The organism is Pseudomonas sp. S4_EA_1b (assembly GCF_016307435.1).
Taxonomy (GTDB): Bacteria; Pseudomonadota; Gammaproteobacteria; order Pseudomonadales; family Pseudomonadaceae; genus Aquipseudomonas; species Aquipseudomonas rhodesiae.
The window spans coordinates 1-56,999 of the sequence record NZ_JAEILC010000008.1 but is presented as its reverse complement, the minus strand read 5'-3'; the positions used below and the strand labels follow the sequence as shown (position 1 = coordinate 56,999).

The following is a 56,999-nucleotide window of genomic DNA, read 5'->3' as shown; positions in this document are numbered from 1 at the left end:
GGTGGTGAATAGCAGCCTGGCCGCCGCTCGACCGGCATCACCTTTCCTGGTGACTCGCGCCAACCGCGAATTGCCATTGATCTCCGAGGTGCAAGACCAGCATGCCAAGCGTTTCGCAGTGATTCCATTACAGGCGCAGGAGCCGGTTGGCATCGACTTGTTGGGGCGCATGGCGACCCATTGACATTTAACCCAAAGGAAGGAAGGCAGACCATGAGCAATCAAGCCCATACCCTGGAACGGCGCGTCGAGGAGGTTCAGCATTACTACGGCGGCACCTTGACTGACAAGGAAGATTTGGCGACCAATGTCTGCACAGTGGACGAACCGCCATCCGAGACCATCAAGGCCATCCTGGCGCAAATCCACGAAGATGTGCAGATGCGCTTTTACGGTTGCGGGGCGCCGTTCCCGCCGCTGCTGGAAGGCGCCACTGTGCTAGACCTGGGTTGCGGCGGCGGGCGCGATTGCTTCGTCCTGTCCAGTCTGGTCGGTGAGCAAGGCAAGGTAATCGGCGTAGATGCCACGGCCGAACAAATCGCCTTCGCTCAAGATTATGTGGAGCACCACCGCGAGGTATTCGGCTACGCCAAAAGCAACGTCCAATTCCTACAGGGCAAGATCGAAGCCCTGGACAAGCTAGGCATTGCACCCGAAAGCGTTGATGTCATCGTTTCCAACTGCGTAATCAACCTATCCATGACCAAGGCCGATGTATTGGCGGGCATGGCAAAACTGCTCAAACCGGGCGGGGAAATCTACTTCGCCGATATTTATGCGGATCGCAGGCTGGCACCGGAGTTGAAAAACGACCCGCTCATCGTCGGTGAATGTATCGGCGATGCCCTGTATTTCGAGGACTTCGTGCGTTTGGCACGAGCTGCCGGTTTCCTTGATGTACGGATCACCGCCAAAGCGCTGAAAACCATCGCCAATCCCGCCATCGAAGCCAAGCTCGGCGGGGCGAAGCTGTATTCGATCACTCTGCGCTTGTTCAAAATGGATCTGGAAGATCGCTGCGAGGATTATGGTCAAGTTGCCATCTACAAGGGCAACCTTCCAGAAGCTCCTGACCGATTCGTGCTGGATAACGGCCATGCTTTCGATACTGGCCGGGCGGTATCGGTATGCCGCAACACCGCCGACATGATCCGCAAGAGTCGCTATCGCACCTTGTTCGATGTGATTGGCGAGGGCCGACGGCACTATGGGCTTTTCCAGTGCGGGGCACAGCAGATTGAATTTACGCCGGCGCTGGCCGATGCGGGTGTGTGCGGCCCTAGTGGTTGCGGATGCTAAGGATGGTCTGAAAAAGACTTCCTGATTTTGACAAAATACCCGGACCCCACCCGCCGAGTTTTCCGATGAAACAGATGACCTTCGCCGACGCCGAGTACGCCGGCAAGCGCAAGCAGACCCGCAAAGAACTGTTCCTGGTCGAAATGGATCGGGTGGTGCCGTGGAAGGGTTTGATTGCCCTGATCGATCCGCATTACCCCAAGGGTGAAGGTGGTCGACCGGCCTACCCGCTGATGGCCATGCTGCGGGTTCATCTGATGCAGAACTGGTTCGGGTACAGCGACCCGGCGATGGAAGAAGCGCTGTACGAAACGACCATCCTGCGCCAGTTTGCCGGGTTGAGCCTGGAGCGCATTCCTGACGAAACCACCATCCTCAACTTCCGTCGGCTGCTGGAGAAACACGAACTGGCTACCGGCATTCTGGCTGTCATCAATGGCTATCTGGGCGACCGCGGTCTGTCCTTGCGGCAAGGCACTATCGTTGATGCGACGCTGATTAATGCGCCGAGTTCGACCAAGAACAAGGAGGGCAAGCGCGACCCGGAAATGCACCAGACCAAGAAGGGAAACCAGTATTACTTCGGCATGAAGGCGCACATCGGCGTCGATGACGAGTCGGGTTTAGTACATAGCGTGGTAGGCACAGCAGCCAATGTTGCAGACGTTACTCAGGTCGACAAACTGCTGCATGGCGTGGAGAACGTCGTCTGCGCCGATGCCGGTTACACCGGGGTCGAAAAGCGCTCAGAACATGCGGGCCGCGAAGTGATCTGGCAGGTCGCGGCACGTCGCAGCACTTACAGAAAACTCGGCAAGAACAGCCCGCTCTACAAAGCCAAGCGCAAGATTGAAAAGGCCAAGGCGCAGGTGCGGGCCAAGGTCGAGCACCCGTTCCGGGTGATCAAGCGCCAGTTCGGTTATGTGAAGACGCGCTTTCGGGGGCTGGCCAAGAACACCGCGCAACTGGTGACGCTGTTCGCCCTGTCAAACCTGTGGATGGTGCGCAGACATTTACTGGCGACTGCGGGAGAGGTGCGCCTGTAATGTGGGAAAAGGCTGCTGCGAGGTGCTCGTGGCGGCCAAAAACATCGAAATGAGCGGGAGACTTGATCGTTTTTGCTCGGGCTGCTGTTTTAAAAATCGACGAGCGCTGAAGTCGGCCGGAAATACATGACTACTTCAGACCATCCCTAAAAGCCCCCATTTGGTACGCAGCATGAAGTGAGATTAGGAGAGTTCATTACGCCTTCCTGATCTCAGTGTTTTCAAACGGAACAGATAGGAATGCTGCGTAACAGGGGCGCCGCATTGAACAAGGCCGGTAGTTCATGGAGGAGTCCGTATGCTTCCTACACAGTGGCGAAATTTTCTATCTGAGTTGATCGGCGTTTTCACGTTGATTTTCATCGGAGCTGGCGCAGCGATACTAAGCAAGCAAAGCGATGCGGTCAGTTACCTCGGCGTCGCGCTTGCGTTCGGGGTCAGCGTCACCTGCATCATCAGCGGTATTTCAATAACAAGCGGCGCCCACCTCAATCCTGTGGTGACGCTTTCGCTCTGCGCTACCGGCAGATGTTCTTATAGATGCCTGCTCTACTACACCATTGCACAAATTATCGGTGCCTGCTTGGCATCGGCCGCTTTGTTCGCCCTGTTCGGGCAACGGATTGAAGCAGGCACTACCCGAATCAGCACCGGCGTCAGTCTGGCGAATGGTTTTATGGTGGAGGCAATTCTGACTTTCTTCCTTGTTTTGACCGTGTTGCGCACGACCAATGCACTAATCATCGGCGCGATGGTGTTCTTGGGAGCGCTGATCGGTGGACACATCACAGGCGCTGGCATGAATCCAGCGCGAAGTTTCGGGCCTGCACTGTTCAGCCATCACTGGGAATACCACTGGGTCTATTGGCTGGCACCGCTATCCGGGGCACTGCTCGCTGTCCTTGTTTTCGTCTTACTGGACAAGCCCGCCACGTTGCCAAGTGGAAACCAGTGACCGAGCAGCGGCTGGGACAGCCGCTTGCAGCGACGATGCGCGGCGGTAGCGTTTCCTGGGAGATGGGGCGACAAGGGGGGCCTGCCATCGGTTAGCCCGTATGCCCGAATCTCAAGCCTCCGTCGCTTCGGCCTGGTTTAACCACTTCGCGAATCCTCGCGTGCCGCCGTCATCTTCCATTGCCGCGTAGTACACCAGCCGCAAATGATGATCCTCGTCAATCGTCAGCTTGGTGTAGTCGAATGCCACCGGACCGATCCCTTCGAGATGCAGGCGCCGCCAGCCATGGTCAGGTCCGTGAATGTCCTGCCGTTGCCACCATTCTCGGAAGTCAGGTGAGACCTTCTCTAAATCCTTAATCAATGCACAGATATCAGGCTCCTGCGTTGCCTTGACGAAATCACGGCGAAAGTGGGACAGCATTTGCAGCGCCTGGTCATCCCAGGGATCGAACAGCGCCTGGGTCGGTTCGTCAGCGAACAACATCCACAACAAGTTGCGGCGCTCAGGAGCATGTTGGGAAAAGCGAAATACACGGTCCGCCACTGTGTTCCAGGCCAGGACGTCCCAACGCAGATTGATGACATAGGCGGGGCGTGTGATCAGGTCGCCCATGAGCCGATGAATCACTGGCGGTACGACGCACCACGTCTTGCCCGGCTCGGCGGGCGGGCGTTGTTGCGTGAGCAAATACAGGTAGCGCCGCTCCGCCGCATCGAGTTTGAGCACGCGTGCCAGGTTGTCCAGGAAGGTGGCGGACACGCTGATATCGCGCCCTTGCTCCAGCCATGTGTACCAGGTCAAGCCCACGCCAGCCAGAGCCGCCACCTCTTCGCGCCGCAGCCCCGGCGTGCGGCGGCGACCACCCGCCGGTAAGCCTGCGTCTATCGGGCTCAGCCGCTCGCGACGGCTGCGCAGGAACTCGGACAGTTCCTTGCGGGTGCGCTCCATATTGCGAATGATACTCATGCCATTACCTTGAGTAACAGTATAAATAGTTAAATTGTAATAGTTAAAAGACGCGCCCACAATCGGTATATCCCACTGTTTCAGTGCCGCAACGGCCCGCAGCGGGTGCTTGCGAAATCGCCATTGAGGTGTAGCGGAACCAAGGAGAAATGGGCATGTACCAGCGCTTGTTGAGTGAAAAGCTGAATGGATTGAAGGCGACCGGGCAATACCGCACCTTTGTGACCTTGAACCGGATCTGCGGCCAGTACCCGTTGGCGCAGCTCGAAGGCAACGACGAGCGTTCGGTGGTTGTCTGGTGCAGTAACGACTACTTGGGCATGTCCCAGCATCCGGTCGTGCGCAAGGCCATGCACGAGGCGATTGATCTCTACGGTGCCGGCTCGGGTGGTTCGCGCAACATCGGCGGCAGCCACGGGCTCTACGACAAGTTAGAGCGCAGCCTGGCCGATTGGCATGCCAAAGAGGCGGCACTGGTCTTTCCAACGGGTTTCAGTTCTAACGATGCGTCGCTGCAGTGCCTGTTGCGGCAGATTCCCGACTGCGTGGTCATCAGCGACGAAATGAACCATGCGTCAATCATCAACGGCATCCGTGCGACGACTGGTGAGCGCCAGGTCTTCCGTCATAACGACCTGTCGCATCTGGAAACGCTGCTGGCTCAGTATCCGCGCGAACGGCCGAAGATCGTGATCTTCGAGTCGGTGTATTCCATGGACGGCGATGTTGCGCCCATCGCCGAGATTGTCGCTCTGGCCCACCGCCACAACGCGCTGACCTATCTGGACGAAGTTCATGCGGTGGGCATGTATGGCGCGCGCGGTGCCGGGCTGGCGGCGCTCGAAGGCGTTGCCGATCAAGTGGACATCATCCAGGGCACGATGGCCAAGGCGATTGGCGTGATCGGCGGCTACATCGCCGGTACATCATGGCTAATCGACGCAGTTCGCTCGTTCGCCACTGGCTTCATCTTCACCACGTCGCTGCCGCCAGCGGTGACGGCCGGTTGCCTGGCCAGCGTCGAGCACCTGAAAGCGCATGTAGATGAACGCGAACGACTGCATGTGCAGACCCGTCGCCTGCGGCAAGCGTTGAATGCCTTTGGCATCCCTGTGATGCCGTGCTCAACCACGCATGTGCTGCCGGTACGGATCGGCGACGCAGGTAAATGCAAGGCCGCCGCCGAAAGGCTGCTGCGCGTACACGGCATTTACTTGCAGCCAATCAACTTCCCCTCGGTGGCAGTCGGCACCGAACGCTTTCGGGTTAACGCTACCCCGAATCACAGCGACACGCAGATCGACCAACTTGCCGAAGCATTGCGCGAGGTGTTTATGCATTTCGAGATTCCCTTGCAGACACCAGCAACAGCCACCGCCTTACAGGAGGTGTCGTGATATGCCAAAGACTGCCTGGACGGTTCGCCCGGCTGCGTTGGCGGACATCGACGCGCTGGTAGCGCTGCGTGCCAATTTGCTCGATGGCGCATCCGAGGCGAGCTATGTGAGCCGCACGCCCGATGAAAGCCGACGCTGGAAGATCGCCTATCAAGAATGGCTGGCCCAGATGCTGCCCGGCGACGCGCAAGTGCGGATCGTCGTCGCCGAACAGGCAGGTGAGGTCGTGGCCTGCGCCACCGGCCTTATAGACCGACGCCCACCCGCACCGGATGGTCTGACCGGCTGGTGCGGCTGGGTGCAGTCGGTGGTGGTGGTGCCCGCCTGCCGGCGCCAGGGTATTGCCGAGCGGCTAATGCGCGAGCTGCTGCAATGGTTCGCCGGACACGGTGCGACTAAGGTGCTGCTGGAGACGACCCCGGCCGCCGAAGCGTTGTACCGCAAGCTCGGTTTCGCACGCAGCCCGGAAGGCCTGCTGAGCTTCGTCGGAGGTCGACCATGAAGCTGCTCATTGTTGGCCTGGGCTATGCCGGCCAGCGCTACCGTCGCGCGTTTCATCATCTTGCCGGCAAGCTGGATCTGCCACTCGACATGGCCTACGTGGCACGCCGTGAACGCAGCGGCGAAACCCTGTCGTATTACTCCGATGTCCCCCGGGCGTTGGCCGAGTTCCGCCCGGACATGGTGGTAGTCAGCGTCAACGACCACGGGCATGTGGGCATCTTGCGCGACCTAGCCGGGTTCGATGGCTTCGTGCTCTGCGAGAAACCGCTGGCGGCTCCAGGAGATGATTGGCCGCGCGTCTGCACCGGACTGGCGCAAACCCAAGGCTTCGCGCTGGACCTGGTGGAACGCTATTCGTACGCCTCGCAACGCTTGAAAGAACGGGTGGCCCAGCAGGGCTGGTCGCTGATCCGCGCCAGCTTTCATTGGGGCAAGGATAGGCTGAACGACTACCGGCCCACCTGCGGCGTGAGCAGCGAGGTAATTCACGCTCTGGACCTGGTGCAGTGGATTGGTGCGCTCGACGAAACGCTGTGCGTGCGCCAGGCGATCGGCATCGGTTCGGACTTTTCCCTCTCCGGTTCCAAGGTGCCGGACACGGTGATGCTCACCGCCACCCTGGGCGAGGCGGTGGTGGCAGGCTACAGCAGCTTCGTCAACATCCAGCGGCAGCGCACGGTGGACTTCTCGTTTTCCGATCCGGTAGGCCGGATTTTCCACGCGCGGCTGGTCTACGACACCCCGGCCTGGGATCACGACGAACTGCGCATCTGGACCCGCGATGGTGACGGCCGGGAGGTGGTGGTGGACGAATACCACACGGCCCCTGGGGAAGCCGGGCTGGAAACGTTGCTCAAGCTGTCGCGGCTGTGCGAAGACGCCCTGCGCGTGGCGGCGCTGGACGCACCGCCACGTCAACCCTTTGCCGGCCTCGATGACGCGATCCACCTACAACACCTGCTCGACGGCATCGGCCAGCAGCTTGGATCGCCGCCGCTGGCCCGCTACGTGCGCGGCGGCACACGCCTGCTTATCCCCGCGAGCGCAGACCTCGAAAGCCTCGGCTGAGACCGACTAACCATTGAAAGGAGTGACCATGTGTGGAATGACAGGCTGGCTTGCGTTCAGCCATGACATGGAGGCGCACCGCAAGACCTTGCAGCGCATGACCGATACCCTGGCACCGCGCGGCCCGGATGCACAAGGCATCTGGATCGACGGCCCAATCGGCCTGGGCCACCGGCGCTTGTCGATCATCGACTTGGAAGGTGGCCGCCAGCCGATGGTGGCCGACCACGGCGGCCAGCGTGCTGCCGCGGTCATCAGCTACACGGGCGAGGTCTACAACTTCTGCGAGCTGCGTTGTGACCTTCAGGCATGCGGCCACCGCTTCGAGACGCAAAGCGATACCGAGGTAGTCCTGCGTGCCTACCTGGAATGGGGCGCAGCCTTCGTCGAGCGGCTCAACGGCATGTATGCGTTCGCCCTCTGGGATCGTGCCAAACAGCAACTGCTGCTGGTGCGTGACCGCATGGGCGTAAAGCCGCTGTACTACTTCCAGACCGACGACGGCGTGGTGTTCGGCTCCGAACCCAAGGCACTGCTCGCCCACCCGCTGGTGCCACGCAAGGTGGCGGCAGATGGGCTGCGGGAGATCCTGGAGATGGTCAAGACGCCGGGACAAGCCATCTTCGCCGGCATGCGCGAGGTGTTGCCCGGCGAAATGATCCGGGTGGGTCGCACCGGCCTGTCGCGCCACCGCTACTGGACACTGGAGGCTCGCGAGCATGGCGACACGCTGGAACAGACCATTCGCCACACCCGCGATCTGCTGGAGGACATCGTCGATCGGCAGATCGTCGCCGACGTACCACTGTGCAGCCTGCTTTCCGGTGGCCTCGACTCCTCGATCATCACTGCCCTGGCCTCTAAGAAACTGCTGGCCGCCGGTAAGGACAATATCCGTTCGTTCTCGGTGGACTTCGCGGATCATGGCGGTGGCTTCAGCGGCGACGCCGTGCGGGGAACGCCCGATGCACCATTTGTGCGCGATCTGGTGGAACGCATCGGCTCCACCCATGGCGAGATCGTGCTCGACAGCCGCGAGCTAGCCGACCCGGAGCTGCGTGCCAAGATCGTCCGCGCACTGGATCTGCCGCCGGCGTTTTGGGGCGACATGTGGCCCTCGCTGTATCGCCTGTTCCAGGAGATCCGTCGTCACTCGACGGTGGCGCTGTCCGGTGAGTCGGCCGACGAGGTGTTCGGCGGCTATCGCTGGTTCCACGACCCGGAGGCGATCGCGGCCCAGACCTATCCGTGGCTAACCTCGGTCACTGGCAAATACTTCGACGGCAAGACCCTGTTCGCCCAGGATTTATTGGACACCTTGCAGATGGACAGCTTCCTGCGCGACAGCTACAGCCAGGCGCTGGCCGAAACCCCGGTGCTGCCCAGCGAGGACTCGACCAACCGGCGCATGCGCCAGATGAGCTACGTGAACCTGACACGCTTCGTGCAGACGCTGCTCGACCGCAAGGATCGCATGAGCATGGCCGTGGGCCTGGAAGTGCGCGTGCCTTTCTGCGACCACCGTCTGGTCGAGTACGCCTTCAACATCCCCTGGGAGATGAAGGCCTTCGATGGTCGGGAGAAAAGCATCCTGCGTGCCGCCACCCGCGACCTGCTGCCCGACAGCATCGCCGAGCGGGTCAAGAGCCCATACCCCTCGACCCAGGACCCTGCCTACGAGCGCGGCCTACGCGAATCGCTGGCCGCCATCCTGGCCGACCCCTCCGCGCCGGTACTGCCGCTGCTTGATCGGCAGCGTGTCGCCCACACCCTGGCCAAGCCGCTCGGCGACCTGTCGCCGATGTACGACCGAATGGGCATGGAGCTGGCGATCGGCTTGAACGCCTGGCTGGCCGAATACCAGGTCGAGCTCGCTCTCTGACGCGACCGTGGAATGCGCACGGTCGCGTGCGCGTCCCCGCTCTTTTACATCCCTTGGGAGCCCCACTATGTCCCGCCCCACGCAATCCCCGGTTTATCTCATCGCCCTCGGTGCCTTCGCCCTGGGCATGGCGTCCTACGTCACCGCAGGCCTGATCCCGATGATCGAAACAGCCTTCGCGGTGCCCGTCGCCCTCGCGGCGCAACTGGTGACAGCCTTCACCCTGGCCTACGGTCTGGGCTCACCGCTGTTCGTCGCGCTGCTGCCGGCCCATCGGCAACGCGGCGGCTTGTTGTTTGCGCTCGGTTTGTTCGTGCTCGCTAATGGTGCTAGCGCCTTGGCAACCAACTTCACTGCGCTGCTGATCTTCCGCGCCATCGCGGGCATCGGTGCCGGCGTCTACCTCGCCATGGGCATCGCAGCCTCGGCGGCCCTGTCAGTCCCCGACCAGCGTGGCAAAGCCATTGCGGTGATCATGGGCGGCATGGCCAGCGGCACCGTGCTTGGCGTGCCCTTGAGCCTGCTGTTGGCTGATCGCCTGGGTTGGGCATCCGCGCTGTGGCTGGTCGCCGCGTTGGGCGCCTTGTCTTGGGTGGGGCTGGCGCTGAGGCTGCCAGTGTTTCCCCCCGCAGCCGCCACGCCACTCAAAGCCAAGCTGGCCCTGCTGGCCGATGGCCGCGTGGTCGCCATCCTGCTGGTGTCGCTGTTGGCCGCCATCGCCAGCCTGGGCATGTACACCTTCATCGCGCCGCTACTGGCCGCCACTGGCGATGGTCTGGCCCGTTCGACCACGCCCTACCTATGGGTGTGGGGTGTGGGTGGCGTGCTCGGCAGCTTCCTGATCGGGCCGCTGGTGGATCGGGTCAAGGGGCCGCTGTTGACCTTGTGGATCATGGCGATTCTGGCCGTGGCGCTGTTCCTGCTGCCGGCTACGGCTGCACTGGGCGCATGGTTGGTGATGCTGCCGATCGCTGTTTGGGGCGCGGTGGGCTGGGCGCTGCAGGTGCCGCAGAACAACGAACTGATCCATGCACGCGAGCAGCAAGGCGATGGCAATCTGGCCGTGGCGCTCAACGAATCGGCGCTGTACCTGGGCAGTGCCATCGGCGCGGCGCTGGGCGGCGTGCTGCTGCTCCAGCAGTGGCCGGTAAGCTTGCTGGCCAGCGGTGCGGGCATCGTTGCGGCCTTGGGCACGCTGGTGCAACTGCTGGTCCTGCGTCGCGCTCCGACCGCAGGGCGAGTTCGAGCCGAATCGCACTGATGCTGGAATCTGGACGAGGATACTGAGCTATGGAGTTACGTCACCTGCGCTGTTTCCTCGCCGTTGCCGAAGAACTCCACTTCGCGCGTGCGGCCGAGCGACTGCATATTGAGCAGTCGCCGCTGTCACGCACCATCAAGGAACTGGAAGAAGACCTGGGTGAGCAATTGTTCGTCCGTACCAGTCGCAGCACAAGGTTGACGCGGGCGGGCAAGCTGTTTCTGGAGCATGTACCGCGCATCTTCGGCACCTTGCAGCAGGCCCGCGACAGCGTGAAGGCAGCGGCCAACGGATTTCATGGGCAGTTGCGCATCAGCTTATCCGACAGCATTACTCCATCGCGTCTACCGACTTTGCTAGCGATCTGTCGGCAGGAAGAACCCGAAGTTGATATTCGACTTTTTGAGGTGCCACTGTCACAGCAGATCAAGGGATTGCACGATGATCTGTACGACATAGGTTTTGCGCAGTCGGATGAAGTGGGGGAAGGCATTGCAGCAGAAGCAGTGTGGAGTGACCCGATGATGGTGGCCGTACCTGCACGACACCATTTGCTCAGGTACAAGCGCATTCCCTTGGATGAAGTCCTGCATTTTCCATTGGTGTTATGCGACCCGCAGGCGTGCGAGGGCCACGCGAGACAGGTTGAGCGGGTGCTGCGCCACGCTGGGCGGGAACCCCTGATCTGTGAGCGCGTCGCCTCGCTCGATCTGATGATGGTGGTGGTTTCTGCGGGCTTTGCCTTGGGATTGACCTCCGGGCCGCATATCACCGCAAGCCGGGAGTCCGGCGTGGTGGCCCGCCCCTTGGCGGGTCGCTCCCCCATGCTGAAGACCTACCTTCTTCGGCGTGAAGGCGAGACTTCGGAAGTGTTGTCCCGGTTTATCGAGCGAGTGCGGGCCATCGAGTTGCCCGAAGGAGTGAAGCCAGCACCGCCACCTGAACCTGCCCCCCAGGAGGAAATCGAGCCATGAAGAAATCCATTCCGTTCCTGCTGACCGTACTGCTGGCCGCTTGCGGCCCATCGGAGGCACCCAAGCAGGCCAACGTGCCTACCGTGGAGGGACTGGCCGCCGATCCGGCGCGGTTGAAGGAGCTGCGTCAGCAATGCAAGATCGACCGCGCGACGCTGGGCGAAGTGCTGTGCAATCGAGTGGCCGAAGCCACACGCAAACGATTCTATGGCGATGGAACAACGCCCTACACACCACCGGAAACACCACCGAAGTTCTGATTACCAGTCCGTCGCAAAAAAACTGTTCTTCTTTGCCAACACGCCGCAGTGCGCCCGCGCCTGCGGCGTTTTTATTGGGTTCTACACAGCCTGAAACGATGCTTTTTTCATCATCTTGCTTCCGATAACAGTCTTTGACCGGCACTGACCCGGCACTGATCCTCGCGCTATGCGGCACGTCCTTGTGCCGCATTTGGATGAGGAATCAGCGCAGGGAATATCGGAGGCCAGTCAATGCAAGCTCAGGGCGTGCTGTTCGGGCAGATCGCCGCCGTCTTCGGCATCGTGATCGCCGGTGTGTGGAGTGCAACGCAATGGACAGCCGCCGCCCTGGGTTATCAACTACGCCTTGGCTCGCCGTGGTTCGACTTCTTTGGAACGCCGGTCTATCACCCCTGGCGACTCTTTGAGTGGTGGTTCTTCTTCGATGCCTACGCGCCGCATGTCTTCGACGTGGGCGGTGCCATCGCGGGCGGCAGCGGCCTGGTTGCCGTTGTGGTCGCCATCACCATGTCGGTATGGCGCTCGCGGCAATCGCGCCTTGTCACCACCTACGGCTCTGCACGTTGGGCCGATGCGGATGACGTTCGCAAAGCCGGGCTGACCCAACCCGACGGCGTTTTCCTCGGCCTGCATCGCGGCCAGTACCTGCGGCACGAAGGCCCGGAGCACGTCCTGACCTTCGCGCCGACACGCTCGGGCAAGGGCGTGGGCCTGGTGGTGCCCACCTTGTTGAGCTGGCCTGCGTCCGTCGTGATCCACGACATCAAAGGCGAGAACTGGACGCTGACGGCCGGCTGGCGCTCGCGCTTCTCGCATTGCCTGCTGTTCAACCCGACCGATGCGAAGTCGGCCGCGTACAACCCATTGCTGGAAGTCCGGCGCGGCGCGCATGAAGTGCGCGACGTTCAGAACGTGGCGGACATTCTGGTCGATCCAGACGGGGCGCTCGAACGCAGGAACCATTGGGAAAAGACCAGTCACGCACTGCTGGTCGGAGCCATCCTGCACGTGCTCTACGCCAGCGAGGACAAGACGCTGCGCGGCGTCGCCAACTTCCTCAGCGACCCGGCTTGCCCATTCGAGCTGACCTTGCACCGGATGATGACGACCAAGCACCTGGGCGACGCACCGCACCCGGTTGTCGCATCCGCTGCGCGTGAAGTGCTCAACAAGTCGGACAACGAGCGGTCGGGTGTGCTCTCCACCGCCATGTCGTTTCTCGGCCTGTACCGCGACCCGACCGTGGCCGAAGTCACGTCGCGCTGCGACTGGCGCATCGCCGACCTGATTTCCGCCGAGCATCCGGTATCGCTCTATCTGGTGGTGCCGCCTTCGGACATTAGCCGTACCAAGCCGCTGATTCGGCTGATCCTCAACCAGATCGGGCGGCGGCTGACCGAATCGCTCGACGGTTCCGACGGCATCGCCCGTCGCCACAAACTGCTGCTGATGCTCGACGAGTTCCCGGCGTTGGGCCGCCTGGACTTCTTCGAGTCCGCGCTTGCCTTCATGGCCGGCTATGGCATCCGCAGCTTTCTCATCGCTCAGAGCCTGAACCAGATCGACAAGGCGTATGGGCAGAACCATTCCATCCTCGACAACTGCCACGTTCGCGTGACGTTTGCGACCAACGACGAACGCACTGCCAAGCGCATTTCCGAAACCCTGGGCACGGCTACCGAACTGCGTGCGCAGCGCAACTATGCCGGCCACCGGCTCGCGCCGTGGTTGGGCCATCTGATGGTGTCACGGCAGGAAACCGCACGGCCACTGCTGACGCCTGGCGAAGTGATGCAGCTTCCGCCAGACGAATCGGTGGTGATGGTGTCCAGCGTCGCGCCGATCAAGGCGAAGAAATTGCGCTACTACGCCGACGCCAACTTCAAGCGCCGCGTACTACCGCCGCCCACGCTGGCAGCCGGGCAGTACGCCGACGCGCCGCCATCGCGGCTCGACGACTGGAGCGACCTGGCGATCCCGACCGTGCCTGTGGCGCTGGCCACGGCATCCGCCGATGACCCCGGCGGCGCCGACGACGGCGGCCTGCGCCGCCAGCCCGAACTCTCCGAAACCGTCGCCTACGACCCCGAGCCGGACGCACACGCTTCCGACCTCGCGCTGCTCGATGACGACGACCTGCCGCTGCCGCTTCCCGGCCAGCTCGACCCGGCCATGCAGCGCACGGCCCGGCTGGCTTCCCTCGACCCCAACGACGGAATCGACTTATGAGCCAATACCGCCTCAACCTGTTCATTCAGCACGAGCACGCCAAGCGCCTGGAAGAACTGGCCGCCAAGAAAGGCGTGTCCAAGTCGTCCATCGTCGCGGCGGCGCTGGCGTCCTGGCTGTCGCCGGACGCAGGCGACCAGCGCGAGGCCGCCATCGCCAAGCGACTGGATCGCTTGTCACGGCAGGCCGAACGCCTGGAGCGCGACCAGAACATCCAGATCGAAACGCTGGCGCTGTTCATCCGCTACTTCCTCACCGTCAGCACGCCGGTTCCCGAGGCCCATCAAGAAGCGGCTCGCGCCCAGGGCAAGGCACGCTTCGAGCAGTTCGTCGAACAGCTCGGCCGCCATCTGCTGCGCGGGCGCAGCCTGGTGCGCGACGTGGTGGAGGAGCTGCATCCCGACCCGATGCGACTGGATGACGCGGTGGCGCTGGCCGAAGCGCGGGAGCGGGCCTCATGAGCGCCGTTCCGCAGATCCCGCCTCAACCTCGTTCGTCCGCCGCAACCTCACTGGATCGACGAATCCAGATGCTGCGCACGGCAATGGGGCCGCTGATTGCCACCGCGCTCGAAGACCCGGACGTGGTGGAAATCATGCTCAACCCCGACCGCACCCTATGGGTGGATCGGCTGTCGTCGGGCCGCGCACCGCTGGGCGTGGAACTGCCCGAAGCCGATGGCGAACGCATCATCCGCCTGGTGGCTGCGCACGTCGGTGCGGAAGTGCATCGCGGCCAGCCGCTGCTAACCGCCGAGCTGCCGGAGACGGGCGAACGCTTCGAGGGCATCTTGCCGCCAGCCGCTCCCGGCCCGGCCTTCGCGCTGCGCAAGCGTGCCGTGAACATCATCGGCCTGGATCAGTATGTGGCCGACGGCATCCTGACCGCTGGCCAGGCGGACTTCCTGCGCCGCGCCGTGCGCGAGCGCCAGAACGTACTGATCGCCGGCGGCACCAGTACCGGCAAGACCACCCTCGCCAACGCTTTGCTGGCCGAGATCGCCGCCACCGGCGACCGCGTGCTGGTGCTCGAAGACACCATCGAGCTGCAATGCGCAGCCCGTGACCATGTGCCGCTGCGCACCCGTGCGGGCGTGGTGTCGATGCAGGAACTGGTGCGCGCCACGATGCGCCTGCGCCCGGATCGCGTCGTCGTCGGCGAAGTACGCGGCGGCGAAGCCCTCGACCTCATCAAAGTGTGGGGAACAGGCCACCCCGGCGGCATCGCCACCATCCACGCCGGTTCCGCGCTAGGCGCTTTGCTGCGCCTCGAACAGTTGATCCTCGAAGTCGCAGTGAATCCGCCACGGGCGCTGATCGCCGAGGCGGTCAACGTCGTCATCCACATCGCCGGACGTGGCCGCAAGCGCCACGTCGAAACCATCGCCCGTGTCGTCGGCTTCGACGGCACCGGCTATCGCCTGGCGGACGCGCTGGAAACGCCGTTTCCCGAATTGATCCCGCTTCCGCTCGCAGCCGACGCCGCTGCGCTTCCCCCGTCCCCTGACCAACCTGGAGAACTGCCATGACACACGCCCATGCTTTCCGCTTTTCCGTAAATCCGCTTCCCCACCTGTCCGGTCTCATGCGGCTGCGCAGCCTCGCGCGCCCTGCGGGGCAGGGGCTGCTGCTGGCCGCACTGCTGCTGTTCCTGGCGGATACGGCGCAGGCCGCCGGTTCCTCGATGCCGTGGGAGGGGCCGTTGCAGTCGATCTTGGAGTCGATTCAGGGGCCGGTCGCACGCATCGTCGCGGTCATCATCATCATCGCCACGGGCCTCGCGCTCGCCTTCGGCGACACGTCGGGAGGCTTTCGCAAACTGATCCAGATCGTCTTCGGTCTGTCCATTGCGTTCGCCGCGTCCTCGTTCTTCCTGTCGTTCTTCAGCTTCTCCGGCGGGGCCGTCGTATGAGCACGGCCAACGATCTTCCCGGCTTCGAGGTGCCGCTGCATCGCTCGCTGACCGAGCCAATCCTGCTTGGTGGTGCGCCGCGCACGGTCGCCATTGCGAACGGCACGCTGGCCGCCGCCGTGGGGCTGGGCCTGCAACTGTGGATTCCCGGCGTGGTGCTCTGGATCGTCGGCCATTCGCTGGCCGTATGGGGCGCGCGTGTCGATCCGCAGTTCATGCAGGTCTTCGCCCGGCACATCAAGCACAAGCCGCTGCTGGACGTGTGAGGACGATGCCATGCTGAACCTTGCCGAATACCGCCAGCGGCCCGCGCTGCTGGCCGACTGGCTTCCCTGGGCCGGGCTGATCGCGCCGGGCGTTGTGCTGAACAAGGATGGCTCTTTCCAGCGCACGGCACGTTTTCGCGGGCCGGACTTGGACAGCGCCACGCAAGGCGAGTTGATCGCCGCATCCGCGCGGCTCAACAACGCGCTGCGCCGCCTGGGTTCGGGCTGGGCCTTGTTCATCGAGGCCGAGCGCCGACCGGCTGCGGGCTATCCGCACTCGGATTTTCCCGAGCCGCTGTCCTGGCTGGTGGACGAGGAACGCCGCGCCGCCTTCGAGGAATCGGGCCATCACTTCGAGAGCGGTTATCACCTGACGATGGTGTTTCTCCCGCCGGAGGAATCGCGCGCCCGCGCTGCCAAGCTGCTCTACGAGAACTCGCCCGGCGACGGCGTGGACTGGCGTGGTCGGCTCGATGCCTTCGTGGCTGAAACCGATCGCGTGTTCGATCTGCTCGATGGCGTGATGCCGGAAATCGCCTGGCTCGATGACGACGACACGCTGACCGGCCTGCACGCGACGGTTTCGACGCGGCGCTACCGGCTCGGCGTACCCGAAGTACCGTTCCATATCGACGCGCTACTGGCCGACTGCGCCCTGGTCGGTGGCCTTGCGCCGATGCTGGGCGACCAGCACCTGCGGGTGGTGTCGGTGCGTGGCTTTCCGACCTCGACCTGGCCGGGGATTCTGGACGACCTCAACCGCCTGGGCTTTGGCTACCGCTGGAGCACACGCTTTCTCTGCATGGACAAAGCCGAGGCCGAAAAGGAACTCGGCCGCCTGCGCCGCCAGTGGTTCGCCAAGCGCAAGAACGTCGTCGCACTGCTGCGCGAAACGATCTTCCAGCAGGAAAGCCCGCTGGTGGATACCGACGCCAGCAACAAGGCCGCCGACGCCGATGCGGCCTTGCAGGAGTTGGGCAGCGATCAAGTCGCGTTCGGCTATCTCACCGCCACGGTGACAGTGCTCGACGCCGACCCGGCAGTGGCCGACGAGAAGCTGCGCATGGTGGAGCGCGTCATCCAGGGTCGGGGCTTCGTGACGATTCCCGAAACCTTGAACGCGGTCGATGCCTGGCTGTCGTCCATCCCCGGCAACGCTTACGCGAACGTGCGCCAGCCCATCGTCTCGACGCTGAACCTGGCGCACATGATGCCGCTGTCGGCGGTGTGGGCCGGGCCGGAGAAGAACGACCATCTGGACGGCCCGCCGCTGATCGTCACCCGCACCGATGGCGCGACGCCTTTTCGCTTGGTCACGCACATCGGCGACGTGGGCCACACACTGGTCGCCGGGCCGACCGGCATGGGCAAGTCGGTACTGCTTGCCATTCTGGCCATGCAGTTCCGGCGCTACTTCGGCTCGCGGATCTTCGCCTTCGACATGGGCCGCTCCATGCGTGCCACCATCCTCGGCCTCGGCGGCGAACACTACGACCTCGGCGCCGATGGCGGCATCGCCTTTCAGCCGTTGGCCCGTATCGACAGCGAGGGCTACCGCACCTGGGCGGCTGAATGGGTGGAAGGCCGGCTACTGCACGAAGGCGTGACCGTCGGCCCCGACGAGAAGGCAGCCATCTGGTCGGCGCTGGGTAGCCTCGCCGGTGCGCCGGTGGAACAGCGCACGCTGACCGGGCTTTCCGTGCTGCTGCAATCGAACGCGCTACGGCAAGCGCTGTCGCCCTATGTGCTTGGCGGCGCCCACGGCAAGCTGCTGGACGCCGACCGCGACCGGCTGGGCATGGCCGACGTGCAGGGCTTCGAGATGGAAGAACTGATGCACAGCCCCGCCGCCGTGCAAGCGGTGCTGCGCTACCTGTTCGCCCGCTTCGATGAGCGTTTCGATGGTGCGCCCACGCTGCTGATTCTGGATGAAGCCTGGCTGTTCCTCGATGAGCCATCTTTCGCGGCCCGCATCCGGCAATGGCTCAAGACGCTCAGGAAAAAGAACGTCAGCGTCATCTTCGCCACGCAGAGCCTGGCAGACATCAAGGACTCGACCATCGCGCCCGCGATCATCGAGAGCTGCGCCAGTCGGATTTTCTTGCCTAACCCGCAGGCGACCGAGCCGCAGATTCGCACGATCTATGAGGGTTTCGGGCTCAACAGCCGGCAGATCGAGATCGTCGCCACCGCGCAGCCCAAGCGCGACTACTACTACCAGTCGCGTCTCGGCAACCGCCTATTCGACCTCGACCTGGGGCCGTTGGCGCTCGCCTTCGCGGGCGCATCCACCCCTCAAGACCAACGCGACATCGACCGCGTGTTGACGCAGGCCGGCGCCCCCGGCTTCACCGGCGCGTGGCTGCGCCATCGCGGCCTCGACTGGGCCGCCGACCTGCTGCCGTCCTCACCGGCGGCCGCTTCGTTTCTCAACTCCCAACCACTGGAGGTTTCACCATGAAGACTAAGCCCCGTTTGCTGTCCGTCTCGCTCGCCGCCGTGCTGTCGGTATCGCTGCTGGCCGTGCAGCCCGCGTCCGCGCTGACGGTGTTCGACCCGTCGAACTTCGTGCAGAACACGCTGACAGCCATCCGCACGCTGGAGCAGATCAACAACCAGATCAACCAGCTCCAGAACGAAGCGCAGATGCTGATGAACCAGGCGCGCAATCTGGCGAAGCTGGACTTCAACATCGTCAATCGGCTGCGCTCGACGCTCGCCACCACTGAGCGCCTGATCGCCGAGGCACGCGGCCTGGCCTACGACGTGCAGAGCATGGACGCCACGTTCGCCCGCCTGTACCCGGAGCAATATGCCGCCACTATCAGCGGCGACCGCATGGCGCAGGACGCCCGCGAACGCTGGCAGAACACCTTGAACGGTCTGCACACCGCGATGCGGATGCAGGCGCAGGTGTCGCAAAACCTTGCTCAAGACGAAAGTGCGCTGGCCGACCTCGTGAGCCAGAGCCAGTCGGCCACCGGCGCGCTGCAAGCCATGCAGGCGACGAATCAGCTTCTCGCCTTGCAGGCCAAGCAGTCGATCCAGGCGCAGCAGCTCCAGATCACGCAAGACCGGGCCGCTTCGCTGGAACTGGCGCGGCAGGCGGCGGCGACCGAACGCGCCCGCGAAGTGCGGCGGCGCTTCCTCGGCACCGGCACACCGTACACGCCGCAGTCCGTCAACTTCTACAACAACTGACGGGGGGCGGCCATGCGATGCGCTTCCGTCCTGCTGGCCGTGCTGCTGACCGCTTGCGGCCAGCAGCCGGTCGAGAACTTGGCCGACGCCCTGGCCGCCGACCCCGTGCGGCTCAAGGAGCTACGCGGGCAATGCGCGGCTGATCGGCAAACCGTAGGCGAGGACGCCTGCCGCGCCGCCGCCGAAGCCTTCCGGCGACGCTTCTTCGCCGGCCACACCGGGCCGGACGAATACGAATCGCTGGCCGAACTGCCGCCGATTCCGCCGAGCTTCGACACGCCCACCGACGACATGCCAGCGCCGCTCACCTCGCCGGAGAACACGCCATGAACGACGTGACCATCATCGACCGTTTCCTCGATACGTTCTCGCGCTACATCGACTCGGGCTTCGGGCTGCTACAAGGCGAAGTGGCGTTTCTCACCGCCACGCTCATCGTCATCGACATGACGATCGCGGGACTGTACTGGGCCATGAGCCACGCCACCGGCCAGGGCGAGGACGTGATCGCCAAGCTGCTGCGCAAGGTGCTCTACGTCGGCGCCTTCGCCTACATCATCGGCAACTTCAACTGGCTGGCGAGCATCGTGTTCCGCTCGTTCGCCGGCCTGGGAATCACGGCCACCGGATCGGCCATCACGATGGAGAATTTTCTTCAGCCGGGGCGGCTGGCGAAAACCGGCATTGACGCAGGAGCACCGATTCTGGAACAGATCGGGGACATGGCCGGGTTCCCCGAGGTGTTCGTGAACATCGACCCCATCGTGGTGATGTTCCTCGCCTGGCTGGTGGTGATCCTCTGCTTCTTCGTGCTGGTGGTGCAGCTTTTCATCACGCTGATCGAGTTCAAGCTGACCACGCTCGCCGGCTTCGTGCTGGTGCCGTTCGCGCTGTGGAACAAGACGAGCTTCCTGGCGGAAAAGGTGCTCGGCAACGTGGTGTCTTCGGGCATCAAAGTCTTGGTGCTGGCCGTCATCGTCGGCATCGGTTCGGGTCTGTTCGCCGAGTTCCAAGCGCATCCCGATGAACCATCCATCGACCATGCGCTGGTCGTGATGCTGGCCTCGCTCGCGCTGCTGGCGCTGGGCATCTTCGGCCCCGGCATCGCCACCGGCCTGGTGTCCGGTGCGCCTCAGCTTGGCGCGGGCGCGATGGCCGGTGCTGCTGTCGGCGCTGTCGGCACGGGCGTCGCCATCGGTGCCGCCGCGACCGGCGTGGGCGCCGCCGTAGCCGCCGGGGCACGCATGGCGCCAGCCGCCGCGAAGCTGGCCGGTGCCGGGGCGCGTGCCGCCACCTCAGCGGCTGGCAACGCGCGGTCGGCGTTCCAGGCGGGTTCCACCGCTGCGGGCGGCGGGGCCAAAGGCGCGGCGGCTGGCCTTGGCAATGTCGCCAAGACCAGCGCACAGGCCGCCAGCCGCCGCGTCGCTTCTGGTGCTTCCGCAGCAGGGCAGAAGATGACCAGTTCCTTTCGTGCCGGCTGGAACGGATCTTCGGACGATGCCGGTGCAGCCGCGGCGGGCCAATCCGCCGCAAGCGAGGCCGCAGACGGCGCTGCCAACTCGCAGAAGCAAGAGCAACCCGCCTGGGCCAAGCGGATGCACCGCCGCCAGCAGATCACCCATGCCGCGACCACCACCGCCCACACGCTGCGCGGTGGCGACGGCGGCGGCTCAGGGCAAGGCCCGAGCCTGCGCGATTCCGATACCTGACCCTCAAGGAGAACACCCATGCGATTCAAACGACCGCAGGTGCGCTACGCCGATACGCCGCAGCCTGCCACCCCGTATCAAGCCGCCGCCCAGGTGTGGGACGAGCGTATCGGCTCGGCCCGCGTGCAGGCCAAGAACTGGCGGCTGATGGCCTTCGGCTGCCTGGTGCTCGCGCTACTGATGGCCGGTGGCCTGGTATGGCGCTCGGCGCAGTCCATCGTGACGCCTTACGTCATCGAGGTCGATCAGGCCGGACAGGTTCGCGCCGTGGGCGAGGCCGCCACGCCGTACCGGCCCGCCGATGCGCAGATCGCGCACCACCTGGCACGCTTCGTCAGCCTGGTGCGCTCGCTGTCCATCGACCCCATCGTCGTGCGGCAAAACTGGCTCGATGCCTACTACTACACCACCGACCGGGGCGCGGCCGTGCTCAACGACTACGCCCGCACCAATGATCCATTCGCTCGCATCGGCAAGGAATCGGTGACGGTGCAGATCACCAGCGTGGTGCGTGCCAGCGACACGTCTTTCAACGTGCGCTGGACGGAGCAACGGTTCGTCAATGGCGCACCCGCTGGCACCGAACGCTGGAACGCCGTGCTTTCCACCGTCCTGCAAACCCCGCGCACCGAACAGCGCCTGCGCAAGAACCCGTTGGGTATCTACGTCAACGGCCTGTCGTGGAGCCGCGAACTGGATTCTTCCGAAGGAGCCAAGCCATGAACCTGCCTTTCCGCTTTCACGCTTTGCCGTTGATCCTGCTTGCCCTCGCGGGCTGCGCCTCGCAGGGCAAGCCGCCGCCGACCATCTCACTTGATGAGCCAGTGCTGGCCCAGCCGCTGCCCGAACCGCTCGCGCCGGTGGAAGTCGTCGCCGTCCCCGAGCCGCTGGCGTTGCCGGCGCAGTTGAAGCCACTGCCGGAGGTCGATGCGGCCCCGGCTGCGCCGGAGCCAGCCGACGAGAAGGTACGTGTTTCCCGTGCCAACGCCGAGGCACGCATCGCACCCACACGCGAGGGCTACGTCAATGCTATCCAGGTGTGGCCTTTCACCGATGGTGCGCTTTATCAGGTCTATGCCTCGCCGGGGCGCGTGACCGTGGTTTCGCTCCAGCCGGGCGAGGAACTGGTGACGGTCGCCGCCGGCGATACCGTGCGCTGGATCGTGGGCGACACGTCCAGCGGCAGCAGCGACGCGCTGCGCGTTAATGTGCTGGTCAAGCCCATCCGCTCGGGCCTGAAAACCAATCTGGTCATCACCACCAGCCGGCGCACCTACCTGCTGGAGCTGACCTCAACGGAAAAGGCATGGATGGCCTCGGTATCCTGGGACTATCCACGCGACCGGATGCTGGCCTTGCAGCGCCAGTCGCAGGCGGCCAGCGCCGCCGCGCCAGTCGATACCGGCCTGGCGTTGGAGAAGATCCGCTTCCGTTACGCGGTATCGGGCAGCAACCCGCCGTGGAAGCCGCTGCGTGCCTTCGATGACGGCGAGAAGGTCTATATCCAGTTTCCGGCGGGCATTGCCCAGGGCGAGCTGCCGCCGCTGTTCGTCATCGGCGTGCAGGGCGACGGGCAACTGGTGAATTATCGTTTCCGCTCGCCGTACTACATCGTGGATCGCCTGTTCGGCGCGGCCGAACTGCGGCTGGGCGGCGATGGCGGCGACGTGGTGCGGATCGAGCGCACCGATGGCGTGGCGCGGAGGAACTGACCATGAGCCAGGATGACACTCCCGACCTCGCCGCTCCGCCGGCGGGCAAGGTGGCGCCCGAGGCTGTGGCGCTGCGTGCCCAGCCGCGTCCGGTCACGCGCCTGAACCGGCGCACGCTGGCCATCCTCGCGGGCGGCCTGTCGGTCGCCGTGCTTGGGGCCACGATCTGGTCGCTGCAACCGCATCGGCGCGGTACGGGCGAGCAAACCGAGCTTTACAACGTCGATCGCGTCTCGAAGTCCGAAGGGCTGGATGCGCTACCGACGGACTACTCGAAGCTGCCGCCAGCCTTGCCGCACGATGTACCCGAGCTGGGGCCGCCGCTGCCGGGCGACCTCGGCCCGGCCATCGTGAAGTCGCAGCAGCCGGTGACAGCCGCCTACGCGGCTCCCGGCCACGACCCGAACGATGCGCTGCGCAAGGAAGCCGAAGCTGCCGCAGCATCGTCCGTGTTCTTCCGCTCGGGTGCGCAGGCGGCCGCGCCGGTCGCGCAGTCGCAGGCCGCCACCGCGCCGGGCTTCGCCGCCAATGCGGCGTTCGACCCGATGGCCGCCGGGCCGGCCTCGACGGCGGCCCAGCCTGCCGATCCGACCGCCGTGCAGAACCGGCAAGACCAGAAGGAGGCTTTCCTGAAAGGCGGCTCTACGGAAACCCGCAATTCCGGCAACCTGACCCTGCCGGCTTCGCCGTATCAGGTCATGGCCGGAACGGTGGTTGCCGGAGCGCTGGTGACGGGCATCAAGTCGGACTTGCCCGGCGACGTGATCGCCACTGTGACAGAGCCGGTCTATGACACGGCCACCGGGCGTTTCCTGCTGATCCCGCAGGGTTCGCGCATCCTGGGCAAATACAACAGCCAGGTCAGTTACGGGCAGAGCCGCGTTCAAGTCGTCTGGAATCGGATCATTCTGCCGGACACGTCTTCGTTGACGCTCGACAATCTGGCCGGCGCAGATCCGGCCGGCTATGCCGGCCTGGAAGACGATGTGGACTACCACTGGGGCCGCATCTTTGCCGGTGCGGCGCTGACGACCCTGCTGGGCGTCGGCGCCGAACTGGCCGCGCCGGAGAATCGACAAGATGGCGATCGCGTCATCATCGCCGGGCGTGACAGTTTGCAGGACACGGTGAATCAAATCGGCCAGGAAGTGACCCGGCGCAACCTCAACATCCAGCCCACCTTGACCCAACGGCCCGGCCTGCCGGTGCGGATCATCGTCAACCGCGACTTGGTGTTGCGGCCGTACCAGCCGCTGTTCTTCAATCGGGGGACTTCACGATGAGCACAACCAAGAAGCTGCGGCTGGGGCCGCTGCCCAAGACCGAAAGCGTCAAGCTCACCTTTGCCTGCCCGGCCAGTCTTAAAACCGACCTCGACCGCTACGCCGCGCTGCACGCGCAGGCGTATGGCGAGGCAGTCGACGCGGCGACGCTGATCCCGCACATGCTGGAAGCGTTCATGGCGGGGGATCGGGAATTCAGAAAAGGAGGGGCAGGCAAGGCCGCCCCGCCGAAGCCGAGTTGACGATGCGGACGCCTCTACCATCCGCCCACGATGAAAGCGCAGCCCAAGGGCTGCGCTTTCGCTTTGAGCGGTGGCTTGCGATAGGCCGGGCTATGATGGCGGTGCGACCTTGCCCGCTCCGCCGCTCCTAGGCTTGCTTCCGCGAAGCGCCTATGCGGCACCTAGCTCAAAACGCGGTAAGAGCACACCGAGGCCGAAATCTGGCCTAACCTATTGCCCCACAAGACCTTTCGTACCGTTGCATGTCCGCACTAACGACTTGACAGCGGACATTTTTTATGGGCGTCAGGCTGGCGAAGATACCCTTGTGGGAAGGCTTGGTGTTTTGCGCTCAGCTCAGATTTTCCAGTGTTTGCGTGTCCCAGCTGTGGGTTTTGATGGCCAGGTAGAGCATGCCAATGGTTAGCGGGACCTTGTCGCCATGCCCTTTGCTGCGACGTTTGAGGAACACGTCAAAGACCGGTGGGTTGAAGTAGCGATAAGTGTCGTAGTCGCCCAGGTCGAGGGCAAACTCCTGCTCCAGTGCTTCCATAAGCTGCTTGGCTTCACTGCCGTCACAGCCCAAGTCGAAATTAAGTGAGGTTTGCAGGCGGATGGTCTTGTGTTTAGGTAGACCGATTTCTTCGTGCAGCAATTGCAAGAGTTGCTGCATAACGGGGTCTTCGGGGAAGTTGGGGGCGAGGTTCATGATGGGCGCACTCAAGAGTGGGTGAGGAGGATGGTTGCGTTGTAGGCGGTATTTGTTTCGAGTGATGAAGAGCGCTAAGCCCACCAAGAACACAAAGACAGGCAGGAACGGCATTCTGAGGATCACTGCTACGTAGGGTAGGAGGAACGTCAAAATAAGGCCTGTTATGAGGCAAGTGACAGCGAAGCGCTTTCTGAGCAGAGGGTCTGTTATGTGATAGTGCAGCACCCAATAGATAATGAGAAAAGAAGCGAATTGAAGATAAAGGGCCATGTTACTAAGACTCGCCCGAGTAGACATGCATTGAAAGTATTGACCGCTGAGGCCCTATGCCTCCTTTCACACTGGCATCCAGACCGATGATGATGTCTCCTGCGTGATATCTGCGAAGCTTGCCGGAAATCGAATCGCCAACGAAGCCCGCGGCGACTGTTGAAACCGCAACCCCCGGCGCTTTCACCGCACCGGAGAATATTTGTTTGATGAGCACGTTTTGGTCGTTTAGCCGATCGGCCTGACTCCGACTTAACGGAAAGGAAACCGCCACCGCCATATCGCACGGCAAGTCTCTGGCCAGCATTTTTTCGTACAACCTGCTTATCTGATCACGCACTTGCCGTGCTCGCGTTTTTGCTTCGCGCACACATAGATTGGCTAAAGCATTCCGATTTTCAGGCACAACAGTGAAGCGCATCACTGTGAACGTGACGCCATAGTGGCCGATGTGTTGAGTCCTTTCGATGTTCACGGGGTTCTGCCGAGAAAGTAGAGACCGCGTTATTTTCATGCAGTTACGGCTAGATTCTATAGAGGGGTAAGCAGGCGTTTGGAGCAGTTTGGGAAGGGGATGTCGTGGCGTTCGGTGATTTCCTACAACTGTTTCCGGCATTCGTGGCTAGGCAGCGACGCACCGGGTAGAACTGGTCAAATGTGGAAGCCGGGCTTGGCCACAATCACTGATCTAAAGGTCTACTGATACACCGCTCAAAAATCGCCTCCAAGCCCCGATAGTCACACGCCACGGCATCAATATTCGCCGGTATCCATGCTGCCTGTTTCACCAGCCACCAATTCACCGAAAACCCCGCATTTACGATGATCTGTTCGAACAAAATTCGCTGCGCCCGGCCGTTGCCTTCGCGGAAAGGATGGATGACGTTGAGGTCGCCATAAGCTTCGGCGATTTGTGTCACCAGTTCGGCTTGGCTTGTGCCGACGAACCAGTTTGCCTCTTCCATATGCCGAATGATCTTTGCCGCTTCCGGCTGGATGCGTTCCGGGGTGCAGAACAGGGTGTCGCCTTTCTGGATGTTGACGCTGCGCAGTTCGCCGGCCCAGTCGTAAATGTCGCTGAACAGCGTGCGGTGGAGGTATTGCAGGCGTTCTAGGTCGTAGGGAGGAGGGAAGAGCGGAAGGTTGCTCACGGCAATTTCGGATAATTCCCGCTCGGCTTGGTGCAGTTTGTGTTCATCGTGCAAATCGAGGCGATTGCGCAGGACGCTGCTACCGGGGTAGCAGTACGGGTCCTGGCCTACCCCGTATTTGTCGAGCATCAGCGTGGAGTGTTGCGGTACTTGGCAAGCACGGCTTCGCGGGTCGGCAGGGGTTTGTCGGCGTCGGCCGGTTGGGTCTCGAACCCTTCCAGGCGCAGGCTGGCCAGGTAATTGGAACGGCGGATCTTGTGGTAGTGATCCTGTTTCTGCTCAAAGGTCAGTTCGCTCATCGCAGCGTCCTCCTGGGTGGCAAGGCTTGATTGTAGCGCAATGCGTCAGCTGGAAGGCGGGATAAAAACCACGTCACATTTTGTATAAATACTCCGCCATCGGGCTGAATTCAGCGTATGTTTCACCGCAAAATCTTGTAGGGCGATTCCGCCCTCTAATTAAAGGGAGTTAAGCATGGGTTTGCTTCGTGTTGCTTCGGCGATGTCATTGTGTGCGGTAGCTTTTTCGATCCAGGCTGAGCAATTGCCGATCGAAGTGCTCAGTGCGGTGGTCAAGGACCAGAAAATCGCCGACGCCGAAGTATTGCTGCAGCGCAATGGCGCACAGAACGTGGTGGGCCGCACCAACGCCCAAGGCCAAGTGACGCTGACCAGCGAAGCCGCCGATGATGCGAGCAATCTGCTGATCATCAAAAAGCCTGGCTATTCCAACCTGGTGGTCAAGTGTCCCTGCGCGGGCATGACCTATGCGATCAGCCCGGTTATGGAGAATCTCGACGGCCTGCGTGTCGTGCTGACCTGGGGCAAGACGCCGGAAGATCTCGATTCCCACATGATCTTCCCAGGCAACAATATCTACTTCGAAAACAAGCAGGGTACCGACGCCGAGTTGGACGTGGACGACGTCGACAGTTATGGCCCGGAAACCATCACCCTGCAGAAAAAACACTACGGCGAAAGTTATGTATATGCCGTGCATGACTTCACCAACATTGCCAATCCGGGCTCGCGCCAGCTGTCCAACAGCGAAGCCAAGGTGTTCGTGTACATGGGCCAGTCCCTGGTGCGCACTTACTATGTGCCGAAGAACCGCAGCGGCAACCTGTGGACCGTGTTCCGCATGACCGGCAGCGGTGACTTCCAGGACATCAACACCTTCAGCGGTGTAAAGGTGGACGCCAAGGACGTGCTCGACGAAGTCAAACCGCTGCTGGATGACAGCGTCGCGGTAACGGCAGTAGCCGTTAGCTCCTCCGCACAAGCGGATGCGAAACGTCTGAACGTGCAAGGTGAAGCGGCCTACCAGGCCGGCAATCTGGATCAGGCCATCGAGTTGTTCCGTCAGGCCATCGACCTGGATAACAGCTTCGGTAAAGCCTATGGCAACCTGGGCTTGGCCTATCAGAAGGCCGGTAACACCGCCGAGTCGATCTGGGCCAACCGCAAGGCCATCGCCCTGGCCACTGGTGCGAACGCTGCGACTGTACGTGCCGGTGCTTACTACAACATCGCACGGATCTACGAAGCGGCCGGGCAATTCTCCGACGCGTTGCGTCACTACCAGTTGGCCAAGGAACAGAAGGCTAACCCGGTATATGACACGGCGATTGAGCGTGTGCAGAACCGCTGATTCAGCACTTAGCTCTGTTCTGAACAACTGTGGGAGGGGGTGACCCTCCCACAGTTGTTTGTGGTGTTCCTACAACCACAGTCGCCCTTGTCGAATTTGGCCCAAGGCCATGGCTGTACCCTGTGTATCATCCTGTCTCGTTTTTCCATGCGACCTTTCTCGATTCGCTGAACCGGCTGGACTACGTTTTAAAGCCACCTTCAGCGGTCAATGGAGTGACAGCCTATGCACGACACCCTCCAGCAGGTCTTTGGTTATCCACAGTTTCGTACGGGCCAGGAAGACACCGTCAGCGCTGTGCTGGCCGGGCGTTCGGCCGCCGCCATTTTCCCGACCGGATCGGGTAAGTCTCTGTGTTACCAGCTGTCGGCGGTGTTGCTGCCACATTTGACGTTGGTGGTATCGCCGCTGCTTGCGCTGATGCAAGATCAATTGGGCTTCCTGCAGCGTCACGGTATTTCGGCGGGCAGTATCGATTCGGCGCAAAGCCGCGAGGACGCCAATGACGTGATGGCCCGAGCGCGTTCCGGTGAATTGAAAATCCTGATGATTTCCGTGGAGCGCTTGAAGAACGAGCGTTTTCGCAACTTTCTGCAGAGCGTGCGGATATCGCTGCTAGTGGTGGATGAAGCCCACTGTATTTCCGAATGGGGCCACAACTTTCGCCCGGACTATCTGAAGCTGCCGGACTACCAGCGTCAGTTCAATATCCCACAGGCGCTGTTGCTGACGGCTACGGCGACGCCCGAGGTGATTGCCGATATGCAGACGAAGTTCGCCATTGCTGCGAACGATGTGGTCACCACCGGCTTCTACCGGCCCAACCTTAACCTGTTAGTCGAGCCGGTGAGCGGTGCAGACAAGCGTCGCAGGTTGATCCAGTGGATGAATGAGCGGGCCGGCCAGCCAAGTATCGTCTACGTCACCCTGCAGAAAACCGCCGAGCAGATTGCCGAACACCTGAACCGTCATGGCATCCAGGCCGAGGCTTATCACGCCGGTCTGCCCCACGATAAGCGCGAGGGCATTCAGCAGCGCTTCATGGAAGGGCGCTCCAATTGCATCGTGGCCACCATCGCGTTTGGTATGGGGATCGACAAAAGTGACATCCGCAATGTGGTGCACTTCGACCTGCCCAAATCCATTGAAAACTACAGCCAGGAAATCGGCCGCGCCGGTCGCGATGGCCGGCCGTCCGACTGTTTGGTGCTGGCCAACCGCGACAGCCTCAATGTGCTGGAAAACTTTGTATACGGCGATACGCCCGAACAGGAAGGCATCCTGCGGGTGCTGGAGCAGTTGCAGGCAGCGCGCGGCGAAGGGCAGTGGGAGTTCTTGCTCAGGTCATTGGCGGATCACAGCAATATCCGCGAACTGCCACTCAAGACGCTGCTTGTGCAACTGGAACTCAGGGGCGTAATCGCGCCGCGCTATGCGTTCTACGCCGAATACCGCTTTAAGTACCTGGTCGAGCCCGAGGCATTGTTGGCGCGGTTTTCCGGTGAACGGCAGCAGTTTGTCGCGGCGATCATCCAGGTGTGCAAGCGGGCAAAAACCTGGGCGACGGTAGATTTCGATGCGCTCCACCAGCAGCACAATGCCGTGCGCAGTCGTGTGGTGAAGGCCCTGGATTATTTTCAGGAGCAGGGTCTGATCGAGCTGGAAAGCAAGCAGATGACCGAAGTCTACAGCCTGCTAAATGCCGACTTTGATCCACAGGCGCTGAGCCAGGAGTTATACACAGGCTTCAAGCAGCACGAGATTGCGCAGGTGGCGCGGATTCACGCCATGCTGGAGCTGTTCGCCACCGAGCACTGCCTGGGGCAGCGACTGGCGCGCTATTTCGGCGATGAAAACGCGCCTCAACGTTGCGGGCATTGTTCGGTCTGCCATGGCCAGGTGGCGCACCTGCCGCCGCCGCCGAGTTTGCCGGCGCTTGTGGATAAAAACTTTATGGGGCTGTGCGGTGATTTTATCCACAGGCATCATGAGCACACCGGCCACCTGCCCGGCGCCGAGCGACTGACGCGCTTTCTGGGCGGTATCAGCGTGCCGTTGTTCACCAAGTTGAAAGCACGAACTATTCCCGGTTTTGCCGCGTTGGAAGACTATCCCTATGCCGAGGTTCGCGCCTGGGCCCAGGCCCATTTGAACGAACTGTAACGCCCATTCGAAGAGAGGTGCCGATGCCTGACTCAATGCCGCAACGTGCTGATTACCGTCACTTCCAGCCGATCATTACGCGCTGGCACGACAACGATGTGTATGGCCATGTTAACAACGTCACCTATTACAGCTTCTTCGACACGGCGGTGAATAGCTACCTGATTGAACACGGTGGGCTGGATATTCATGACGGCGAAGTGGTTGGATTTGTGGTCAGTTCGTCTTGCGATTACTTTGCGTCGATCGCTTTCCCTGAGTGCATTGAGATCGGCCTGCGCGTAGGCAAGCTGGGCAATAGCTCAGTGCAGTACGAGTTGGCGGTGTTTAAAGCAGGCGAGGAGGAGGCCTGTGCGGCGGGGCGTTTTGTGCATGTGTTTGTGGATCGGAGGACGAACCAGCCGGTGACGATTCCGGGGATGTTGCGCGAGGCGCTGCAGAGGTTGGTGGTGTGACCGCAGAAACCCAATGTGGGAGGGGGCAGCCTCCTGCCACATTGGATTTTGCTGTGTTTTAAGAAATCAACGGTGGCGGTAGTGGTGCTTGTTTTTGCGATGCCCGTAAGCATGGCCACGGCCTGGGTGATCGTCACGGTAGTAGCGACGGTCGTCTCGACCACGATAGCCACGGTCATCGTCATCGCTCTTGTTGCCCATGTAATTGCCCAAGGCACCGCCCGCGCCACCGCCTGCTGCTGAGCCGATCAGTGCGCCCGTGCTGCCGCCGACACTGCGGCCTACGACGTTGCCGCCCGCTGCGCCCAATGCGCCGCCGATGGCTGCTTCGCCACGGCTACGTTTGTCGGCGCCGACCGCGCTACCGCCCGCGCCGCCCAGGGCTGCGCCGATCGTCGAACCGGTGTTGCCGCCCAACTGCTGGCCGACCACAGAACCTAGAACCCCGCCCAATGCGCCGCCCACACCGGCTTCGGTGGTGCCACCGGCCATGGCTGCGCCACTGACCAGGCCAAGGGACAACAAGAGAATCGAGGAGAACTTCATTCGGGAAACCTCAAGGGGATGACGGCGCGATCCTGAGGCTGTATTGACATTGTGACAATAGAAATCCGACCAGTAACACGAGTTGTACACAATTCTCTAAGTTACTGTTTTGAATAGGGAACTTAAGTGTTTTTTACGAGTCTTTAGCTACTTCGGAACGGCCGCTTTTATGCAAAAGCGGCCTTTTTTTGTGTCCGAAATGATCGATCAGGCCGAACGCGACATGATCAAACCGCTCTCGCTCGCCGCTTCCAGACGAATCGCTATAAATTTCGACGTTGGCGTATGGCTGCCATCGCCTGTGCTTTCGAGCGGCACCAGTGGGTTTACTTCCGGGTAATAAGCGGCTGCTTGCCCGGCTGGAATATCAAATGCCAGCAGGGTGAAGCCCTTCACACGACGCTCACGGCCGTCTTCCCACAGCGACACGATGTCAGCCTTCTGCCCCGGCTTGAAGCCCAGACGGATGATGTCGGCTTCATTGACGAACAGCACGTCACGCTGACCTTTGACTCCACGGTAGCGGTCGTCCAGGCCATAGATCGTGGTGTTGTACTGATCGTGAGAGCGCATCGACTGCATGATCAGGTCCGGCACCCGGCCAGTGGCGTGGGTGCGCTCGTGGATCAAGTCCTTGGGTAGCACGTTCGGGCGGAAGTTGGCGCGTGTCGACGGCGTGTTCCATTTGCGCGCACCGGCCGCATTGCCGAGGTAGAAGCCGCCCGGGTTTTTGATTTTTTCGTTGAAATCCTTAAAGCCTGGAATGGTGTCGGCAATTAGATCGCGGATGCGCCCGTAGTCGGCCACCAGCCAGTTCCAGTCCACCGGCTGGCTGCCCAGGGTCGCGGCGGCAATGCCGGCCAGAATCGCCGGCTCGGACTTCATCAGGCTCGACAGCGGCTGCAATTGACCATTGGAGCCGTGGACCATGCTGAACGAGTCCTCCACCGTCACCGCCTGCGGCCCTTCGGCCTGGATATCGATGTCGGTACGGCCCAGGCACGGCAGGATCAGCGCCTCTTTGCCGTGCATCAGATGGCTGCGGTTGAGCTTGGTGCTGATCTGCACGGTCAGGTCGCAGTTGCGCAGTGCTTCGAAGGTGCGGGTGCTGTCCGGTGTGGCTTGGGCGAAGTTGCCACCCAGGCCGATAAATACTTTGGAGCGTCCTTCGAGCATGGCGTGGATCGCTTCGACCACGTTGTGGCCATTGGTGCGCGGCACCTGAAACTGGAAGCGGCGCTCCAACGAATCAAGAAACGCAACCGGCGGGCGCTCGTTAATACCCATGGTGCGGTCGCCCTGCACGTTGCTGTGGCCGCGTACCGGGCACAGCCCGGCGCCCGGGCGGCCGATATTGCCGCGCAGCAACATCAGGTTGGCGATTTCCTGGATGGTCGGCACCGAGTGGCGGTGCTGGGTGATACCCATCGCCCAGCACATGATCACGTTCTTGCCTTTGGCGTACATACGCGCCGCTTGCTCGATTTCAACCAGACTCAGGCCTGACTGCTCGACGATCTCTTCCCAAGAGGTATCGTCGATCTGGCCCAGGTACTCCAGCACATTGGCGGTGTGTTCGTTGAGGAAGTCATGGTCGAACACCGTTTCGGTGCCTTCGGCCTGCGCCTGGCGTTCCCACAGCAACAGGAATTTGGCCATGCCGCGCAGGATCGCCATATCGCCGCCCAGCGCCGGGCGGAAGTATGCGGTGTTGGTCGGTTTGTCGCCGTTGGTGAGCATCTCCAGCGGGTGCTGCGGGTGCTGGAAGCGTTCCAGGCCGCGCTCCTTGAGCGGGTTGATGCAGACCACCTGGGCGCCACGTTTGACCGCTTCGCGCAGGGGTTCGAGCATGCGTGGATGGTTGGTGCCGGGGTTCTGGCCCCACACAAAAATCGCGTCGGCGTGTTCGAAGTCATCAAAGGTCACGGTGCCTTTGCCGACCCCCACGCTTTGCGCCAGGGCCACGCCGCTGGCTTCGTGGCACATGTTCGAACAGTCCGGGAAGTTGTTGGTGCCATAGGCGCGTACAAACAGTTGGTACAGGAACGCGGCTTCATTGCTGGCGCGGCCGGAGGTATAGAACTCGGCCATGTCCGGGCTGGGCAGGGCATTGAGGTGCTGGCCGATCAGGTCGAAGGCCGCTTCCCAACTGATGGATTTGTAACGGTCGGTTGCGGCGTCGTAGCGCATCGGCTCGGTCAGGCGGCCTTGGTATTCCAGCCAATAGTCACTTTGCTCCAGCAGCGACGTCACGCTGTGCTTGGCGAAAAACGCCGCATCCACCCGGCGCTTGGTGGCTTCCCAGTTCACGGCCTTGGCGCCGTTTTCGCAGAACTTGACCATGCCGCTTTCCGGCGAGTCGCCCCAAGCGCAGCCTGGGCAGTCGAAGCCGCCATTCTGGTTGGTCTTGAGCATCATGCGCAGGTTTTTCAGCGCGTTATCGCTGGTCAACCACGCCTGCGCCACACTGATCAGCGCACCCCAGCCGCCAGCCGGGCCTTTGTAGGGCTTATAGCGCGGTGTGGGGGTTTGGTCGGCTTGATGATGATTGCTCACGGCTGGTTCTCCATCGCAGGGCTGTAGACCCGCGGCGCACTTTTCTGCGGCAGGTGGATGAGATTGAGGTTGTGCCGACGGGCCCATTGCAAGGCCAGGCCGGTGGGCGACGACAGGCTGACCAGGGTCTGGATGCCCGCGCGCAGGACTTTCTGGATCAATTCGAGGCTGCAACGGCTGGTGACAATCGCCACGCCGCCGTCGGTTGGAATTTGTTGACGGACCAATGCACCGATCAACTTATCCAGCGCGTTGTGCCGGCCAATGTCTTCACGGCCGAGCAACAATTCGCCCTGATTATTCATAAACACCGCCGCGTGCACCGCACCGCTGTGCTGGCCGAGAGGCTGGAACGCGCTGATGCGCTGGCGCAGGCCGTCGAGCCACTCAGCAGGCGGCAGGGGCGCGCCGGCCAGCACTTGCAGATCCGGCAGGGCCTGTTCCACGGCTTCTACGCCGCATAACCCACAGCCGCTGGTGCCCGCTAACTGACGACGCTGCTGTTTGAGGTTCCAAAAAGCGCGGCTTGAGATCTGTACCTGGGCGTATTGCGCAGAGCCCGAGCCGCTAAGCTTCAGGTCATAGATATCGCTGATGTCGGCGATGATGCCGCTGCCCAGGCTGAAGCCGACGATAAAGTCTTCCAGATCCGTAGGCGTCACCAGCATCACCGCTTGGCTGATGTCGTTATAGGCGATCGCCAAAGCCACTTCTTCGGCCAGCGCGGTGCTGGCGACGTCTGAGTGTTCGAGGGTGCAATACTGGTAGCTCTGGCTGGCGGCCAACGCGGGCGTTTGTGCAGCAGGCGCCGCGCAGGCTGGGCGCTGGGCGTTCATGGGGCGTACCACCGGCGGATTGATCAGTGTTTAGACTAGGCGCGACAAAGCGTCGCGTCTAATTGCCAGTACTGATGCGCCGATAGATGACGTCGATCAAGACTCTATTTGCGATTTCTGATACAGCGCAAAGCACGCCTCGGCCAATGCCGAACGCGGTGCACTGCGACGCATGATCAGCCCCAGCCGCGCGAGGGTGTGGGCGTTTTCGATCGGTTGCAGGCGCAGGTGCTCGGTGAGCGCTTCCAGCCCGCCCTCCAGCGGCATGACTGCACAACACAAACCGCCGTGCACCGCCTGCAATAACTGATGAACGGCATCGGTCTGCAGCAGCGGTTGTGGATGCAGGCCACGGCTGTGGAAGTTGTGGTCGATGGATTGGCGAAAGTGCATGCCGCTGGTGAGCATGCCCAGCGGCAGTTCGATCAGCGCTTCCCAGCTCAACGGAGTGTCGCCGAAGCTGAAGAAACGCTGGTCATACAGCAGCCCCATGCGGGTTTCGCCCAGGGCCAGGGAGTCGAAGCGTTCCGTGTCGAGACGCTCCAGATACGACACGCCCAGGTCCAGGCGGTTACTGGCCAGTTGTTCGAGGATCTGCTCGGAACTGAGTGCCGACAGCTCGAAGCGCAGGTTCGGATGCTCTTTATGCAACTGCTGCATCAGTGCCAAGGGATCGAAGCTCGACAACGGCACCACCCCCAGGCGCAACGTGCCCACCAGGTTGCCGCGACACGCCGCCGCTTCGGCCTGCAAACCGTCGTAGGCCGCCAGCACCGTCCGCGCCCACGCCAGTACCCGTTCGCCTGGCGCGGTAAAGCCTTCGAAGCGCTGGCCACGGTTGACCAGCGGCAAGTCCAGCTCTTCTTCCAGGCTGCGCAGGCGCATCGATAACGTGGGTTGGGTGATATGGCAACGGGCTGCGGCCTGGCCGAAGTGACGGGTCTCGTCGAGGGCGATGAGGAATTTCAGCTGTTTGATGTCCATCTTCGCTCCAGGGCTTATTCCAATGGCGTGGGGATTCTAGCGCGTTTGGGTCTTTGGTCGGTCTGGAACCCAAGTCTGCAGGACTGGTCTAGTCTTGGGCATCTGGAATTCATATCCCAAGGAGAGCGCACCATGAGTCTTTTAAGCTTTGTTAAGGAAGCCGGCGAGAAGTTGATCGACCTGTTGACGCCGGGTAATGCCAATGCCAGTGAGCAGTTGAAGGAACACGTGGCCAAAGTGGGTCTGGGTAATCCGAACGTGCAGACCAAGGTGGAGGGTGACAAGGTGACCGTCACCGGTGAAGTCGCCAGCCAGGAAGAGAAAGAGAAAATTCTGCTGGCGCTGGGCAATATTCAAGGTGTTGCGAGCGTGGACGACCAGATCACAGTATCCGGCCCGGTGGTGGCTGCCGCACGTTTCGTCGTGGTGAAAAAGGGCGACACTCTAAGTGCGATTTCTCTGGCGGTGTATGGCAACGCCAACCAGTACAACAAGATCTTCGAAGCCAACAAGCCGCTGTTGTCGCATCCGGACAAAATCTACCCAGGGCAGACGCTGCGTATTCCTGAGTAATACACGGAAGAAAAGTGGGTGGGGGCTCATCCCCCCCTCTCACCTCAGAGACCGACTATAAGATCGCGGTAGTCACCGACCGCTGCAAACTCGCCAGTGTCTTTCGGCCCCTTCTTGCTATCCGGTTCTTTTACCGCCAGCAAATGCCTTACGCCAAACGCCCCGGCGCTGCGTAGGATCGGCAGGGTATCGTCGATAAACAGACTGCGGGCCGGGTCGAACTCTATATCCGCTTGCAAAGCGTCCCAGAATTGCGGGTTTTCCTTGGCGAAACCGTAGTCGTGGGAACTGATCAACCGTTCGAAATAGGGCGCCAGCTCGATGCGTTCCAACTTCAACGACAGCGAATCGCGGTGAGCATTGGTGATCAGGATCACCCGCTTGCCGGCCTGTTTGATGGCCTGCAAAAACGTGTCCGCATCCGGGCGCAGGGCGATCAGGTGCGCGGTCTCCAGCTTGAGTTCGCGCACCGGGAGGTTGAGTTCTGCGCTCCAGAAGTCCAGGCAATACCATTGCAACTGTCCAGCGTTACGCTCGAACAGGGGCTGCAATTCCATCTCGGCCATGGCGCGGCTGACGCCATGCAGCTCGGCGTAACGCTGAGGCAGGTGTTCCATCCAGAAATGGTTGTCGTAATGCAGGTCCAGCAGGGTGCCGTCCATGTCCAGCAGGACGGTGTCGATGGCGTGCCAGGGCAAAGAGGGCATGGGCGTTCTCATCTAAGTAAAGATATCCGACACAGACAATCGGAAAAGCCACGGTATAGTAACCCGATCACGCCAAGGAGCCGCTTATGCGCCAGAAACCCACCGTCCTCGCCCGCGAAATAGTCGCCAGTAGCCGTTTGTTCCGCGTGGAGGAAGTGCAGCTGCGCTTCGCTAATGGCGTTGAACGGACCTACGAGCGCCTGGTGGGCCGGGGGAACGGTTATGGTGCGGTGATGATCGTGGCGATGATCGATGAGGACCATGCGTTGCTGGTGGAAGAATACTGTGGCGGCACGGACGAATATGAAGTGTCGCTGCCCAAAGGCTTGATCGAGCCCGGTGAAGATGTGCTGGCGGCCGCGGATCGGGAACTCAAGGAAGAGGCAGGCTACGGTGCCCGGCAGTTGGAGCACATTACCGAGTTGTCGCTGTCGCCTGGCTATATGAGCCAGAAAATCCAAGTGGTGCTGGCTACCGATCTGTACGAAGAACGTCTAGAAGGCGATGAGCCCGAGCCGATGCGGGTGGACAAGGTCAACCTGCGCGAGCTGTCGAGCCTGGCGCAGAACGAGCAATTCAGCGAAGGTCGCGCCCTTGCCGCGTTGTACCTTGTGCGCGATCTGTTGACCCAGCGTGGAGCCTTCAACGCATGAGCGAACTGTTTCTGGGTCACCCGTTTATCGCCCCTGTCATTGAACTGGCCCGCCAGGCGGGTGAAGCGATCCTGCCGTACTGGCGCGCGGATGTGGCCGTGACCTCCAAGGCTGATGACTCGCCGGTGACGGCGGCGGACCTGGCGGCGCACCACCTGATCCTCGCCGGCCTGACGGCCCTGGACCCCAGCATCCCGGTGCTCTCCGAAGAAGATGCCGATATCGACCAAAGCGTGCGTGCCGGCTGGCAGCGCTGGTGGCTGGTGGACCCGCTGGACGGCACCAAGGAATTCATCGCCGGCAGCGAAGAGTTCACCGTCAATATCGCGCTGATCGAACAGGGCCGCGTAGTGTTTGGCGTGGTCTCGATGCCCACCACTGGCCGTTGCTACTTCGGTGGCGCGGGCCTGGGGGCGTGGCGTTCGGATGTCAATGAAGCCCCACGGCAGATTCAAGTGCGCCAAGCGCCGGCGGAGGGCGAGTGCTTTACGGTGGTGGCCAGTCGTCGACACAGCAGCCCTGAGCAAGAGCGATTGCTGGAGGGGCTGAGCGAAGGGCTGGGCAAACTGGAGCTGGCGAATATCGGCAGTTCGTTGAAGTTTTGCCTGCTGGCCGAAGGCAGCGCCGATTGCTACCCGCGCCTGGCTCCGACCTCACAGTGGGACACCGCGGCCGCCCAAGGCGTGCTGGAAGGTGCCGGTGGCGAAGTGCTGGAATTGAGCGGTGCACCGTTCAGTTATCCAGCGCGGGAATCACTGCTCAATCCGTTCTTTTTGGCGCTGCCGGCCAAGGCGGCCTGGCGTGAACGTTTGTTGAGCTTGGCGCGTTCTTAAGACCTCAAGCGAGCTGACTGTGGGAGCTAGCCCCTTCCCACAGTTGTTTTGTATAGGGGGTTCTAGCGGTGCAGAACGTATTGGCCAGAGAAGGCGACCGCTCTTTCGTCACTGCCCTCATTCACGATCCAGGTGTCCAACGTCAACCGCGCCCGCCCATAGCGCTTGTAGGTGGCTAAAAAACGCTTCCACACCTTTTCCTCCGGCGCCTGGCAAATCACCGTGGCGTCCTGTGTCACCGGCAACGGATAACTGATCTGCCCCTCCTGAATCACGATATGCCCGTCCTCGATACCTTCCTCGCGCAACTGCAGGTGCAACCAACCCCAGCCCGCCAGCACCGCGCCGCAGTAGAGGCTGCCGCCGAACATAGTGCTCTTGTGGTTGATATTGGCTTGTAAGGGCAGGTGCAGCTGCAACTGGCGATCTTGCCAGTCGAGCACCTTGAGCCCCATTTCCCGGGTCAGGGGAATGTCATGGTGAAGGATGGATTCCAGGTAACGGCTGTCGCGGCTCATGGTGGCCTCTTGGCGGGTAGGAAGGGTCATTCGTCGTCGGCACTGTGCTGGGCGCTGTCGGCGAAGTTCAGCCCGTGCTTGCGCAGTTTGTCGTGCAAGGTCTTGCGCGGTACGCCGAGGGCTTCGGCGAGGCTGCGCAGAGAACTGTGGGGGCGGGCGAGTTCGGCGGCGATCAGGCTTTTTTCGAACTGTTCGACCTGTTCGCTCAAGCCGCCCGGCGTGGATGTCAGCACGCTGCCGGTGGGGTTGTCCGGCGAGCTGTCCAGGGCCAGCTCCAGGCCCAGTGCAAAGCGCTCGGCGGCATTCTGCAGTTCCCGCACATTACCCGGCCAGCTGTGGCGCAACAGCAATGCGCGCTGGCCCGGTTGCAGTTCGTGTAGCGGCAGGCCGTGGCGACTGCTGGCTTCGTCGGCAAAGTGTTGGAACAACATCAGCGCATCCTCGCCCCGTTCGCGCAATGGCGGGATGCGTAGCGGCGCCACGTTGAGACGGTAATACAGGTCGGCGCGGAAGCGGCCCTGGTCGGCGGCCTGGCGCAGGTCTTCCTTGGTCGCGGCGATGATGCGGATGTCCAGTGGGATCAACTGGTTGCCGCCCAGGCGCTCGACCACGCGCTCCTGCAACAGCCGCAGGAGCTTGACCTGCACGTCCAGGCTCATGCTTTCGATTTCATCCAGAAACAACGTACCGCCATTGGCAAACTCGAACTTACCGATGCGGCGCTTCTGCGCACCGGTAAATGCGCCGGGTTCATGGCCGAACAGTTCGCTTTCGACCACCGACTCGGCCAGCGCCCCTGCGTTGATCGCCACGAACGGCCCGCTGCGTCGGCTCGACAGATCGTGCAACGCGCGCGCCACCACTTCTTTACCGGCGCCGGTTTCGCCGAGGATCAGCACGTCGGCCTTGGTCGCCGCCAGGGCGCCGATCTGCTCGCGCAGGCGCAGCATCTGCGGCGAATGCCCCACCAGGCGCGTGCTTAGTTGCTGGCGGTCACTAAGGGCCAGGCGCAGGCTGCGGTTGTCGAGCACCAATCGACGCAGAGCCAGGGCGCGGCGCACGCTATCGAGCAAAGCGTCGCTGGCGAAAGGCTTTTCGAGAAAGTCATAGGCCCCGGCGCGCATGGCTTGCACAGCCAGCGGTACATCACCGTGGCCGGTGATCAGCAACACCGGTAGATCCGGGTCCTGGCCGTGCAGCTCGGTCAGCAGTTCCAGGCCGTCCATGCCGGGCATGCGGATATCGCTGACCACCACACCCGGCCAGTCCCGCGACAGCTGAGCGGTGAGGCCGGTGGCTTCGGCCAAAGGCAGGACCTTCAGCCCGGCCAGGTCCAGGGTCTGGCACAGGGCCTGACGCAAGTGCGGGTCGTCGTCGATCAGCACCACCTGAATCTGGTTATCGATACTCATACACTGCGGTCCTCGGACGGTTGCAGACTGACGCCCGGCGAACCGGCACGCAATTTCAAAGTTAACAGCGCGCCGCCTTCCTTGTGGTTGGCAAACAGCAGTTCGCCGCCAAAGGCGCGCATCAGGGTTTCACAGATGGCCAGGCCCAACCCCAGGCCCTGGGTACGCGTCTTGGTGGTATAGAACGGCTCACTGGCGCGGCCCAGCGCTTCCATGCAGAAACCCGGGCCGTTGTCGCGAATGTAGAGGTTGACGCCGTGCTCGGTGGTTTCGGCACTCAGCCAGAGTTTGCGCGGCGGACCTTTTTCGGTCAGCGCGTCCAGGGCGTTGGCCAGCAGGTTGCCCAGTACCTGGCGCAGGCGGGTTTCGCCGGCCTGCACCCATAGCGTGGCTTCCGGCAGATCGCGGATCAATTCCACTTCCATCGACCGGCGGCGCTTGGCCAGCAGCGCCAGGGCGTCATCGAGCGCCGGTTGCAGCGCCACGCTCTCGGGGGCGTGGCGGTCACGGCGGGCAAAGGCGCGCAGGTGGGCGATGATCGAGGCCATGCGTCCGGTCAATTCGCTGATCAGCTTGAGGTTGCCGCGCGCGTCGTCGGTGCGCTGGTGATCGAGCAGGATTTCGGCGTTTTCGGCGTAGCTGCGGATCGCAGCCAAGGGCTGATTGAGTTCGTGGCTGATGCTCGCCGACATGGTCCCCAGCGCCGACAGCTTACCGGCTTGTACCAGGTCATCCTGGGCGCGTACCAGTTCCTGCTGGGCGTGTTCGCGCTCCAGCACCTCTTGTTTCAAGCGTCGGTTAAGGCCTTCCAAGTCGCTGGTCCTTTCAGCCACACGCATTTCCAGTTCGCGGCGAGCTTTGGCTTCAAAGGCGATGCGCTCCAGATAGTGGCGGCGGCGCTGCATCAACAGACCGAGCAACAGCATCAACACCAGCAGCGCCGCGCCGCCCACGGCCACCACGGTGCGCACCGGGCGGCTGATCAAGGATTTCGGCGCGAGGATTTCCACGTTCCAGCCGGTTTCGGCGATGGCCGTGGACTGGCGCAACCAGGCGGTGCTGCTCAGGTTCAGCGGCTGTGGATCGCGGGTCGGGTAGGGCTGGATTGCGATGATGGCCTGGCGCTCTTCGGGGGTGAGCGGGCGCGTGGCGCGGAATCGCCATTGCGGGCGTGACGTCAGGATCACCACGCCGTTGTGGTCGGTGACCAGCAGTTGTTCCGGGGTGTTACCCCACAGGCTTTCGGTGTGATCCAGGTCGACCTTGACCACCAGCACGCCGATGACTTTTTCACCGTCGCGCACCGCCGCGGCGAAGAAGTACCCGCGCTTGGCGGAGGTGGTGCCCAGGCCGAAGAATCGACCCAAGCGCCCGGCCATGGCTTCACTGAAGTAGGGGCGGAATGAAAAGTTACGTCCGACGAAGCTGTCCTGTTTATCCCAGTTCGACGCGGCGAGGGTCTTACCGGTGGTATCCATCAGATACATCACTTCCACGCCGGCCTGGGCCGCCACGTCTTTGAGCAGCAGGTTAGCGTTGGCCAGGTGGGTACTGACCTCGGGCGCCGCCAGCGCGGTGCGCAGGGCGGGCAGATCGCCGAGGATCTGCGGCAGTACTTCGTAGCGGTGCAGGGTACCCAACAGGTTGGCGACGTACAGGTCGAGGGTCTGGCGGTTTTGCCCGGCCAGCTCACTGCGATAGTAGCGCTCGGCCAGGTGCTCCAGCGGCCACAGCAGCGGTGCCAGGCACAACGCCAGCAATGCGAGGCTGCGCCAGCGGGGTCGTCGCGGAAGGGGTGGAGTCATAGGAGTCGTGCGCCTGGGGGTACAGGCGCATTATGCCTAGTGCGGCTGTGCAAGACACTCGCGCAGTGCGTCCAGCCAATGCGGTTGGGCGACATGCCACTGGTGCTGCAAGCGGCTGCAGTCCAGACGCGAGTTCAGCGGGCGTTTGGCGGGTGTCGGATAAGCACTGGAAGGGATAGGCTCCAACTCCGAGCAGGCTTTGCCGGTGGTTCGCAGGTGCTCGCCGATTGCTTCTGCAAAGCCGAACCACGACGTTTCGCCTTGGGCCGTCAGGTGATACACCCCCCACGCGCCGGCGGCCCCAGCCTGCCAATGTTCGATCAGGGCGCGAGTGCTGTCGGCGATGGTGCCGGCCCAGGTCGGCGCACCGATCTGGTCGGCGACGATACGCATCTGCGGCTTTTCCTGCAGCAGGCGCTGCATGGTCAGCAGGAAGTTCTTGCCGTGGTTGGAATACACCCAACTGGTGCGCAGAATCAGATGCTCGCCTCCCACTGCCGCAATCGCCTGCTCGCCGGCGAGCTTGCTTTGGCCATACACCCCCAACGGGTTCGGCGTATCGGTCTCGGTGTACGGCGCCGGTTTGCTGCCGTCGAACACGTAGTCGGTGGAGTAGTGGATCAGCGGCGCGCCCAGGGCCTTGGCCTCCTCAGCCAGAATGCCCGGGGCGATGGCATTGATGGCGAAGGCCACCTCTGGCTCGCTTTCGGCCTGGTCGACCGCCGTGTGGGCGGCGGCGTTGATGATCAGGTCGGGGCGGTGGGCACGGACCTGCTGGCGGATACGGTCGACGTTGGTCAGGTCCAGTTGCTCGCGACCCAGCACGATCAGTTCGCCGAGCGGGGGCAGACGCTGTTGCAGAGCCTGGGAGACTTGGCCGTGTTGGCCGGTGATGAGGATTTTCATGGGAACAGGTCCGCTTCCACCAAGCGTTTGCCGGCCTGGTCCTTGACGGAAAGTTGCGGCGTCTCGGTCAGTTGCCAATCAATTGCCAGCGTTGGGTCGTTCCATGCGATGCAGCGCTCAGCACTGGGCTGGTAGTAATCAGTGGTCTTGTAGAGAAACTCTGCGTATTCACTCAACACCACAAACCCATGAGCAAAACCTTCGGGTACCCACAGCTGGCGGTGGTTCTGAGCCGACAGACGGACCCCCACCCATTGACCGAAGTTCGGAGAACTGCGGCGAATGTCCACAGCCACGTCGAGCACCTCACCTGCGGTGACACGCACGAGTTTTCCCTGTGTGTGTGTCAACTGATAGTGCAAGCCCCGCAGCACGCCCTTTTGCGAGCGCGAATGGTTGTCTTGTACGAAGTTGCGTTCGAGGCCCGTGGCCTGCTTGAACGTGCTGGCGTTGAAACTTTCGTAGAAAAAACCTCGGTCGTCGCCATAGACTTTGGGTTCGAGGATTACAACACCGGGAAGTGAGGTTTCAACCACGTTCACTGGCTATCTCCCGCCAGCGAGTACAGGTATTGACCATAGCCGGTCTTGCCAAAATATTGGGCGCGCTGCAGCAGGAGGTTGCGGTCGATCCACCCATTCTCGTAGGCGATTTCTTCAAGACAAGCGACTTTCAGACCTTGGCGATGTTCGATGGTCTGCACGTACGTCGAGGCTTCGAGCAAGCTGTCGTGGGTGCCCGTGTCGAGCCAGGCAAAGCCACGCCCAAAGCGCTCCACATGCAGATCGCCACGCTGCAGGTACGCGTTGTTGACGTCAGTGATCTCCAGTTCACCGCGAGGCGAAGGCTTGACCGCCTTGGCGATCTTGATCACATCGTTGTCGTAGAAATACAGGCCGGTCACGGCGTAGCTGGACTTCGGTTTGGCGGGTTTTTCTTCGATTGATAGGGCGCGGCCTTCGTCGTCAAAGTCGATCACGCCGAAGCGCTCCGGGTCTTTGACCCAATAACCGAATACAGTCGCGCCGGACGGGCGATTGGCGGCTGTGCGCAATTGATCGCCGAAGTGCTGGCCATGGAAAATGTTGTCGCCCAGGATCAAGCAGACCGGGTCGTCACCGATAAACTCTTCGCCGATGATAAACGCCTGGGCCAGGCCATCAGGAGAAGGTTGTTCGGCGTAACTGAACCGCACGCCGAACTGGCTGCCGTCGCCAAGCAGGTTGCGGTATTGCGGCAAGTCCAGCGGGGTGGAAATCACCAGGATGTCCTTGATCCCCGCCAGCATCAGCACTGAGATCGGATAGTAGATCATCGGCTTGTCGTACACCGGTAACAGCTGTTTTGACACACCCAGGGTAATGGGGTGCAAGCGCGTGCCGGAGCCACCGGCCAATACGATTCCCTTCATCATGCAATCAGATCCTTCATGTCGGTGTTGCCCAATCGTTCGCCCTGATAACTGCCGTCCTGGACCCTGCGGCACCATTCCAGGTTATCGAGGTACCACTGCACGGTTTTGCGCAGACCGGTTTCGAAGGTTTCTTCCGGAACCCAGCCCAGTTCGCGTTCGATCTTGCTGGCGTCGATCGCGTAGCGTTGGTCGTGACCTGGCCGATCCTTGACGAAAGTGATCAGGTCGGTGAATTGCGCGACGCCAGCGGGCCGTTGCGGCGCCAGTTCTTCCAGCAGGGAGCAGATACCGCGCACCACGTCGATGTTCTTTTGTTCGTTATGGCCACCGATGTTGTAGGTCTCGCCGACCACACCTTCGGTGACCACTTTCAATAGAGCGCGGGCGTGGTCTTCGACGAACAGCCAGTCCCGCACCTGCAGACCATCGCCGTAGACCGGTAATGGCTTGCCCGCGAGGGCGTTGAGGATCACCAGCGGAATCAGCTTTTCGGGGAAATGGAACGGGCCGTAGTTGTTCGAACAGTTGGTCAGCAGCACAGGCAGGCCGTAGGTACGGTGCCAGGCGCGCACCAAGTGGTCGGATGCGGCCTTGCTGGCGGAGTAGGGCGAGCTGGGAGCGTAGGGCGTGGTTTCGGTGAACAGATCGTCCACGCCGTGCAGGTCGCCATACACTTCATCGGTAGAAATGTGATGAAAGCGGAAAGCGCTCTTGGCCGGCTCGGTCAGCGTATGCCAGTAGGCGCGGGCGGCTTCGAGCAGGCTGTAGGTGCCGACGATATTGGTCTGGATAAAATCCGACGGACCGTCAATCGAACGGTCGACATGGGACTCGGCGGCCAGGTGCATGATCGCATGGGGCTCGAAGCGTGCCAGCACGGCGCTGACGGTGGCCTGGTCGATGATATCGGCCTGGACAAACTCATAGCGACTGTTGGAGGCGATGCTGGTCAGAGACTCCAGGTTGCCAGCGTAGGTGAGTTTGTCGAGGTTGAGCACTTCGTGATCAGTATTTTGAATCAGATGACGAATCAAGGCTGAGCCAATAAAACCGGCTCCGCCGGTGATGAGAATACGCATGTCAGGGGCCTTTTCCTTAGACGGACATAGAGCAAATGGGGCATAGCTTGGGTTGTGATGCTTGGCAGTGCAAGTGCGACACGCGTGGGGGTTGCTTAACCCCCCAAAACAATGGCGATATACACGCCTAAAAATCAGAGGCTCTGACCATGCTGCTCGCCACGTTGATCCGTCGCGCCAGTCTACCTTGCCCGCAAGTAGGCCTCGATCAGGCCACTCAACTTTTGGCGCAGCACTATGGCCTTGCTGGCACTTTGCAATCACTGGGCAGCCAGCAAGACCTCAATTATAGAGTCGACACCCCCCAGGGACAGTTTGTTCTGAAAATCTGCCGGGGTGACTACGCGGCGCTGGAGTTGCAGGCTCAGCACGCGGCGCTGGGTCACCTGCAGGCGCACGCCGAGGTGCGTGTGCCCAAGGTCATCAAGACCCTGGCCGGCGATGAATTGCTCACCCTGACGATCGGCGGGCAAACCCTGCATTTGCGGCTGCTGGACTATCTCGACGGCCAGCCGTTGACCCACATGCCGCACTTGGGCCGTGAGGTGATCGCCGGATTTGGCGACCTGTGCGGCCGCATGAGCCTGGCGCTCGCGCCGTTCGAGCATGGGGGCCTTGAGCGCACGCTGCAGTGGGACCCGCGCCATGCTCCGGAACTGATCACCCACCTGCTGGCCAGCCTGGAACGCCTCCCGCACCGTGACGCGTTGGAGCGCGTGGCCGGGCAGGTTCAAGCCCGGATTCGCCCCTTGGCCGAGCGCCTGCCGTGGCAAGCCGTTCACATGGACATCACCGATGACAACGTGCTGTGGCAGCGCGATGCCCAGCGTCATTGGCACATCCAGGGGGTGATCGACTTCGGCGATCTGGTTCACACCTGGCGCATCGCTGATCTGTCGGTGACTTGCGCGGCCCTGCTGCACCATGCCGAAGGCGACCCCTTTGCGATTTTGCCGGCGATCCAGGCCTGCCATGCCGTGACCCCTTTGCAACGCGAAGAGTTACAGGCGCTGTGGCCGCTGATCGTTGCGCGGGCTGCGGTGCTGGTGCTGAGCAGTGAGCAGCAGCAACGCCTGGACCCGCATAACAGCTACCTGCTGAAAAATGCCGAGCATGAGTGGGAAATTTTCCATGTGGCGACTTCGGTACCGTTCGAACTGATGGAAGCGGCGATTTTGAGCAGCGTTGGCGAAACGCCGACGCCCATCGCCAGCCAGGATTTTGCCCCACTGTTACCAGAGCTGGTCGGTCGCGAATTTGCGTTGATCGACCTCGGGGTGCTCAGCCCGCATTTCGAGGCTGGCAACTGGGAGACACCCGGTGTCGATCGCAGGCTGCTGGACGAAGCAGCAGCAGTTCACGGGTTGGCGGCCAGCCGCTACGGGCAATATCGGCTGTCGCGCACCGTCCCTGACAGTGCCGTCGAGCCGGAGACGTTTCCTCTGCACGTCGAGCTGCATGTGCCCCACGGCACGGTGCTGGAAGCGCCTTTCGCCGGTACATTGCACCAGGACGCCGATGGCGTTGTGAGCCTGCAGGGCGTCGAGTCGAGCGTTCGCTTGATGGGGGTCAAACCCTCCCTCAAACCGGGTGCGCTGCTGGTCAAAGGGCAAGTGTTTGGCGAGGTTCAAGCGCCGCTGACCGTACAACTGTGCCGCGCCGATCTCGAACCGCCGCTGTTTTGCACGCCTTCGCGCGCATCGGCCTGGCAAATCCTATGCCCTTCGCCTGCTGCTGTGCTGGGGCTGGCTTGCGACGCCGAGCCTGAACTGGACGCTCACGCCCTGCTGGCTCGCCGCGACGCCAGTTTTGCGCGCTCGCAAAAGCACTATTACACCGATCCGCCGCGTATCGAGCGGGGCTGGCGCAACCACCTGATCGACATGCAGGGGCGTTCCTACCTGGACATGCTCAACAACGTGGCGGTGCTCGGCCATGGGCATCCGCGCATGGCTGCGGTGGCGGCGCGGCAATGGTCGCTGCTCAACACCAACTCACGCTTTCACTACGCCGCCGTCACGGAGTTTTCCGAACGCCTGTTGGCCTTGGCGCCGGCGGGCATGGACCGCGTGTTTCTGGTCAACAGCGGCACCGAAGCAAACGACCTGGCCATTCGCCTGGCCTGGGCCTACAGCGGCGGGCGCGACATGCTCAGCGTGCTGGAGGCGTACCACGGCTGGTCGGTGGCGGCGGATGCGGTGTCCACCTCGATTGCCGATAACCCCCAGGCCTTGAGCAGTCGTCCGGACTGGGTGCATCCAGTGACGGCGCCCAACACCTATCGCGGTGAGTTCCGCGGGCAGGACAGTGCCCCAGACTATGTACGCAGTGTGGAACACAACCTGGCGAAAATTGCTGCCAGCAAACGCCAACTGGCAGGTTTTATCTGCGAACCGGTATATGGCAACGCCGGTGGCATCTCCCTGCCGCCGGGCTATCTGCAACAGGTGTATGGCCTGGTGCGCGCTCAGGGCGGCGTGTGTATCGCCGATGAAGTGCAAGTCGGTTATGGGCGCATGGGGCGCTTCTTCTGGGGCTTCGAGGAGCAGGGCGTGGTGCCTGACATCATCACCATGGCCAAAGGCATGGGCAACGGCCAGCCACTGGGGGCCGTGATCACTCGCCGCGAAATCGCCGAAGCGCTGGAGGCTGAAGGCTACTTCTTCTCGTCTTCTGGCGGCAGCCCGGTCAGTTGCCGGATCGGCATGGCAGTGCTGGATGTGATGGAAGAAGAAAAGCTGTGGGAAAACGCCCAAGTAGTCGGTGGACATTTCAAAGCTCGCCTGGAAGCCCTGATCGAGCGTCACCCGTTGGTCGGCGCGGTGCATGGGTCCGGTTTCTACCTGGGCCTGGAACTGGTTCGCGACCGGCACACCCTGGAGCCTGCCACCGAGGAAACCAAAATACTGTGCGACCGCTTACGGGAGTTGGGCATTTTCATGCAGCCTACCGGCGATTATCTGAACATCCTCAAGATCAAACCACCGATGGTCACTTCCCGCAGCAGCGTGGATTTCTTCGTCGACATGCTGTCGAAGGTGCTCGATGAACAGTTATAAATAGTCGATTCTTATCGATAATTAGGCCGGATGCTTCAGGCTGAAGCCTCTTAACTGCTTTTAAAGCCGATTTTTATCCGTTATAAAGTCGGCCATCACCCCTTCGGAGCACCGAACGCCATGACCACTTTGCACAGCACTCCCCGCGCCGATGGCTTCCATATGCCCGCCGAATGGGCGCCACAGACCCAGACCTGGATGATCTGGCCTGAGCGCCCGGACAACTGGCGCCTGGGTGGCAAGCCGGCGCAGGCGGCCCATGTGGCCGTGGCCAAGGCTATTGCGCGGTTCGAGCCGGTGACGGTGTGTGTGTCCGCCGGCCAATACGAAAACGCGCGGGCGCGTTTGGATGTACCGAATATTCGCGTGGTGGAAATGTCCAGCGATGACGCTTGGGTACGGGACACCGGCCCGACCTTCGTGATCAACAACAGCGGCGAAGTGCGCGGCGTCAATTGGGATTTCAACGCTTGGGGCGGTTTCGACGGCGGCCTCTACGCGCCGTGGAACCGTGACACACAGGTGGGCGGCAAAATCCTTGAGATCGAGCGCGCCCCCCGTTACCGCACCGAAGGTTTTGTGCTGGAGGGTGGTTCGATCCACGTTGATGGCGAAGGCACCCTGATCACCACCGAAGAATGCCTGCTCAACCGCAATCGTAACCCGCACCTCGACCGCGCCGAGATCGAAGCGGTGCTGAGTGCCAATCTGGCGGTGGATAAAATCATCTGGTTGCCGGACGGCCTGTTCAACGATGAAACCGATGGCCATGTGGATAACTTCTGCTGCTACGTGCGCCCGGGCGAAGTGTTGCTGGCCTGGACCGATGACCCGCAAGACCCGAACTACGCGCGCTGCCATGCCGCCATGGACGTCCTGCAACGCAGCACCGATGCCCAGGGCCGCTCGTTTACAGTGCACAAAATGCCGATTCCGGGGCCCTTGTTTGCTACCGAAGAAGAATGTGCCGGAGTCGACCCGGTGGATGGCTCCCAGGAACGTAATCCGACCGTGCGGTTGGCGGGTTCCTACGTCAACTTCCTGATCGTCAACGGCGGCATTATCGCGCCGAGCTTCGACGATCCGCTCGACCATGAAGCCAAGCGCATCCTGCAGGACCTGTTCCCGCAGCATGAAGTGGTGATGGTGCCGGGTCGTGAATTGTTACTGGGTGGCGGCAATATTCACTGCCTGACTCAACAGCAGCCTGCGCCGCACAAAAACTGAGTGCGGTTGTAACAGCGCTTCAACGACGACCTGGCGCTACGCGCCTCCAGCGTCCAAGGCAAGCCCGCGGCCCTACTAGCCCGCGGGCTTTTTTGCGCGCGCAGGCCCCCTGAACCTGGCGCATTGGCATAGCTCTTGTATCGGTTTTGCCATAGCAGTGGCCCAAGGTGATGACTGCGCAGCTCTGTCATAAACCTTGAGTAAGTTAGCCGCTCACGCAGTCGGAGAGAGCGCTGAAATGAACGTCGAAATCAACCCCATGCGCGCGCGCCCGCTTCATCCTTCACGGGTCGACAGTGACGCCATCCATGCCCTGGCGCTCTGGTTGAAGGAAAACAGCGCGCGGCAGGTCAGGCAACCCGACCTGCGCAGTGTCTTGAGTGAACGCTACCCGCAGGGGTTGTTCAGTGAGGATGAAGTGCACGCGCTGTGCGAGCTGATGCACAGCACGCTCACCCCCATACAGGCTTCCAGTCTCTAGAAGCTATGAGTGCCCGTCACCACCAGGCTGCGCGGATCTCCCGGCTGGATCTGCGCCACGCTCGTGGCCGACGCGTAGTAGGTTTTGTCGGCGATGTTGTTCAGCGCCGCCGTCACATCCCACGTCTTTTGACGAAAGCCGGCCAAGGCGTCCCAGCGGCCATAGCCTGGCAGGACCACGGTGTTGAGGCTGTCGGCATAGCGGTCGCCGACCAGCGTCAGGCCGGTTTCTGCGTACCAGCCCATTTCTGGTTTCCAGGTCAGGAACAGGCTGGCGTTACGTTTGGCCACGTCACTGACGCGCTTGCCTTCAAAGCCGTTGTTGTCCTTCTCCACCTTCGCATCCTGCAGGCCTACACCGCCGCGAACATACCAGTTGCCGCCGATCTTGCCGGTGGCTGTCAACTCCACGCCTCGTGAGCGCTGCAGGCCGCTGAGCAAGGTGATGGAGCGGTCGAGCGGATCGCTGGTACGGCGGTTGTAGAGTTCCAGTTCGTATACGGCCAGGGTGGTGCTCAAGCGATCGTCGAGCCAATCGCTTTTCACGCCGATTTCTTTTTGTTTGGTCAGTTCGGGGCTCAGATCGTTGACGCCGCCGGATGCGTTTGGGGTGATGCCGATCAAACCGCCACCCGCAGGAGAAAAGGTCTTGCTCCACGAGGCGTAGAACGAGTGGTTTTCCAGTGGCGTCCACACCAGGCCAAAACGTGGGCTGGTACTGTGATTCTTCACCGCTTGTTGGGTATTCAGCAGCTTGTTGGTGGTGTCCACCTCGAAACGGTCATAGCGCAAGCCAGCGAGCACTTGCCATTGATCGTTCAGGCGCAGTTGGTCTTGCACATACAACGCACGGCTATCCACTTCGGTGTGGTTATTGCTCGACGCGCTCATGCGCCCGGTGTGGCTCAGGTGGCGATCAGGCTGGTTGAGGTCCAGATCTGGCACGGCCTGGCCCCCACGGTTCACGGCGGTGGCGGTGTACAGCTTCGGATCGCGATGCTGGCTGCCCAGCTCAAGGCCCGTGAGCACGCGGTGTTCCAGGCCGTATGTGCTGAAACCGCCCTCCATTTCCAGGTTATTGAACACATTGCGAGTGGTCAGATCCTGCTGCCAGCGTTGGCGCGTCACGCGGTTGGTCGCAGCGGTGTAGCCGGTCTGGTAGGTGTTGTCGAAATCGCTGTCGAGTTTGAACACGCCCAGGGTGTGGCGCAGTTGCCAATTGTCATTGAGTTCATAGGCGAGTTTGGACCGTAACGACTGGGTTTTATCGTCGATGTAGTCGCGGTTATCAAAGTAGGTAGTGCTGCGGCTTACGTCGGCAGGGCGGCCGTTGACACCGGGAACGCCGCGGTCCGGGGTGCGGTTGTAACGACTGTATTCGTACTGCACCAGCCAGTTGAGGTCCGGGGTCAGTTGCCAACTCATGGACGGCGCAAACAACTGACGACTGCCGCTCACGTCGTCGCGGAAACTGTTGTTGTCCTGGTTGCCCATGTTCAGGCGCAGGCTGATGTTATCGCTGGGGTCGGTGCTCAGGTCGGCGTACACACTACGCCAATCATTGCTGCCACCCTGGACTTCGAGGGTTGAGGCGCGCCCAGCCGAAGGCAATTTGCTTACGCGGTTGACGATACCGCCCTGGCCGCCACGTCCGTAGAGCACTGCCGCCGGCCCTTTAAGCACTTCGATGCGTTCGATGTTGTGCAGGTCGCGCACGTATTGGCTGTCGTCGCGAATGCCGTCCAGGTAGAAATCGTTACTCGCGTCGAAGCCACGGATACGCAAGCTGTCGAAGCGTGTGTCGGCGCCACTGCTGACGTTGGGAATACCGCTGAGCGCTTGGCCGAGGTCATTGGTGCCATAGGCGCGCAGGTTTTCCGTCTTTACCGAGTCGATGGCCTGGGGTACGTAACGCACTGGCGTTGCCGTGCGGGTGGCAGTATTGGTGGCTTTGACGCGCGGGTCGTCTTCGTCGGCGTCGGCGCTGATCGATGTGGCGGGTAAAGTGGTGGTGGCGCAGGCGAAACCGGCAGACAACAGTACAGAAAGCCCAAGGGTGATGGGCGTCAGGCGAGGGGCGGGCATGGAGAAATGCATCCAGAAGGTTTTGGAAAAACAGTGCGCCAATGGTAATGCTTTGCATTTGCGTGCGTTATCCATTACTAAACGTATCCACCATGAGATATGTTACTGGATGTGTTTACAGACGATTGGAAAGCGTTTTTTTGTCGTTTTCAGATATGCCAGCGACAGGCTCTTAGAATTATTTCGCCTAAATACAGACGATTCGCGAAATTGACACATAGTTCAACGCGCGACTAGGATTGCGCCCAACGCCTGTGGCTAACCGCCATGACTCTTCCAATAAAAAAAGGCCCGCGGCATGTTCAGTCGTCCGCGGGCTTTCTTTTTTCTGGAAAAAGTCGATATCAGAAAGCGACATGGAGCCTGGTATCACAGCGCGTACTCAACCCGTAATAAGGAATACAAGAATATGTTGAAGCAACGGATGAGTCTGATCGCTCTGGGGATTTTGAGCGCATCGACAGCAATGGCTAATGACCAAGACCAATCCAAGGGTTTTGTCGAAGACAGCCACCTGAATATCGCCGCACGTAACGCCTATATCAGCCGTGACTACAAAAACGGCAAGCAAGACAAAGCTGAGTGGGGTCAGGGTTTCATCGGTAAATTCGAGTCCGGCTTCACCCAGGGCACCGTCGGTGTGGGTGTGGACGTGATCGGTCAGTACGCTATTCGCTTGGACGGCGGTAAAGGCCGCAGCGGCGCTGGCGGCATCGACTTCTTTAAGCAAGGCGATAGCGGCTCGGCCGCAGACGACCTGGCCAAAGGCGGCGCTGCCGTGAAGTTCCGGGTGTCCAACACCGTGCTCAAGTATGGTGATCAGTTCCCTAACGTCCCGGTTCTGGCCTACGACAACTCCCGCCTGTTGTCCGAAACCTATACCGGCACTTCGATCGTTTCCAAAGAGATCGAAGGCCTGCAACTGGACGCCGGTCACTTCACCAAGGAAGCGCGTAAGAGTGCTGAAGGTACCGACAGCGGTAACCTCAAGAGCATCAATTACCTCGGTGGTAGCTATAAATTCACCGAAAGCCTGTCCGCCGCTCTGTACGCGTCCGATATGGAAGACGTGCTGAAAAAGCAATACGTCAACGTCAACTACGTGCTGGCCTTGCCAGAAAAGCAGTCGCTGACCTTTGACTTCAACGGCTACAAAACCAAGCTGGACAAGAGCTTCGCCGAACAGCGCGGCGATGCCGATGCCCGTGATAACAAAATCTGGAGCCTGGGCGCTACCTGGGCTGTCGGCCCACACAGTTTCACCGTGGCCCATCAGCGCAGCACTGGCGATACCGGCTACCTGTATGGCGGCTACCGCGATAACACTCCGGACACCGGCTTCGGTGACGGCGGCAACACCATCCTGCTGGCCAACTCCTACTGGTCCGACTTCAACGGTAAAGATGAGCGCTCCTGGCAGGTCGGTTACGGCCTGGACTTCAGCACCTTCGGCGTGCCTGGCCTGACCTACAACGTGGCCTACGTGCGCGGCACCAACATCGATGACGGCTCCAACCGTGGCGATGGCACCGAGCGTGAAATCTTCAACCAGTTCAAGTACGTCGTTCAGAGCGGCCCGGTCAAAGACCTGAGCCTGCGCGCTCGTGCATCCTGGTTGCGCGTCTCCAACAACGCCAGCAACTACAACGTGGGCGGTAACGAACTGCGTCTGTTCGCTGACTACCCAATCAACGTGTTCTGATTGACCGCACGTTGCGCCTGATGTCAGGCGATAAAAACCCCCGACTGGTTCGGGGGTTTTTTTATAAGCGCCGATCAGTCCTGACGGCTTTGCAAGATGCTGCGCGCCAGCGACGCGTTCACGTAATCGGTAATCAGCGACAGCCCTTCATAAGGCGCGATCTTTCGGTTATCGATGCACAACTGCGCCATCTGCAACACCACCAGGCGCTTCTTCTTATTGAGTCGCACCCCCGGCACGCCGAACGCCGTTTTGCGCAGTTCGGGCAGCGGTGCTTCGTCCGTCAGTTCAAGCGTGAGCCAGATGCCTTGGATCGGTTGCAGCGACACATTGGCGATATGCTCAATCGGCAGCGGTTGCGCCAGGTTGGCAAACACAAAATGCTCCGGCGTGAGCCGCAGCGCGATCTGCGGCGCGCGTTTGTAACGGCGCACGCCCAGCCACACAAAGATCAGCGCGATGCTGGCGATGGCCGCGCCGGCACCGAAGGTCGACAGCGGCGTGCCTTTCACGCGCGATGGATCAAGCCAAGGCAGACTCATAATCAGCAGCCCGAGTACCACAAACGGCACCGCCAGTACCGTCGTGATCAGGGCGCGCCGCTGGCCACCCTCGTGTAAGGCGTGTTCGCCCTGAGCGGAAGCGGCCAGTGTTTCCAGCATTTCGGTTTGTGCCTCGTCTTCGGCGACGACGGCCTGGATCAAGTCGTCGGACAGCTGTTCGCTAAGCGCTGACACCGAACTGAAAAAAACCGCCAACTGCGCCTGCGCCGCCTCGACATCCACCGCGCGGGTAGCGTTGCGCGTGGTCTCATCCAGCGACACGTTCAGGGCTTGCAGGCGTTCGCCGTTGGAAGGGTGGGAGTCGGTTGGGTGTGGTTGGTGAATGTCCAGTGCGTCAGGCGGTAGTTGCAAGGCTTGTTCGCGTAATACAATCAGCAGGCCCTGGGTCAGGTCTGCTGTCGACGCCGTCTCGCACAACGTGATCAACGCGTCCTCTAGGTGCGGTTGCAACACCGAAACGCGCAGCAAGGCCGAGGCTGCCGCCCCATTACCCGCCAACCGCGCGCCGGCGGCATCGGCCAGCAGTTCGCGCTCGCGACTCCAGTGGTTCACCGCGTGGTCGAAGCACTGTATGAAAAACACCCCGAACAGAAACGACGGACGCATCAGCCACCCTTGGATCAGATCGCTGGCCAGCAATGTCTCTTGCAGCGCCTCCAGGCTGCGATTGACCCCATCGTAGATCGGCAGAAAACGCAGGCTGTACTCCGTGTCCTGCCCCACAAAGTGCGCCAGCTCATGGCCAATCACGGCATTGATTTCCGCCGGATCCAGCAGCCCCAGGTACGGCAACGGCACATGCAACGTCCGCCCATGCAGCGAGGAGTGCGCCGGCAGCAATGTGGCGTCGCTGGACGTGACGTAAAAGCCTTGGGCCAAGCTCACCACGATATGGTCGGGCGGCAAAGCACCGAGCCGCCCCGCCAATTCACTCACCAGGCGCCATAAACCTGGAGCCTGTACGGGCGCAACTTCCCGCGCGAAAATCTCCATGGGCGCCGGCGTGAACATCACCAGCATGTGGCGCAATTGCCGCAGCAGCAGCCAGATGGAATACAGGCAGAACGCCGCAACCACCCCCAGCACCGCCATCAGCTTGACTTCACCACTGCCCAACCGGCCTACATGCCACATCCCCAAGCCTTCGAAGCACAAGGCTAGCGCCACTGCCGCCGCCATCGCCACCACATGGCTCACCAGCCCATAAGGCAACAACCGACTGCCTTGGGTGAACACGCGCAGTAATGTTTCTCGCGATTGCAACGCCCGCCGTCCCGCCCAGTGCGTCCCGGCCAACGCCGCCAGGCCGATCACCGCCGCCAGCAAACCGAACCCCACCACCCACGGCGCCAACCCGCGCATCGCCCGATTCACCCGATGAGCCGTGGGTAACTCCGCTTCGATCTTTTCCAGGCGCGAGAGCGCCAACTGCACGCTGATCTTCTCATTCGGCAGATCGACACTGGCCATAGGGTTCCTCGCCGCCAGCGCCCGCAGTTGCTGTTTCGCAATGCTCACATTGCTGTGGTAATCGATCATCGCATTGCTCATCTCCTCCGCGCGCTGTCGCTCCCAGTTACCCAGGGCAGCCAACAGCAGCGGGAAAATCACCAAAAGAGCGATGAGTTTTAGAGCGTTCATGGGAATCCGTTCGTGACGCTGGGGGATGTTGGTTATACCGAAAAGGGTTGGGGGTGGGCAAAGTGCTTTGGCGGTCACCTCGCTGACCGAGGCCCTTATGCATATCGATCAACAGTCCTCACAGCCGGATATCTGAAAACAAAGGAATTGCCAAACGCCAACGGACTTCCTCTTCACTCCTTTAGTCGAAATTGTGCGAGCTATTGATGCTGTAACCGGTGCTATCTGCTGACACCTTCTCCCTGGCGAATCCGTTTCCGGCGCCTCAAGAGGCTTCCACGTTGGCAAACTAAGCGCACTCCATAAGCGCTGACGCGACCGACTCAAGGCACGGGGAACTGAAATTCATGTCAACTTTCACAACATTTGGCATGCCTCTCGACACTACTATGGAGTCGCTGCGTATTGAGGATCTGATTCCTGCCGATGCGAGAACCTGGGAATTCATGGGCCGAGCCTATGAACAATTGAAATGCTGATGCCCCTTATCTTCGGTTCAATACAGTTATATAGGGGTTGTTCACCAGACGCTTAGTGCGCCAATTAAAGCGGGCGGAGGATGAAATACCGACTGATGCGCCGCATTCCCATTGCTTTTCGCGCCTTGGTCAACTTGCTGACGCAGATATCCGGTGTATTTCAGCAGCGTCGGCCTATCAATTTGTCGTGCATCGTTAATTCTTGATGCGCGCACCGATGCCACCGGCCACGCCGACATCGCCTGGGCGGTAGTGCGCGCGCTGGCCCACCGTGAAGGTAGCCCTGGAAGAACCCAAGCCACCCGCCACCCGCAAGCACCGCAAGCACCGCAAGGTCAACGCGTTCAGCCTCGGCGAATTCGAGTCGGCGGCGGACGAGGAATACCAGAA

Annotated in this window: 53 protein-coding genes and 1 pseudogene (1 of these 54 running past the window's edge); 35 read left to right on the top strand and 19 right to left on the bottom strand. The window is 61.6% G+C overall.

Translation table 11 applies throughout. The annotated features are described in order from the left end of the window. The 4 genes from arsA to YA0848_RS02010 all read left to right on the top strand — a co-directional run. Positions 1-184, top strand: partial view of an arsenical pump-driving ATPase gene (arsA, locus tag YA0848_RS02025; protein ID WP_023094617.1) — the 3' portion only. The gene continues 1,577 nt to the left of window position 1, outside the view; the window shows 184 of its 1,761 coding nt (coding positions 1,578-1,761); its start codon lies off the left edge, out of view; its stop codon occupies positions 182-184. 29 nt (positions 185-213) lie between these two features. Further along, the gene (locus YA0848_RS02020; protein WP_023094618.1) at positions 214-1,299 is read left to right on the top strand and encodes a methyltransferase domain-containing protein; all 1,086 of its coding nucleotides are present in this window, start codon (positions 214-216) and stop codon (positions 1,297-1,299) included. Positions 1,300-1,364: 65 nt separating this feature from the next. Then, entirely contained in the window at positions 1,365-2,345 is a 981-nt protein-coding gene (locus YA0848_RS02015) for an IS5 family transposase (protein ID WP_023094619.1), read from the top strand. A gap of 298 nt (positions 2,346-2,643) precedes the next feature. Then, entirely contained in the window at positions 2,644-3,300 is a 657-nt protein-coding gene (locus YA0848_RS02010) for an MIP/aquaporin family protein (RefSeq protein WP_023094620.1), read from the top strand. 111 nt (positions 3,301-3,411) lie between these two features. On the opposite strand, the gene YA0848_RS02005 is transcribed toward YA0848_RS02010, so the two are convergent. Then, a complete protein-coding gene (locus YA0848_RS02005) occupies positions 3,412-4,269 on the bottom strand; it encodes a helix-turn-helix transcriptional regulator (RefSeq protein WP_023094621.1) in 858 nt (285 codons plus the stop codon). 155 nt (positions 4,270-4,424) lie between these two features. On the opposite strand from YA0848_RS02005, the gene hemA reads away from it, so the two are divergent. The 20 genes from hemA (at position 4,425) to YA0848_RS01905 (ending at position 24,171) form a co-directional block, all read left to right on the top strand. Continuing rightward, positions 4,425-5,666, top strand: a complete 1,242-nt coding sequence (gene hemA, locus YA0848_RS02000) for a 5-aminolevulinate synthase (protein ID WP_023112213.1) — start codon at positions 4,425-4,427, stop codon at positions 5,664-5,666. Position 5,667: 1 nt separating this feature from the next. Further along, complete coding sequence (locus tag YA0848_RS01995; RefSeq protein WP_023094623.1) at positions 5,668-6,168, top strand: GNAT family N-acetyltransferase; 501 nt, start codon at positions 5,668-5,670, stop codon at positions 6,166-6,168. Next, positions 6,165-7,238, top strand: a complete 1,074-nt coding sequence (locus YA0848_RS01990) for a Gfo/Idh/MocA family oxidoreductase (protein ID WP_023094624.1) — start codon at positions 6,165-6,167, stop codon at positions 7,236-7,238. Before YA0848_RS01995 ends, YA0848_RS01990 begins: the two co-directional genes overlap by 4 nt. 28 nt (positions 7,239-7,266) lie before the next feature. Beyond that, positions 7,267-9,120 carry an asparagine synthase (glutamine-hydrolyzing) gene (asnB, locus tag YA0848_RS01985; protein ID WP_023094625.1) on the top strand — a complete coding sequence of 618 codons (1,854 nt, stop codon included), beginning with the start codon at positions 7,267-7,269 and terminating at the stop codon, positions 9,118-9,120. Between the two features lie 67 nt (positions 9,121-9,187). Beyond that, entirely contained in the window at positions 9,188-10,381 is a 1,194-nt protein-coding gene (locus YA0848_RS01980; protein WP_023094626.1) for an MFS transporter, read from the top strand. A gap of 29 nt (positions 10,382-10,410) precedes the next feature. Next, entirely contained in the window at positions 10,411-11,355 is a 945-nt protein-coding gene (locus YA0848_RS01975; protein ID WP_023094627.1) for a LysR family transcriptional regulator, read from the top strand. Further along, positions 11,352-11,615 carry a hypothetical protein gene (locus tag YA0848_RS01970; protein ID WP_023094628.1) on the top strand — a complete coding sequence of 88 codons (264 nt, stop codon included), beginning with the start codon at positions 11,352-11,354 and terminating at the stop codon, positions 11,613-11,615. The genes YA0848_RS01975 and YA0848_RS01970 overlap by 4 nt, the downstream gene beginning before the upstream one ends. Positions 11,616-11,849: 234 nt before the next feature. After that, positions 11,850-13,847, top strand: coding sequence for a conjugal transfer protein TraG (locus YA0848_RS01965; protein WP_023094629.1), 1,998 nt, complete (start codon positions 11,850-11,852; stop codon positions 13,845-13,847). Then, positions 13,844-14,308, top strand: a complete 465-nt coding sequence (locus tag YA0848_RS01960; RefSeq protein WP_011716357.1) for a CopG family transcriptional regulator — start codon at positions 13,844-13,846, stop codon at positions 14,306-14,308. The genes YA0848_RS01965 and YA0848_RS01960 overlap by 4 nt, the downstream gene beginning before the upstream one ends. Further along, positions 14,305-15,375 (top strand): P-type conjugative transfer ATPase TrbB, encoded by a 1,071-nt coding sequence (trbB, locus tag YA0848_RS01955; RefSeq protein WP_011716358.1) that lies wholly within the window; start codon positions 14,305-14,307, stop codon positions 15,373-15,375. Before YA0848_RS01960 ends, trbB begins: the two co-directional genes overlap by 4 nt. Continuing rightward, a complete protein-coding gene (locus YA0848_RS01950) occupies positions 15,372-15,758 on the top strand; it encodes a TrbC/VirB2 family protein (protein ID WP_011716359.1) in 387 nt (128 codons plus the stop codon). Before trbB ends, YA0848_RS01950 begins: the two co-directional genes overlap by 4 nt. Next, positions 15,755-16,024, top strand: a complete 270-nt coding sequence (locus YA0848_RS01945; RefSeq protein ID WP_011716360.1) for a VirB3 family type IV secretion system protein — start codon at positions 15,755-15,757, stop codon at positions 16,022-16,024. The genes YA0848_RS01950 and YA0848_RS01945 overlap by 4 nt, the downstream gene beginning before the upstream one ends. Positions 16,025-16,034: 10 nt before the next feature. Then, on the top strand, positions 16,035-18,485 hold the full coding sequence (gene trbE / locus YA0848_RS01940; RefSeq protein ID WP_023094630.1) for a conjugal transfer protein TrbE: 2,451 nt from the start codon (positions 16,035-16,037) through the stop codon (positions 18,483-18,485). Then, positions 18,482-19,225, top strand: a complete 744-nt coding sequence (gene trbJ, locus YA0848_RS01935; protein WP_011716362.1) for a P-type conjugative transfer protein TrbJ — start codon at positions 18,482-18,484, stop codon at positions 19,223-19,225. Before trbE ends, trbJ begins: the two co-directional genes overlap by 4 nt. Before the next feature lie 12 nt (positions 19,226-19,237). Then, complete coding sequence (locus tag YA0848_RS01930; protein WP_011716363.1) at positions 19,238-19,555, top strand: hypothetical protein; 318 nt, start codon at positions 19,238-19,240, stop codon at positions 19,553-19,555. Continuing rightward, complete coding sequence (trbL, locus tag YA0848_RS01925) at positions 19,552-20,934, top strand: P-type conjugative transfer protein TrbL (protein ID WP_023094631.1); 1,383 nt, start codon at positions 19,552-19,554, stop codon at positions 20,932-20,934. The genes YA0848_RS01930 and trbL overlap by 4 nt, the downstream gene beginning before the upstream one ends. 18 nt (positions 20,935-20,952) lie before the next feature. Then, entirely contained in the window at positions 20,953-21,657 is a 705-nt protein-coding gene (trbF, locus tag YA0848_RS01920; protein WP_023094632.1) for a conjugal transfer protein TrbF, read from the top strand. Continuing rightward, a complete protein-coding gene (gene trbG, locus YA0848_RS01915; RefSeq protein WP_021204027.1) occupies positions 21,654-22,646 on the top strand; it encodes a P-type conjugative transfer protein TrbG in 993 nt (330 codons plus the stop codon). Before trbF ends, trbG begins: the two co-directional genes overlap by 4 nt. A 2-nt stretch (positions 22,647-22,648) precedes the next feature. Next, positions 22,649-23,929, top strand: coding sequence for a TrbI/VirB10 family protein (locus tag YA0848_RS01910; protein ID WP_011716367.1), 1,281 nt, complete (start codon positions 22,649-22,651; stop codon positions 23,927-23,929). Then, entirely contained in the window at positions 23,926-24,171 is a 246-nt protein-coding gene (locus tag YA0848_RS01905) for a DUF2274 domain-containing protein (RefSeq protein ID WP_198712247.1), read from the top strand. The genes YA0848_RS01910 and YA0848_RS01905 overlap by 4 nt, the downstream gene beginning before the upstream one ends. Before the next feature lie 331 nt (positions 24,172-24,502). Here YA0848_RS01905 and YA0848_RS01900 read toward each other — a convergent pair whose 3' ends face one another. The 4 genes from YA0848_RS01900 to YA0848_RS01885 form a co-directional block, all read right to left on the bottom strand. After that, positions 24,503-24,859 carry a DUF1493 family protein gene (locus YA0848_RS01900; protein ID WP_034095363.1) on the bottom strand — a complete coding sequence of 119 codons (357 nt, stop codon included), beginning with the start codon at positions 24,857-24,859 and terminating at the stop codon, positions 24,503-24,505. 277 nt (positions 24,860-25,136) lie between these two features. Beyond that, positions 25,137-25,607 carry a hypothetical protein gene (locus YA0848_RS01895; protein WP_053060072.1) on the bottom strand — a complete coding sequence of 157 codons (471 nt, stop codon included), beginning with the start codon at positions 25,605-25,607 and terminating at the stop codon, positions 25,137-25,139. Positions 25,608-25,812: 205 nt separating this feature from the next. Beyond that, complete coding sequence (locus YA0848_RS01890) at positions 25,813-26,412, bottom strand: putative adenosine monophosphate-protein transferase Fic (protein ID WP_034095364.1); 600 nt, start codon at positions 26,410-26,412, stop codon at positions 25,813-25,815. Continuing rightward, a complete protein-coding gene (locus YA0848_RS01885; protein WP_080758663.1) occupies positions 26,412-26,582 on the bottom strand; it encodes a YhfG family protein in 171 nt (56 codons plus the stop codon). Before YA0848_RS01885 ends, YA0848_RS01890 begins: the two co-directional genes overlap by 1 nt. Positions 26,583-26,757: 175 nt before the next feature. Between YA0848_RS01885 and YA0848_RS01880 the strand changes: the two genes are divergently transcribed. From YA0848_RS01880 to YA0848_RS01870, 3 genes are all read left to right on the top strand, one after another. Beyond that, positions 26,758-27,933, top strand: a complete 1,176-nt coding sequence (locus tag YA0848_RS01880; protein WP_034095365.1) for a tetratricopeptide repeat protein — start codon at positions 26,758-26,760, stop codon at positions 27,931-27,933. Between the two features lie 225 nt (positions 27,934-28,158). Further along, a complete protein-coding gene (locus tag YA0848_RS01875; protein WP_169903847.1) occupies positions 28,159-30,096 on the top strand; it encodes a RecQ family ATP-dependent DNA helicase in 1,938 nt (645 codons plus the stop codon). Positions 30,097-30,119: 23 nt separating this feature from the next. Then, on the top strand, positions 30,120-30,551 hold the full coding sequence (locus YA0848_RS01870) for an acyl-CoA thioesterase (RefSeq protein WP_169903846.1): 432 nt from the start codon (positions 30,120-30,122) through the stop codon (positions 30,549-30,551). Positions 30,552-30,617: 66 nt separating this feature from the next. Here the strand turns inward: YA0848_RS01870 and YA0848_RS01865 are convergent, their stop codons facing one another. The 4 genes from YA0848_RS01865 to YA0848_RS01850 form a co-directional block, all read right to left on the bottom strand. Beyond that, entirely contained in the window at positions 30,618-31,097 is a 480-nt protein-coding gene (locus tag YA0848_RS01865) for a glycine zipper domain-containing protein (RefSeq protein WP_034095368.1), read from the bottom strand. A gap of 207 nt (positions 31,098-31,304) precedes the next feature. Next, positions 31,305-33,653 carry an FdhF/YdeP family oxidoreductase gene (locus YA0848_RS01860; protein WP_047881471.1) on the bottom strand — a complete coding sequence of 783 codons (2,349 nt, stop codon included), beginning with the start codon at positions 33,651-33,653 and terminating at the stop codon, positions 31,305-31,307. Further along, on the bottom strand, positions 33,650-34,489 hold the full coding sequence (gene fdhD, locus YA0848_RS01855) for a formate dehydrogenase accessory sulfurtransferase FdhD (RefSeq protein ID WP_169903845.1): 840 nt from the start codon (positions 34,487-34,489) through the stop codon (positions 33,650-33,652). The genes YA0848_RS01860 and fdhD overlap by 4 nt, the downstream gene beginning before the upstream one ends. Before the next feature lie 96 nt (positions 34,490-34,585). Beyond that, positions 34,586-35,473, bottom strand: a complete 888-nt coding sequence (locus tag YA0848_RS01850; RefSeq protein WP_034095371.1) for a LysR family transcriptional regulator — start codon at positions 35,471-35,473, stop codon at positions 34,586-34,588. A 132-nt stretch (positions 35,474-35,605) separates the two neighbouring features. Between YA0848_RS01850 and lysM the strand changes: the two genes are divergently transcribed. Beyond that, a complete protein-coding gene (gene lysM, locus YA0848_RS01845) occupies positions 35,606-36,046 on the top strand; it encodes a peptidoglycan-binding protein LysM (RefSeq protein WP_034111333.1) in 441 nt (146 codons plus the stop codon). A gap of 44 nt (positions 36,047-36,090) precedes the next feature. Here the strand turns inward: lysM and yrfG are convergent, their stop codons facing one another. Beyond that, positions 36,091-36,753 carry a GMP/IMP nucleotidase gene (gene yrfG, locus YA0848_RS01840; RefSeq protein WP_034095373.1) on the bottom strand — a complete coding sequence of 221 codons (663 nt, stop codon included), beginning with the start codon at positions 36,751-36,753 and terminating at the stop codon, positions 36,091-36,093. Positions 36,754-36,839: 86 nt separating this feature from the next. On the opposite strand from yrfG, the gene nudE reads away from it, so the two are divergent. Beyond that, entirely contained in the window at positions 36,840-37,406 is a 567-nt protein-coding gene (gene nudE / locus YA0848_RS01835) for an ADP compounds hydrolase NudE (RefSeq protein ID WP_034095374.1), read from the top strand. Beyond that, complete coding sequence (gene cysQ, locus YA0848_RS01830) at positions 37,403-38,239, top strand: 3'(2'),5'-bisphosphate nucleotidase CysQ (RefSeq protein ID WP_034095375.1); 837 nt, start codon at positions 37,403-37,405, stop codon at positions 38,237-38,239. The genes nudE and cysQ overlap by 4 nt, the downstream gene beginning before the upstream one ends. Positions 38,240-38,301: 62 nt before the next feature. Here the strand turns inward: cysQ and YA0848_RS01825 are convergent, their stop codons facing one another. From YA0848_RS01825 to rfbB, 7 genes are read right to left on the bottom strand one after another with little or no spacing between them, the layout of a single operon-like run. Further along, entirely contained in the window at positions 38,302-38,757 is a 456-nt protein-coding gene (locus tag YA0848_RS01825) for a YiiD C-terminal domain-containing protein (RefSeq protein ID WP_034095376.1), read from the bottom strand. 26 nt (positions 38,758-38,783) lie between these two features. Further along, positions 38,784-40,169, bottom strand: a complete 1,386-nt coding sequence (locus YA0848_RS01820) for a sigma-54-dependent transcriptional regulator (RefSeq protein ID WP_169903844.1) — start codon at positions 40,167-40,169, stop codon at positions 38,784-38,786. Next, positions 40,166-41,974 carry a sensor histidine kinase gene (locus YA0848_RS01815; RefSeq protein ID WP_034111337.1) on the bottom strand — a complete coding sequence of 603 codons (1,809 nt, stop codon included), beginning with the start codon at positions 41,972-41,974 and terminating at the stop codon, positions 40,166-40,168. The genes YA0848_RS01820 and YA0848_RS01815 overlap by 4 nt, the downstream gene beginning before the upstream one ends. 36 nt (positions 41,975-42,010) lie before the next feature. Then, positions 42,011-42,880 (bottom strand): dTDP-4-dehydrorhamnose reductase, encoded by an 870-nt coding sequence (rfbD, locus tag YA0848_RS01810; RefSeq protein WP_034111338.1) that lies wholly within the window; start codon positions 42,878-42,880, stop codon positions 42,011-42,013. Then, complete coding sequence (gene rfbC / locus YA0848_RS01805; RefSeq protein WP_034111339.1) at positions 42,877-43,422, bottom strand: dTDP-4-dehydrorhamnose 3,5-epimerase; 546 nt, start codon at positions 43,420-43,422, stop codon at positions 42,877-42,879. The genes rfbD and rfbC overlap by 4 nt, the downstream gene beginning before the upstream one ends. Continuing rightward, a complete protein-coding gene (gene rfbA, locus YA0848_RS01800) occupies positions 43,419-44,294 on the bottom strand; it encodes a glucose-1-phosphate thymidylyltransferase RfbA (protein WP_169903843.1) in 876 nt (291 codons plus the stop codon). Before rfbA ends, rfbC begins: the two co-directional genes overlap by 4 nt. After that, positions 44,291-45,373, bottom strand: coding sequence for a dTDP-glucose 4,6-dehydratase (gene rfbB / locus YA0848_RS01795; RefSeq protein ID WP_034095382.1), 1,083 nt, complete (start codon positions 45,371-45,373; stop codon positions 44,291-44,293). Before rfbB ends, rfbA begins: the two co-directional genes overlap by 4 nt. Positions 45,374-45,522: 149 nt before the next feature. On the opposite strand from rfbB, the gene YA0848_RS01790 reads away from it, so the two are divergent. The 3 genes from YA0848_RS01790 (at position 45,523) to YA0848_RS01780 (ending at position 50,140) form a co-directional block, all read left to right on the top strand. Next, positions 45,523-48,432 (top strand): aminotransferase, encoded by a 2,910-nt coding sequence (locus YA0848_RS01790; RefSeq protein WP_169903842.1) that lies wholly within the window; start codon positions 45,523-45,525, stop codon positions 48,430-48,432. A gap of 120 nt (positions 48,433-48,552) precedes the next feature. Continuing rightward, entirely contained in the window at positions 48,553-49,659 is a 1,107-nt protein-coding gene (aguA, locus tag YA0848_RS01785) for an agmatine deiminase (RefSeq protein WP_034095384.1), read from the top strand. A gap of 238 nt (positions 49,660-49,897) precedes the next feature. Further along, complete coding sequence (locus YA0848_RS01780; RefSeq protein WP_034095385.1) at positions 49,898-50,140, top strand: hypothetical protein; 243 nt, start codon at positions 49,898-49,900, stop codon at positions 50,138-50,140. On the opposite strand, the gene YA0848_RS01775 is transcribed toward YA0848_RS01780, so the two are convergent. Next, positions 50,137-52,224 carry a TonB-dependent receptor gene (locus tag YA0848_RS01775; RefSeq protein WP_169903841.1) on the bottom strand — a complete coding sequence of 696 codons (2,088 nt, stop codon included), beginning with the start codon at positions 52,222-52,224 and terminating at the stop codon, positions 50,137-50,139. The genes YA0848_RS01780 and YA0848_RS01775 overlap by 4 nt on opposite strands. A 409-nt stretch (positions 52,225-52,633) precedes the next feature. On the opposite strand from YA0848_RS01775, the gene YA0848_RS01770 reads away from it, so the two are divergent. Further along, positions 52,634-53,926, top strand: coding sequence for an OprD family porin (locus YA0848_RS01770; protein WP_169903840.1), 1,293 nt, complete (start codon positions 52,634-52,636; stop codon positions 53,924-53,926). A gap of 74 nt (positions 53,927-54,000) precedes the next feature. On the opposite strand, the gene YA0848_RS01765 is transcribed toward YA0848_RS01770, so the two are convergent. Continuing rightward, complete coding sequence (locus YA0848_RS01765; RefSeq protein ID WP_169903839.1) at positions 54,001-56,130, bottom strand: M48 family metallopeptidase; 2,130 nt, start codon at positions 56,128-56,130, stop codon at positions 54,001-54,003. Positions 56,131-56,453: 323 nt separating this feature from the next. Between YA0848_RS01765 and YA0848_RS35840 the strand changes: the two are divergent. After that, positions 56,454-56,609 (top strand): annotated as a pseudogene (locus YA0848_RS35840) (helix-turn-helix domain-containing protein); the annotation flags it as partial. Between the last annotated feature and the right edge of the window lie 390 nt (positions 56,610-56,999).

Bases quoted from the DNA above. Each gene is read 5' to 3' on its own strand.
- YA0848_RS02020 (WP_023094618.1), top strand. From the start codon at position 214: ATGAGCAATCAAGCCCATACCCTGGAACGGCGCGTCGAGGAGGTTCAG.
- YA0848_RS02015 (WP_023094619.1), top strand. From the start codon at position 1,365: ATGAAACAGATGACCTTCGCCGACGCCGAGTACGCCGGCAAGCGCAAG.
- YA0848_RS02010 (WP_023094620.1), top strand. From the start codon at position 2,644: ATGCTTCCTACACAGTGGCGAAATTTTCTATCTGAGTTGATCGGCGTT.
- YA0848_RS02005 (WP_023094621.1), bottom strand. From the start codon at position 4,269: ATGAGTATCATTCGCAATATGGAGCGCACCCGCAAGGAACTGTCCGAG.
- hemA (WP_023112213.1), top strand. From the start codon at position 4,425: ATGTACCAGCGCTTGTTGAGTGAAAAGCTGAATGGATTGAAGGCGACC.
- YA0848_RS01995 (WP_023094623.1), top strand. From the start codon at position 5,668: ATGCCAAAGACTGCCTGGACGGTTCGCCCGGCTGCGTTGGCGGACATC.
- YA0848_RS01990 (WP_023094624.1), top strand. From the start codon at position 6,165: ATGAAGCTGCTCATTGTTGGCCTGGGCTATGCCGGCCAGCGCTACCGT.
- asnB (WP_023094625.1), top strand. From the start codon at position 7,267: ATGTGTGGAATGACAGGCTGGCTTGCGTTCAGCCATGACATGGAGGCG.
- YA0848_RS01980 (WP_023094626.1), top strand. From the start codon at position 9,188: ATGTCCCGCCCCACGCAATCCCCGGTTTATCTCATCGCCCTCGGTGCC.
- YA0848_RS01975 (WP_023094627.1), top strand. From the start codon at position 10,411: ATGGAGTTACGTCACCTGCGCTGTTTCCTCGCCGTTGCCGAAGAACTC.
- YA0848_RS01970 (WP_023094628.1), top strand. From the start codon at position 11,352: ATGAAGAAATCCATTCCGTTCCTGCTGACCGTACTGCTGGCCGCTTGC.
- YA0848_RS01965 (WP_023094629.1), top strand. From the start codon at position 11,850: ATGCAAGCTCAGGGCGTGCTGTTCGGGCAGATCGCCGCCGTCTTCGGC.
- YA0848_RS01960 (WP_011716357.1), top strand. From the start codon at position 13,844: ATGAGCCAATACCGCCTCAACCTGTTCATTCAGCACGAGCACGCCAAG.
- trbB (WP_011716358.1), top strand. From the start codon at position 14,305: ATGAGCGCCGTTCCGCAGATCCCGCCTCAACCTCGTTCGTCCGCCGCA.
- YA0848_RS01950 (WP_011716359.1), top strand. From the start codon at position 15,372: ATGACACACGCCCATGCTTTCCGCTTTTCCGTAAATCCGCTTCCCCAC.
- YA0848_RS01945 (WP_011716360.1), top strand. From the start codon at position 15,755: ATGAGCACGGCCAACGATCTTCCCGGCTTCGAGGTGCCGCTGCATCGC.
- trbE (WP_023094630.1), top strand. From the start codon at position 16,035: ATGCTGAACCTTGCCGAATACCGCCAGCGGCCCGCGCTGCTGGCCGAC.
- trbJ (WP_011716362.1), top strand. From the start codon at position 18,482: ATGAAGACTAAGCCCCGTTTGCTGTCCGTCTCGCTCGCCGCCGTGCTG.
- YA0848_RS01930 (WP_011716363.1), top strand. From the start codon at position 19,238: ATGCGATGCGCTTCCGTCCTGCTGGCCGTGCTGCTGACCGCTTGCGGC.
- trbL (WP_023094631.1), top strand. From the start codon at position 19,552: ATGAACGACGTGACCATCATCGACCGTTTCCTCGATACGTTCTCGCGC.
- trbF (WP_023094632.1), top strand. From the start codon at position 20,953: ATGCGATTCAAACGACCGCAGGTGCGCTACGCCGATACGCCGCAGCCT.
- trbG (WP_021204027.1), top strand. From the start codon at position 21,654: ATGAACCTGCCTTTCCGCTTTCACGCTTTGCCGTTGATCCTGCTTGCC.
- YA0848_RS01910 (WP_011716367.1), top strand. From the start codon at position 22,649: ATGAGCCAGGATGACACTCCCGACCTCGCCGCTCCGCCGGCGGGCAAG.
- YA0848_RS01905 (WP_198712247.1), top strand. From the start codon at position 23,926: ATGAGCACAACCAAGAAGCTGCGGCTGGGGCCGCTGCCCAAGACCGAA.
- YA0848_RS01900 (WP_034095363.1), bottom strand. From the start codon at position 24,859: ATGAACCTCGCCCCCAACTTCCCCGAAGACCCCGTTATGCAGCAACTC.
- YA0848_RS01890 (WP_034095364.1), bottom strand. From the start codon at position 26,412: ATGCTCGACAAATACGGGGTAGGCCAGGACCCGTACTGCTACCCCGGT.
- YA0848_RS01885 (WP_080758663.1), bottom strand. From the start codon at position 26,582: ATGAGCGAACTGACCTTTGAGCAGAAACAGGATCACTACCACAAGATC.
- YA0848_RS01880 (WP_034095365.1), top strand. From the start codon at position 26,758: ATGGGTTTGCTTCGTGTTGCTTCGGCGATGTCATTGTGTGCGGTAGCT.
- YA0848_RS01875 (WP_169903847.1), top strand. From the start codon at position 28,159: ATGCACGACACCCTCCAGCAGGTCTTTGGTTATCCACAGTTTCGTACG.
- YA0848_RS01870 (WP_169903846.1), top strand. From the start codon at position 30,120: ATGCCTGACTCAATGCCGCAACGTGCTGATTACCGTCACTTCCAGCCG.
- YA0848_RS01865 (WP_034095368.1), bottom strand. From the start codon at position 31,097: ATGAAGTTCTCCTCGATTCTCTTGTTGTCCCTTGGCCTGGTCAGTGGC.
- fdhD (WP_169903845.1), bottom strand. From the start codon at position 34,489: ATGAACGCCCAGCGCCCAGCCTGCGCGGCGCCTGCTGCACAAACGCCC.
- YA0848_RS01850 (WP_034095371.1), bottom strand. From the start codon at position 35,473: ATGGACATCAAACAGCTGAAATTCCTCATCGCCCTCGACGAGACCCGT.
- lysM (WP_034111333.1), top strand. From the start codon at position 35,606: ATGAGTCTTTTAAGCTTTGTTAAGGAAGCCGGCGAGAAGTTGATCGAC.
- yrfG (WP_034095373.1), bottom strand. From the start codon at position 36,753: ATGCCCTCTTTGCCCTGGCACGCCATCGACACCGTCCTGCTGGACATG.
- nudE (WP_034095374.1), top strand. From the start codon at position 36,840: ATGCGCCAGAAACCCACCGTCCTCGCCCGCGAAATAGTCGCCAGTAGC.
- cysQ (WP_034095375.1), top strand. From the start codon at position 37,403: ATGAGCGAACTGTTTCTGGGTCACCCGTTTATCGCCCCTGTCATTGAA.
- YA0848_RS01825 (WP_034095376.1), bottom strand. From the start codon at position 38,757: ATGAGCCGCGACAGCCGTTACCTGGAATCCATCCTTCACCATGACATT.
- YA0848_RS01820 (WP_169903844.1), bottom strand. From the start codon at position 40,169: ATGAGTATCGATAACCAGATTCAGGTGGTGCTGATCGACGACGACCCG.
- YA0848_RS01815 (WP_034111337.1), bottom strand. From the start codon at position 41,974: ATGACTCCACCCCTTCCGCGACGACCCCGCTGGCGCAGCCTCGCATTG.
- rfbD (WP_034111338.1), bottom strand. From the start codon at position 42,880: ATGAAAATCCTCATCACCGGCCAACACGGCCAAGTCTCCCAGGCTCTG.
- rfbA (WP_169903843.1), bottom strand. From the start codon at position 44,294: ATGATGAAGGGAATCGTATTGGCCGGTGGCTCCGGCACGCGCTTGCAC.
- rfbB (WP_034095382.1), bottom strand. From the start codon at position 45,373: ATGCGTATTCTCATCACCGGCGGAGCCGGTTTTATTGGCTCAGCCTTG.
- YA0848_RS01790 (WP_169903842.1), top strand. From the start codon at position 45,523: ATGCTGCTCGCCACGTTGATCCGTCGCGCCAGTCTACCTTGCCCGCAA.
- aguA (WP_034095384.1), top strand. From the start codon at position 48,553: ATGACCACTTTGCACAGCACTCCCCGCGCCGATGGCTTCCATATGCCC.
- YA0848_RS01780 (WP_034095385.1), top strand. From the start codon at position 49,898: ATGAACGTCGAAATCAACCCCATGCGCGCGCGCCCGCTTCATCCTTCA.
- YA0848_RS01775 (WP_169903841.1), bottom strand. From the start codon at position 52,224: ATGCCCGCCCCTCGCCTGACGCCCATCACCCTTGGGCTTTCTGTACTG.
- YA0848_RS01770 (WP_169903840.1), top strand. From the start codon at position 52,634: ATGTTGAAGCAACGGATGAGTCTGATCGCTCTGGGGATTTTGAGCGCA.
- YA0848_RS01765 (WP_169903839.1), bottom strand. From the start codon at position 56,130: ATGAACGCTCTAAAACTCATCGCTCTTTTGGTGATTTTCCCGCTGCTG.